Origin of the sequence: Novipirellula herctigrandis, assembly GCA_007859835.1 — a bacterium.
In the GTDB taxonomy this organism is placed as follows: Bacteria; Planctomycetota; Planctomycetia; order Pirellulales; family Pirellulaceae; genus Novipirellula_A; species Novipirellula_A herctigrandis.
On sequence record SJPJ01000002.1, the window covers coordinates 191,757 to 249,427 of the forward strand.

A 57,671-nucleotide genomic window follows, 5' to 3' on the forward strand; every position below is an offset into this window, starting at 1 on the left:
TCGATTGCCAACTTCGCCCATCGTCCATACCCAATTGGTTATCTGCCAGCGTGAATATTGATAGGCTCGATAATCGTTCAAGTGCATTCCGATTGAATAGGGGACCAGCGCCGCTAACACTAGCACTGCCACCAATGCCGCGATTCCGATTTCAACTCGCGGATGATTATTGACGCGCAAGATCGCCACAATCCACCGGACACAAATCAATGCGGCGATCCAATACGCGGCAAACAATATTGCTACCTGTGTCATGCCTTGCAACTGCCGAGCGGCAAACGGTCCCGCTGTGGCCGCCATTTCGCTTAACCCATAGATCGCTACCGCTGTTAACACCACCACGTGTACCGCAGCAAACACCAAACCCGTCGCAGGGCCGGGGGTCAACCATGTCAACATCATTCGTCCAAAGAAACTCTGAGGCAATTCGCGGCGAATCCGTGGCGTCATCACAGGCGACTCGGATACCATTAAACTGCCGCCAATCCCCCAGACAATCCCACATGCCATCGTGGCCACGACAAAAACCTCTTCCGCATCATTTCGTCCCATTGTCTCGATACTGTATACGGCAATCCCCAGCAACGTTGACGTGACGACCATCATCGAGAGTCGCAAATGGGTCGAACGATTTTCGCTTTCCGGTGTCAATTGCGCCGCCGTTGCAGCGACTAACAAATGCCCCACCGTTATCGAAATCAACAATGTTGAAACCAAAGTGAACCAAACCATCGAGACCGGAAGCTGGAACCCGTATAGGATCATACTGATCACCAAGAAACCGATACCATATTCCGCCAATACCAAGATCACCAAAAGCATCAACAACGTCACAATCCGTCCCGTGCGACTCGGAGAAAGGGGTGCCAGGAACAACGCGATTACTGTTAAATCCAAGGCCGCGACGAGCAAGATACCGACGATCAATAGAGTCGTTGGCAAATCAACGCCTCGGAGCGTATAAGCATACGCCATGCAGGGAAATAGAGCGACAAAATACAGCATCATCTGCAAAGACGCGCTCGCCAATTTGCCGAGCACAATTTGCCATGGGCTCAACGCCGTGATTGACAATAATTCCAACGTCCCGTCATCAATCTCTCCTTCAAGAGATCGGTAAGCCGCCAATGGAACGACCAATAACATTGGAATTGCCAAAACGATGTAGTAGCCGATCAACAATTTGGGGGCCGAAGGTGTCGTATAAATTTGCGGCATTTGCCACAAACTACCGACCACTGTCCAAGCCAATGCGGAAAATAGCAGCACCGAAAATGTCACTAAAAATTGGCGACTCTTCAACGCTTGCCGGGTTTCTTTCACAAGAATCGGATTGAAATGGTCGCCCGCTCGCTCGCACCAATCGTCGATTCGTTCCCAAATCTCCGTTGCCCTACTGGCGGGCCGTTCCGATCCGTTTTGTGGCGATCGGCCTTGCGCCGGTGAGGCCTGCGTTTGCGAGTTGGGAAGAGAGATCGATTCACTCATTGGACCAACCCCTCGGTGACTTGAAGGAAGACATCTTCAAGACTCTTTTTGTGCGAAACGACTTCGCTCACGCGATAGCCTCTTCCAACCAACCAGGCGACTAAATCGGCTTGCGATTCGGCGTCGCCCTCAAATTCAAACCGAATTTGTTGACCATCAATGAGCGGTCTTCCAACGCCATCACGCGAATGGAGTTCGCCTGCAGCCTGGTCGGCTCGGTCGAGCACTCGTACCACCAATTCGCGGTGCTGCGCGCGTTGACGCTGGATCTCTTCGACACTGCCGGTGGCCAACAATTGCCCTTGTTCGATAATGCCAACCGAATCGCACATTTCGGCAAGCTCCGTCAGGATATGGCTGCTAATCAAGATCGTTTTGCCACGGTCAGCCAATTCGCGAATCATCTTTCGCAAATCGATCCGAGCACGTGGGTCCAACCCCGAGGCTGGTTCGTCCAAAATCATGACGGCCGGATCATGGATTAGTGCACGGCCCAGACAGAGCCGTTGCTTCATCCCTTTGCTTAATCCACGAATCGGCTTCTCAGCCATTCCACTGGTCCCGGTGAAATGGAGCACCCACTGTAACCGCTGGGTTCGCTGGCGACCGACGAGTCCGTTTGCTCTTGCAAAAAAATCGAGATACTCAGCACAGTTGACATCACGATACGTGCCAAACGAATCGGGCATAAAACCCAATCTTCGTCGTACGAGTTCGGGATCATTCACGACCGAAAACCCATCGACGAAGGCATCGCCGTAGCTAGGCAAATCCAAGGTCGCCAAAATGCGCATGGATGTCGTTTTCCCCGCTCCATTGGGACCAATATAGCCAAAGACGTGGCCGCGTGGCACGGAGAACGAGACATCGTTAACCGCTTTGGTTTTTCCGAAAAATCGATGCAAACGCCTCAGTTCAATGCAAGTGTCGCTCAAGGTGCTTGCTCCACATTTCGCAGAGTCCCGAATACATAACGAACACTGTCGACCAATTGTGTTCCCTCGACCACGATCACATCTTTGGAAACATCCGAGATGGCAACAAAATGCGATTTGGGCAATTCAGCCTGTAATTTCAGGGTTTCGTTTAGCCAGAATTCAAACGATCCGTCCAAGACATTTTGGTAGGTACTCGAACGATCCAATGGAAAATCTTTTGCCTCGTTAATTGTCGTCACCAAATCATTCGTATAACGACGGGAGCGATTCGCATTGCGTTTGCGAGACGTCACCACCAAATCGATCGGACGAAATTCGTTATACAAATCCGAAATCGCTTGGGACGCCTCTTTCGACGTCAGCGGCAACATTAGGGTCAGACGGCGAGGATCGGATTCGACTCGCTCGGCTTGCCAATACTTTCCCGTGGAATCACGAATGACTAAGCCACGAAGATTCATGCCAAGATCGTTCGATACCGATGCGGTCGAACCCACGTCATCCGAATTTTGAACATGGATACTTACTCCTCCGATGTCATGTCGCGGCCGATGGACGACGAATTGACGTTGTTGCCGCGAGGGCAAAAACGAACTATCGAATTGCTGTGAGTTTTCTGTCAAAGTAATGCGTCCGAGGATTTCGGGCGGTCGTGATTCGAGCTTTTCCAAGGATTCGGCTGATCCATCCGGATACCTCATCACTTCGCTGGTCGGCCCAAACGAAAGACCCTCCGATGGACGAAGACCAGCAAAGTAGGTCGATTGGATACGCTCACTTGCGTCGCCTGATGCTCCATCAACCCAGGTCAATTGTCGAACACGAGCGCTCGTGCCAAAGCCATCCGCAACGATCCCATAAGCGAACATGGTGACTGTCGTGACGATGGCTAGCACCGGTGCGATTAGGAACATCAAATAGCTTCGTCCGCGGCGGGCAGTCATTCGATACGCCACAGGGCCGACCAAAATTACAAACAACGTCAACAGCCCCATGAACGTATACACCGGCGGTTGAGCAACACCGGGCACCGTCCATCGAAAAAAACGTCGGTCACCGAGAATGGGATCGACACCACGCCTCAACGTGGGTGATGCTCGGTGTGAAACAATCCGATCGATAATTTTCCAGTAAACGACATTCTTAAAGGGATCATCCACACTCGGAGCGAAACCGAACACCATTCCCATTCCGAGACGGCGCACCTGCAATTCGTCGATCCATTTGCGGTGCCCGACTCCCAGCACCCTACCCATTTCCTGATTTTGCGTTTGAAACCACTCTAATTGTGCTTGCGCCGAGTCGTCGATTGGCCGCTCGGCTGAATTCCAAGAAAAACCGGGTAAGGTTTCCAACGAACCGCTACGATTCGGTTTAAGAAGTTGGGCAATACCTTGCTCGTAAGTCGATCGAATGTTCTTTAATTCGTCCAGTGTGTAAGCCGTTTCTCGCTCCTTCACAGCGGTCAATTCGCTGGGCGTCTGCTCTGCAAGACCGAACAAATCGACAAACACTGCCTCAGAGGACGTTTCAGTGATCGCGATCGTGCCACCGGAGAGAACAAAATCGCGAATTGCTTGGAAATGGCCGTTCGTTTTCGTTATTTCGAGACCAGCCTGGCTGATCACAATCAAGTCAGTTCCCAGGTAACCTCGCCAATCCGTCGGCAAATTGGCTTGACCAACGATCGATGCCAAGTGTCGATTTCTACTCGTTTGAAGAAACATATCCCAATACTGCGGTTGTTCCTTGGGCGCACGCGACGGATCCAGTGCAATGACTTGCCCACGAACCAACACGAGCGATCGGATATCAGGCAACGTCTCTATTTTCACCTGATCCGATTCAGCGATATAGGTCCAATTCAGTGCGTACTCGGCCAACATCGCATCGCGTCGTGAAACGATCTCGTTCTCGATTTTGGCATCGCAATTTTCAAGGAACCGAGCGTCCTCAAGCACGCGAATATCATAACCATCGCCAAGGGACCACTTGGGCAAGTAACGAGTGATGTCGCTCTGCTTGGTCCCTTCCAATAAACTCACTGGAACATCCATTTCCAATCCATTGGCGACGGGGGCTTGGCCGTTGACTGAACTCGCAAACCGAAAAACAAGTTCCCGATCGGCTGGAAACGTGGTCGTAGAACGAACCACGATGCGGACCGGAACGGTCCCAACCAAGTCTCGCTCGGCGAGCGTGACCGATGCAACGAAGCCAAGTGTGTTATTCTTGGTCGTCGGAATCGTGACTGCTTCGCACAACGGAGGGAGCAAGCCATCGCGCGGAGTCGCTTGGCCGAACACCGGCCCGAGACTCAGCAGCGCGACGCTTACCAGAGCAGCGATGACAATCATCAAGGCCGACCACTTCATACCTGGTTTTCTCTTGGTGGCAAGATCTGAGGCGGCAATTGCCCTTCCGCAAACGGGCTTCCTTGAAGCGTGTCCTCCGTGTTCGCCTCATACCAAATGGCGGAAACTGCCCATGACAAAAGAAACAGGATCACAAACAAGCCGAAACAAATGGCGGGAACAGCCAATGCAACGATCACGGCTTTGGCCAACGCAACACCACTGCCCGCACTGCGTGCAATCGCGTAAATAATGGCAGCAAACGTGGTAAGAACAAAAACAAAGCGAAAGGAGATACGCGGCAACATCCGGCTGCGCAAAACCGGCTGCACCGACGCGGGAGCCGTACGCTTCTTTGATACCGATGAGGGCGAGGAATGGTGATCGCGCATGGTGCCGATTGAAGCCAAATCAAGATGAAGACAAGTTTGATAACCGCTATGTCGATTGTAGCACGTCAGCCAAATCGTTGGGGTGTACAAGATTCCCAATTCAGTTCGCCCTGTTAATGACGCCCTGTTAATGGCCGTATTCATCATCGGAATCGCTGCCCGCGTGATACCACCATCAAGCAATCGTCTTAGGCGAAGGCCAAGTTGCTTCATCCCATCAGTAGCGGAAGTCGTCAAGACTTTCGGACTTCCAGCAGCGTATGCGAAACTCATGACGAACGATAGAAAAATGAGATGCCATGAGATGCCATGAGATGCCATGAGATGAAACCGAATGGTCAATCTCTGCTCGCTAGTCGTTCTCAGTTCGCTAGTCGTTCTCAGTTCGCGAGTCGTTTGCGCCAGCGACGAACCAATGGCATAAGGTTCTTGTAGCTCGCCAACACCGCGCGGCCGCGCAAATTTTGGTTGGCTACCAGCATCCTTCCGACAGTATAGCTTCCCGGCCGAAAACGCGACGTCGCCTCGCTTAGTGGTCCAATACAATCGATCGTTTCTGCAAGGTTACGGTCAAGCAGTTTTTCGATGAGCAGATACATTGTAAATTGCCCAGGAGCGAATTTGGCAAAACGCTCATCAAAACCAACTTTGAACGAATGGTAAACCGACTTGGCCAGCCAGCCAAACTCGTAAGCAATGGCTTGCCCTTCGACTTCCAACAACGCGATCACCAACTCTCCGTGCTCAGCCAATAGGCGAGATTGGCACCGATAGTATTCGGCTAATCCTTCGGAATCTTCAATCGCAGTTCCTGACTGAGCTTTCCAAGTCTTCTGGTCGACTTCGAGTACGCGTTGAAACAACGAGTCGACGTCGGCTTGAGCGATATTAGTGTGCAGATTTAACTCGTATTGCCCTTGTTCGGACAACCGCCGCGCCGAACGGCGAAGATCTTTACGAAAATTTTTCGACCAACTTTTCTCAAGATCCTGTAGAGTTGTCGTCGTTTCTAATAGACCGACGTTGAAACGCGGTTCACTGAAAACAGCAAGACCAGCCTCTTGGAAAACTCGCTCAAGCTGACTCCAGCGAGAACTCTCGATTCTCGCACCGTCAAGCCAAAGCAATGACCACGGCAATTGCTCAAAACCATTGGCAAGCCTACGAAGCACCGCATCCACGTCGGTCGCTTCATCTAGCAACAAATCGCCGCACTGCGACCAATCATTCACCGGCAAATCGCCAGCGATCAAGAGCGGACCGAGCCGTTTGGGTACAAGTGGCAATGCAGCAAGAAGACGACCTTGATCTTCGACCACCAACGCTCGAAATTCTCCATCCGATGCGAAACGTTCGACCCAACATGCCAACACTTCGGCACGGCAAGTGGGAGAGGAAGCGACACTGCGTGACCAGAGGTCATCCCAGTCGCCAGCGCAGGACCGCAGTTCGGAAAGACCAGTCAAGCAGCTGACGGTTCCACAAGGCATATTAACTCGTTATCACAAAGACAGAAAAGGGGCCAGAAACGAATCACGCAATCGTTTGCCCTTATGTCTGCTGTCCCGCATAGCGAAGGCCACGGACGATCATTTCCTTTGCCGCTTCGTCATCAACATCGATTGCAACTTCCATGTTCAATGGCCATTCGCGGCGCATTCGCTGGTCAAAAACGGTCATCCCGCGAGTCAATTCGCCTTTGGTTTCGACGCGTCCAGCCATATTTTCCCACTTAAACAGCTCCGGCTCGATCACGGCAAGTAATGTCGTGGCGTCATAGAGCGGAATCATTTCGCAGCCAAGCTGTTGGTGAGCGGCACGAAATGCATAGGAGAATATACGGTGCATAAAATCACCAGCGCGCGTGTTCTTGTTGGGCAATTTCTCCAACAAGTCCACGCCGAACCGCATTTTGTCAGTCACATCCAACGGCACCATACTTTTCGTTGTCGCCGATGCCAACACGTCACGGGCTCCTGCAGCGTCAAAAAACATGTTGAACTCAGCCGCCGTCGTGGCATTGCCAACTTGCGAGACCGATCCACCACTGATGACCACTTTGTCAATCAGCGGCAAAACAGAGGGATCGCGGCGACATAATTTTGCCAAATTCGTTAGCGGCCCAAAACAGACAACCGTCACTTGGCCTGGGTGCTTTCGCAGTAACTCTGCGATCACTTTCTCGCTCGGCAGCAAATGATGACGCCCGGTTTCTTCGAAATTGCATCCCCCCAACCCGTCGGGGCCGTTAAGATAGCGTTCGTCTGCCACGGGTGCATCTTCAGGAACCGCAGCTTTGCCAATCCGTGGGTATCGCGGCGGGTCAAGGTGTTGCAAAATAGCACCCACATTGCATGTCGCTTGGTCGGAGTCGACCGTCCCAGCAGTTGCCGTAATTGCCAATAAGTCCACTCGCGGATCAAACAGGGCCATGCAAAGCGCAGCCGCATCGTCAATCCCGGGGTCACAATCAATGATGATCTTTCGTGTCATTTGAGTAGTCTAATTCTATTTGCCTGCAGTGACGAGACCGATCACGATACCCCACCCCATGAATTTAACCGATTTCGCCGCCCGTTTGTCCACCAAAACGGTGGCATTTACACGCTAAGAGCCAAACATGACAACATCGTTCGTATCAGCAATTAACCAAGCGACATCGGGAAAGGACCTTTCCGAACAGCAAACGAGTGAATTGATCGACGCGATGCTCGATGGTGAAGCAGACCCAGACGAGGTTGCGGGATTGTTGTTGGCACTTCGTCAAAAAGGCGAAGCGGTTAATGAATTAGTCGGTGCTGCCCGAGCGATGCGGCGTCATATGACGCAAATCCCGCACCATCATGAGGTATTATTGGATACTTGCGGAACCGGGGGCAGCGGCAGTGGCACGTTTAACATCAGCACGGCGGTAGCAATCGTCGCGGCCGCCTGCGGAGTTGCTGTCGCCAAACATGGCAATCGCAAAGCGACTAGCCACACGGGATCGGCCGATGTACTCGAAGTGCTCGGCGTGCCGATCGAATCCGATGCCGACGCCGTCGCGCGACGACTTAAGCAAGATGGCATTTGTTTCTGTTTCGCAGCGAAATTGCATCCCGCGATGAAACATGTCGCCAGCGTCCGCCGGAAACTTGGAGTCAAAACCCTATTTAATTACCTCGGCCCACTCTGCAACCCCGCGGGGGCCACCCATCAATTGCTCGGTACGCCTACGCTTGATACCCAGTCGATGGTCGCAATGGCGATTAACCAACTTGGAACAACACGATCATTCGTTGTCCATGCACTCGACGGACAGGACGAAGTTTCTCTAGAAGGGCCAACGCGAGTGATCGATGTCGATGCGACCGGCATGAAGACGTATCAATGGACGCCATCGGACTTCGGGTTGTCCTCCGCCAGTCGTGAGGCCCTTGCCGCAGCGGACCCGGCCGAGAGTGCAGCGATCATTCGCCACATTTTCGACGGAAAACCGGGACCGTGCCGCGACACCGTGGTCGCAGGTACCGCAGCGGCACTGCTGCTTGTCGGCAAAACCAACGACCTGAAGGAGGCCACTTTGTTGGCAGCCAAGACGATTGATTCGGGTTTAGCGAAAGCGAAATTATCCTCTTTGATGTCTTAAAGTCGCTATACTCATACGAAACGACTCATATGAAACGCTTGTCGTTACTAGCTTGTTGTTACTACACGCCCACCTCACTTCCCCCCCTTTGGATTGGATACCTTCGCATGAAAATTGCTGTTGCCCTTGTGCCGATGCTATGTGCTGCACTTTTCACTTCACTGACGACACAACTTCGGGCTGAGAGCCCTGTTGCACAGCCGCCTGAGAATTTCCGAAGCCTTATCGTCGGCGATTCACTTGAAGGTTGGCATGGCCGCCGGACAATCAATCCGATGGAATTGGCCAACATGTCGGATGAACAACAGGCGGCCCATCGTGAAAAGTTCGTCGAAGAAACCAACGCACATTGGACCGTCGAAAACGGCGAGATCGTGAACGATGGCAAAGGTCCATTCTTGGTGACCAACGAAGATTTCCGCGACTTCGAATTGTGCATCGAATACAAGACAGTCGCCAAAGCAGACAGCGGAATCTACTTAAAAGGGACTCCTCAAGTTCAAATTTGGGATCACACCAATGCCGCCGGCTTCGCACTCGGAGCGGATAAGGGGAGTGGTGGTCTTTGGAACAATAGCAAAGGCGCTACGGGCAAGGATCCGCTGGTAATGGCGGACCGTCCATTTGGTCAATGGAACGCGTTTCGAATCGTCCAGGTCGGCGCACGGACGAGCGTTTGGCTCAACGACCAATTAGTGGTCGATCATGCGATCATGGAAAACTACTGGGACCGTGATTCACCCTTGATCGTGAAGGGACCGATTGAGTTGCAAACACATGGTGGCGAAATTCGTTGGCGAAATATTTCCATTCGCGAATTCACCGATGAAGAAGCAAGCCAAATTCTACGGTCACACCAATCCGAAGGATTTGAACCAATTTTCAACGGCACTGATTTGACCGGATGGATCGGAGCCGTCGATGACTACGAAGTTTCCGACGGTGTTATTAAGTGCAAACCCAATCACGGCGGCTTGCTGTTGTTTGGTAAAGAGTACGCTAACTTTGTCGCTCGAGTCGATTTTCGATTGCCGCCGGGCGGCAATAACGGATTGGCAATCCGCTCGCCCAGCAAGGGCGATACTGCATACGCTGGGATGTGCGAGTTGCAGGTTCTCGATACCGAACATCCGAAATACAAGGGCCTTGATCCGCGTCAAGCTCATGGATCTGCCTACGGAATGGCTGCTGCTCGCCGCGGTTACCTACGTGATACCGGCAAGTGGAATACTCAAGAAGTCACCGTCAATGGTAGCCGGATCAAAGTAGAATTGAACGGCACCGTCACCCTCGACACGGACCTGTCGCAAGTGACCGAATTCCTCGCTGGCCGCAAACACCCGGGCAAAGATCGCACTTCGGGTTACTTTGGCTTTGCCGGCCACAACGACCCAGTCGAATACCGAAACGTTGCAGTAAAAGTATTGCCGGACAGTCCGTAGTCGGTTCTTTAGCGGCGATTTCGTGTCGTTCGACGAGATGCCATTTGTTGCTTCGGACGCAATAGGAACACCTTCGGATCATCGACGATGAACGTCGTGCTCCATCGGCGTCCGTCGTCGGCACTACAAACGTTATAGAAGAAAGTCCGGAAACGCTCGGCACGATAGCTGTATGGGAATTGGCTGGTGATGTAGTCGTCTTCGGTCAAATTATCAACGCCCGGCGATGCATAATAGTGAACCATACCATCGGGGGTCACGCTCATACCGAGTGTCCACCAACCGGTGGTCGTGATTTGTGGTCCACGGAAATCGCCACCTCGCTTGTCACTGCGAACTCGCAGATAAGCGTAGTCGTATTCTTTCTTGGTTTCGTTTTTACTTTCGAATTCAACGAACAAACCGGGCCAATAGACTTCGTTGCCCATTTCTTCCTTGGTTCGTTTAAAAATCCCGATACCGACTTCCTTGTCCACCATCGCGGTCGTTTCCAATGCCAAACGGAATCCGAAGTGAGGTCCGCTGCGGTTTTCCCATTCGGCAACCGGTGGCAAGAAGACCCGAGTGGTCACACTGGGGCATTCCGAAATATCGATCCGCCGTTTCAGTCGATATTGGACGTTGCAAATGAAGTCGTCTTGATGCATCTTCCGTTCAGGGCGTCCAGGGATGCCGGTGAATTGGGACCGCATTAACAAAGCACCTCGGCTGCCGGGCAATCCGCCCGCAGGTGTCAGAACACGTTGGACCACATCGGGATGTCCGCGTTTGACTCCTTCGTACCATCGCCCATTGGTACTTCGGCCCATCGGAGCGCGTTGGTTCTCGTCAATGTCTTCGGTACTTTTGGGGTTATTGAAAACGTAAGACCAATTCGGGTCTTCGAAGTCATCCGCCACACCAACGACTTCCGAACCTGTTCCGGGAACAACAGCCCTCTGTGCCGAGGCGGTCTGGTGTGCCGACGCGGTTAACACAAGAAACGCCATTGCCGCAGTGGCGCGAAATAACGAGATACGCATTTTCATTCATCCTTTTAGCTTCGCATCGTGGCTTGCCGGCTCTTCGTTTGACCGCCGAACAAGCTTCCGCTTGGCTTTCTTTTTTCCTGGAGGTTCTCTCGCACACGTAACTTGCGTGCACGCCGGTCCTCCTCCCTTTTGTTGCTACAATCGGCATAGTCGGCGCAGCCGCTAAAGAAAAACTGAATCGGATTGGAGGCATTCGCTCTAGACACCCCCCGTTTTTCTTGGTAATTCCACATTTCCATCTCAAAGATGCGTCACCCGCCTGCTTTGCTATCAACCGGCGTCCGGATTGACCCTACAAAGCAGACTACCATTGCCCTTCACCGATTTTCAGTACGTTCAGACATGGATGCCACTCAACCTCGATTGCTGTTGTTCGATGACAACATTCGTTCGATTGGTGGACATTTTCTAGAACTAGCCACCCTGTTGATGCACGGAGCAAAGGAGCTTGGTTACGCGCCAAAATTGGCGATGCATAGGAGCTTTGATGGCCTCAGTGCGATCGATCCGAGTCTCGATGTCGAACCTCATTTTCGCGCTCGGAGAATGGTTCACATGTCACTCGGTGTTGACGGGCATTCGACCGTTCGCCGTGATTTAGCAGGTCGAAACGTTGGGGGAAATTGGATTCAAAATCGTGCTCAAACGCTTTCGGATCGTTTGTCACGGCTAGATCGACGGCCGCGTTATCTACTGGATCGATGGGCCGACGACTTTGCAGATCTGGTTTTCCGTTGGCACGTCAATGCGCGTGACACGTTGGTGATCAACACCGGGGACGATTTCGTTTTGCTGGCACTTGCCAATGCCTTGTCGCAATACCCGGGACTTGATCCCTTGACGATCCACGTGATCTTTCATTTTGCGATTTACGATTCAAAAACGAAAAGAGCACGAAAAAGACAATTTGGAGAACAAGTCAACCAAGCGATGGCGGAAATTTCTCGACATCGAATTCAATTGCACGCGACCACTCGTTCGCTTGCAAAACAACTCAAACAAGTTGGCATCAGGGCCAATGCGATCCCCTATCCCACCCGGTGTTGGGACGCTCCGCTCGATCCTGTTTCAAAGAGCACCGTTAATTCACAGAACACCGTTAATTCACAGAACACTACGAGACTATTTAACGGATCGAAATCCAAACCTGACGGTGGCTACAAGATCGTTTTGGCTGGAACGCCACGCGCCGAGAAGGGGCGTCGATTGATTCCGTTGCTTCTTTCTAAGATCTACCCAACATTACTGTCCGATGGCCGCTACCGTTTGTCGATGCAAATGCCTCCAATCCGGTGGAAGAGAATGATCCCAGCCGACGTGCGACCGGCGTACGAGGAAGCGTTGCAGGCAAACATGTCCGAACCGGAATCGCTTGAACTGGGGCCGTTCGAGATACGTTCGCCCGACATGCCAGCCCAAGATTACCATGATTGGCTCCACTCGGCCGATGTCGGTTTGTTTTTGTATGAACCCGAACGCTATGTCGCCCGCTGCAGTGGTGTTCTACTGGAAATGTTCATTCGTGGCGTTCCCGTGATCGTTCCTGATCAGTGCTGGTTAGCCGACCAAGTTCACCATGCAAGCGAAGATGGCGATGTCGGCTATGTCTACCAATCGATCGACGAAATACCCGAAATCCTATCGCAATTGAACACCGACTATGAGTCGATTCGACAGAACGCAATAAGACACGCTACGGTAATCGCAAAGCGGCATCACCCGGTGAACACGCTGCGGCGAATGGGCATCGACGAAGTCATTACCACGACGCGGCGGATCGCTTCGTAGACGAGAGCATTTTATGGAACTAAAGAACATCGTCCGCTTTCCGATTGACATTCAGCGTGCGAATCGTCTTTTGGGTACCCGGAATCTAGCGATCCATTGTCAGGAAAACCAATCCAACCCGCTGCTTGTTTCCGATCCCAACCCTTCCCAGCGTCCGATCGTGTTGGACCTCTATACACCACAAATGCTGTTTGATTGTGGGCGTCATTTCGCATCATTGGCCCATTTTTGCAATCAGATTGGATCGCGTTTTTTTGTGCGATCAAGCCGCATGGTTTTGGCGGGAATCGCCCGCAAAGTCCACGGTGCCGAAATGCTGGCCGATCCCAATGCCTATTGGATAGGCCCCGATAGCGATCTTCCCCACGACGCCTTCGTTTTATCGGATGCAGCGTACGAGAAACAAACACGCCCTGGCACACCACACCACAGTCTAGAGATGTTAATCGGCCGCGATATTCCGCGAGATTTGCCGGTGATGCCCTACCCGATGCATCCAGCAACGCTACGGTGCTCCGACGATCTATCGTCATTCAAACTCCGAGAACATCGTTCGCGCAGTGGAGTTCTTTTTGCTGGCAGCCAAAAGTCGAAATACGGCCACGACAAAATGCAACAACAATTTGGAGTCCTGAGCCGATTGGATCTCCTGAAAGTCATCCAGCAGTGGGCCGGGGACCGCGCGGACGGTTCGGTCCCGATTGTTTTACGCGATAGTGGTAAAGCCCCTATCGAGTCAAAAGATTGGTTACCGTTCTTGGCCAAACACTCCTTTTTTGTTTGTTGCCCCGGCGCCGCTCAACCGATGTGCCACAACCTGATCGAAGCGATGAGCGTCGGAACCATTCCACTCATTGAATATGGTGACCGGATGCGTCCCGAACTTGAAGACGGCGTGACAGCGGTTTGTTTTCGAGGTGCGGACGGATTACATGACGCGCTCGATCGGATCGATCAAATGCCCCCCAAACAAGTTGAAACGCTATCACGGTCGGTCGCCCAGTACTACGACCAACATCTTTGTGGCAAACGATTCCTGAAGTCGCTTCGAGACGAAACCATCGACGTCTCGCTAGGACAAGTGGTCATGCCGTTTCATAGCGAAAATTTCTATGGTCCGCTGCGAGCGTGGGCTGCCTAGCCGAAATTTCCAGCCTACCCATGAACGCCTGCAATATGGTATTCACACGCATCGACCATCCACTCCTACTATACTTCCTCCCCCACTAATTGATGTCATTGCTTCCCACGCGACTGACGCGATACATCCTGATTGAGATCCTCAAGATCTTTGTCGTTGCGCTCGTGGCAATGACGATGTTGATTTTGATGATCGGCGTGGGGCGAGAACTATTGCGACGAGGTTTGGGGATTGTCTCCGTCGTCCAGTTGTTACCGTACGTGCTTCCGATCGCGTTGCAGTTTTCGTTTCCTGCGACAGCATTGTTTTCGATATGTTGTGTCTATGGACGCATGGCAGCCGATGGCGAAGTGTCAACCGTTAAAGCGTCAGGAATCTCACCGCTAAAATTGCTTCAACCCGCGCTCATTTTCGCGGCATTACTGAGTCCAATAGCGGTCTACGTCTCGGACTTAGCCGTTTCGTGGGGCAAGCCGGGAATTAATCGGGTCGTGTTGATGTCGGTTGAGGATATTGCGTATCGCGTCTTGCGCGCTCAGCATTCATTCACTTCTGACCATGGATTTTCAATTCACGTGCACGATGTGGAAGGCCAAACCTTAGTCCAACCAACAGTGACGGTTCATAACCGCGGCAGCGATGGGCCGATGAAATTGACCGCGCGTTCGGGGCGATTGAGCCTCGATCCGGAAACATCCCATTTGGTGCTTCAAGTGGTCGACAGCCAAATTGAAACCGGACAAGGGATTCAAGGGATTGTGCCTGGAGAGATTGAATACAAAATCCCCTTAGCCGAGGCGATGGGAGACAAAGCTCCCAAAGACCAGAGCCCCAGCTCGCTACCGCTACGTTTGATTGGCTCGGAACGGCTGCACCAAGACGCTCGGACCCATGCTGCGGCCGGTCAATTAGCGGCCCATGTCGGATTCATGATATTGATGTCGAGACCCGAAAAGATTGCAGGCTCCGAAGGTCAACGAATCGAAGATTCGGTCAGGCAGAGCAAAAGAAGACTTACGCGACTGCATGCTGAACCTTGGCGTCGTTGGGCCGAAGGTTTTAGCTGTTTCTTCTTTGTCATCGTCGGTGCGCCGTTGGCCATGATCGCCCGAACCAGTGATTACTGGACTACCTTTGGGATCTGTTTTCTCCCCATCCTGATCCTCTATTACCCGCTGTTTATCTTCGGGCTTGAACAGGCCAAAGATGGACTGATTCCCCCGTACGGGGTTTGGCTCGGCAACGTCGTACTTTGCTTGATCGGGATGGCGTTGATCGCCCGAGTTCGCCGCTATTAGGACAAAGCAAACTTCGGCGAATGTTGCTGATTTATCGACATTCTCAGGTTTTACTGCCTGACAGTGCCCCTCGAAACGCGGTTTCACGCCACGAAAGCGGACATTGAAGGAAGCTTCTTCTCGGTTAGAATGCTAAAATCGAAGGCATCGCGTTTGTTCAATGCCTTTTTTTCCTTCTGAATGCGAAGCACGTTCACCTGCATGCCCAGTCTTTCGCTCCAATGCCCACAATGTCAAGCTTCGGTTACCGTCGACGAGTCCGCCGCCGGTACACGGGTTAAATGTCCGCATTGTGCAAAAGCCTTTTTGGCACCGGGACTGAGCGCCACCGTCGCTGACGACGCGGACGATTGGTTATCGCTCGATAGTGACCCGATTCCAGTGAAGCCAGCGGAAAAGAAAGTGGCACCGGCGAAAATCAATCTCGAAGACGATTTGCCAGCTCTGGCAGTTCCCAACCCACGTGTCTCGCCAAACACGAACCCCAAAAGCCCAACGAATCCCAAAAGCCCAACCAACCCCAAAAGCCCAGGGAATTCCAAAAGCCCAACCAATTCAGCTCCACCGGTGAGTACCGAGGAAGAAGCTTTGTTGGCAGAATTCTCAAGCGATCTAGACGAATTCACGACGCAATCCGAATCGGTTCCCAAGCCAAACGCAAATCAAAGTCCCACCCAAACTCCGTCGGCCAAACCCGTTTCGATACCTGATTTTGACGATCTTCAGCTCGAAGCTCCGGCCCCCGCGCCAGCCAAAGCCGAATCGCTCGAACTGGCAAACGAGTATCGATTGAAGTGTAAGGTTTGCGGTTCCTTGATCTATGTCAAAGCGACTCAGGCGGGCAAAACCGTAAAGTGTCCCGATTGTTACTCACCGCTAAAAGTTCCTCCGCCACCAAAGATCAAAAAGAAACAAACCTTTGATCTGGAGACCGTCGAGACTTTTCGATTCGGCCCATCGCCAACGCAGGAACGAAAGCCTGATCCATTTAAGAAATCGGCCGAACAATTACTTGAGGAAGCAGCCCGCACCGATGAGGTGGTGAAGCCTCTGAACGACGATGCTCCGAATGTGACCGAGTGGCTTAAAAGTATCTTTGGTATTTTCCTCGACATCGGCGTCGTCGCGCACTGGATTATCTTGTCCGTGTTCGCATCGATTCCCACCGTGATCGCGATCCAATTCGCTGAATCAAGAATCGTTTACGGAGGGTTGATCGTTGCCGGGTTCTTTTTGGCGGCAATTGTGGTTAGCTGTGGATTTGCGATTTTGCAGTCAGTCGCAAATGGTGAAGAGCGAGTCAGTGATTGGCCGATCTTTGATTTCTTTGCTTGGATGGAATCTCTCTTTGTCGCATTTTCAGCGTTCGGGTTTGCAGCGGTTCCAGTATGGTTCTTAGGCCAATTATTGGTTGGTAATTCCTTGGTCGTCATCGCTCTTACGATGTTGTCGCTGTACATCATGTTTCCGTTTGTGTTGTTGTCGATGTTGGACATAAACAGTCCGTTTGTGCCGTTTTCCGCCGAAGTGGCTCGCAGCGTTACAAAGAACCATGAATCTTGGGGCGGGTTGTATTTCACCGCCGGTTTTTTGTTCTTTGGATTGTTTATGTTTTATGCCATGACCACCACCATGACCCCCATCGTGACAGCGGTGTTGTGCCTGTTCGCGACGATCGGCGGCGCCTTTTTATATTTCGGAATGATCGGACGATTGGCCTACGCGATCGGCCAAGAAATCCCAGATCCCAGGACGGAATCGAAAAAGACGCAACAACCACCGAGCTCTTCCGACCCAGCCTAATGGCATTCTTGAACCTGCGAACATTTCTCTTTTCCAGTAAACCAATCCTGTGGTGACTACCTCGACGAACTCGCCAAGCCCTCAACGAACATTTCGATCCGAACCGCCTCCGTGGTCGGTGCCGATAGGGCATTTTTTCGGACGACACATCTATTTGTCGTACACCGTGCTAGTCGTGTTTGGGATTGCTCTCGGAGTCGCAGTCACATCATCGGGCGAAGCAGGCAATCAAGATTTGCTTTACGCTTGCTTGCTCGCGATCGGGTTGTGGTGTGCTGGGATTGTGATGCAAGGAATTGCGTATTGCTTTGGACTTCAGTCCCGAAATTGCTCGGTTGGATTAGGACTTATCGGCGTTCGCTGGCAAGCCGGGGCGATGTCTGCGGTACGAACATTGCAAACCAGCGTGATGACGATTTCAATTTTGGTCGCGATGGTCAGTGCGTTCTTCCTGTCATCAAGCTATTTGGGTGACGAAGTGATCGACGCGACCATTGAACCGATGGAACCGGGATTGCCGTTTGCGATTCCCGGATTGGAGTGGTCGTCGCCCGCTTCGATGACCCGATTTGCCGGGTGGCTATTACTTGTTCAACTTGTTGCTCAGACGTTCCCGATGCCAGATTCGCTTGGACGTCACCTGATGGTGTCCTTGGTGGCAGTGGTACGTCCCGGCGCAAGTCGAATCGCACAAGCGATGGTGGTTCACCGAACACTGATCGTCATCAGCATTCTTACTGCGGTCTCAGCGATATGGGTGATGAAAAATGATCGAGCACTACACTTCTCTCGATGGCCGCTGGTGATGGTGCTCGCAATTCTGTTAGCGAGAACTTCGCGAATCGGCCAAGTTCAATCGCTGGTCGACGCATTTCCAGCCAACTCGCCCGACTCAGATTTGGATGAGTTGGACGAGACCGAAAATGATTGGCGGGACGAACTACCTGGATCGCAACAAGGTCACGCTGCGACCGATAACCGCCCGTCGGACTCTCTTTGGCCACGCGCGAAATCGTCTGTCGCACCGCGGCGAATTAGAAAAACGATGCAAAGGGAACACGACGAAGCAGTCGACGCGGCCAAGCTAGACGAGATTCTGATGCGATTGCATGACAACGGCGTTGATTCGCTGAGCCGAGAAGACCGCGAAGTGCTCAAACGAGTCAGCGAGTCACTACGAAACGAGACACAGCGAAAGAATGGCCTTTCGGATGAGTCGTAAAATCCGAATGCTGCCCAAATCCCCAATCCTTCCCACCAAGCCCCCGACTCGCTAAACTTAGGCCTTTCCACCCGAAATGTTGACATTGAAAGGATGCACCGTGTTTGTTGCAGCTTCAACAGAATGTTGTCCCGAGATGGAGTTGCGCGAGATAGTTGACTTGCTCCAGGATCTGGAGTTTACGGCCATCGAGATCGCTCTCCACGAATCCGGCAAACTCAAACCCAGCGAACTAATCACCGACTTGGACCGCGCGGTATTGATGCTTCGGGCGTCCCATCGGATGGATATCTCCGGCTATAGCGTCGAACTAATATCCACCGGTGATCAACACTACGTCGATTTCAAAGAAATTTGCAGGCTCGCCAAAGCCACCAAAGTGGTTAATTTAACGGTCCCCTCCGCCGAACTAGGGACCCCGTTTAATGAAGAAGTCGAGCATCTTCAAAAGCTTGTCGACGTTGCCGAAACCGAAGGCGTTCGTGTTGCGTTGAAATGCCAACTGGGGTGCCTCAGTGAGGATCCCGATACGCTAATGGTACTTTGTAACAATGTTGATGGACTCGGCGTAACGCTCGATCCAAGTGTCTACATTGCTGGCAAAGCGAACACCAAGAACCTCGACAAGATTCTCAAATTTGTCTGCAACGTTCACCTCCGCGACACACGCCCCGATGCGTTCCAAGTCAGCGTGGGTCAAGGCGAGGTGGACTACGGCAAACTGGTCACTCAACTGCTTCGCGAGAAGTACGACCGTGCGTTGACCGTGAACATGTCGCCAATGGAAGGGCTCGATCACCGAGTCGAACTTCGCAAACTGCGTCGGTTACTCGAAACATTGGTTTAAGGGTGACACTCGCGTCAAAACTTGGTCCCGATTTCGCCGAATCACTTGCCCTATCGGGCTCGGTCGATCGCATAGCCAGCAGCAGTCGTAAACAGCCCATTGATGCGTACGGTGTTGAAACAGAACTACCGCCGATGCGTCCTTGCTTAGCGTATGGTCGTCATCGTGGGCCGGCTCGAAGCGGTGCTCGGCAAGCAGCGGTGGCCATTTGTTTGCACCAAGATTCAAAGAACCGCTGGGTCATCCCGTTGACCCGTCGTCCCTCGGCTCTGCGCCATCACGGAGGTCAAATTTGCCTACCGGGTGGGCAAATCGAATCGGGCGAGCAGGCTGACACTGCGGCGCTGCGAGAATTCGAAGAGGAACTCGGCGTTACCCCTCATGTGATCAAGCATTACGGCGAACTATCAAAGACATACGTCTACGCCAGTGACAATGAGGTGCACCCAGTCATCTTTATGATCGATCAGCCCAACACCCCGTGGCAGCCCGATCCGGTCGAAGTGGACGAAGTCATCCTGCTGCCGCTGGAACAACTCTTTCGCCGCGAAAGCCGAACCGAATATCAAATTCGCCGAAAAGTCATTTTCAAAAAACCAACCGCTCGTGGCGGACGGGATAGCGAAAACGCGTATTTAGAGTTTACCGCACCCGCCTTTTTTTGGGGTGGATATCAAATTTGGGGTGCCACTGCAATCATTTTGGATGAATTGGCCCAAATCTTGCTCAAGAGTGAGTCGTTTGTCTCGGCGACTGCCAATGCGGTGACGCCAAATTGACACAAACGCTTGTAAACCTACAATTTGCATGCGTTGGCGATAAGACAAATTAGCCTTAACACGTTTGATTTTGACAAAGGAAGTTTCCCATGGCGTCTGCCGCTGTAAAAGAATTCACTGATGAGAACTTCGATTCCGAAGTTCTTCAATCTGACACACCCGTGCTCGTTGACTTTTGGGCGCCTTGGTGCGGCCCATGCCGTCAAATCGCACCCATGATTGACGAATTGGCAAATGAAAACCCTTCGGTCAAAATCGGTAAGATCAACATCGACGAGAACCCGGGTATTGCTCAACAATTTGGAATCAGTAGCATCCCGACTTTGTTGGTTTTCGCGAAAGGCGAAGTCTCGGAAAGCTTCGTAGGGGTTCGCCCAAAAGCGGCTCTACAACAAGCCCTCGATGCGTCGATCGCCTAGTTCTTTCTGACAAACATCCGTACCTGTCAGCCGACGGAGGCTGACAGGCGGATATTTGTTGCGTTGGCGTTACGACTGAAGTCGTCTTTCCCCGAGCATGCTGTGCTCCAACGCCTATAACGCTCAAGGCAATCTCTCAAGCTTGCAGGGAATCGTTTGGTGTAAAGAAGGACGGATAACCGCGCCGCGGCCGCGATCTCAAATGTCGGCACTCATCACCCAATCAATTGTCTCCTGCAACGAAACGGTCGCCATGGCGATTGCCGTATCGCAAACACCGTAGTAGAGGTGCAAACGGTCATTCACAGCGACGGCTGCTGTGGGAAAAATAACGTTTGGGATATAGAGTCCAAATTTTTCGTAGTACGTTTCAGGCTCCATTAAATAATTCGCCGGGCGCCGTATTACCTTAGCTGGATCCTCTAAATCCAACATCATTGCTCCGAGCCGATACACCACCCGCCGCGTTGTTTCGTCTTGCATCTCGACACCATGGTGAAATGCCAACCAGCCATGCTCGGTCTTGATCGGCGGGGTACTCATCCCCATTCGACTGCTTTCCCATTTGAATCGTGGCACGTCGATCAATTCCGGCTGTGACCATTGATGCAGATCTTCCGAATAGCTAATCCACGCAGTAGGTCGAGCCGTTCCGTAGGCCTCACCAACGAACTGAAGCGGCCGACGAAACGCGGCGAAACGGCCACCGATCTTTCCAGGAAACAAAATCACATCACGATCGTCGATCTCTTTCGGTGTCGCCCAACTGTAATGGCTCCAATCTCGCAAGTTTTCGGACCGAAGAATGCCGGTGCGAGTCATATTTTCAGTAGGATCACCGGAGTGTCCCTCGCACTTTGGCTCGAATGACTCGGGAACACCGACGCCCGTTGGGTGTGAATCCCAAGCGAAGGGTCGATAGGCATAGGTCATGTAATAGACGCCGTCGATTTTGACGATACGAGGGTCTTGCACACTGCCAAGTTCGCTGCCCGCCATCGCGGGCGTAAACACAGGTTGGTCGCTAACGTGTTCAAAATGGACACCATCGCGACTTTGCAACATTCCGATGTAGCAAATGAACGGGCGAAGTTGCCCGGCGGTTCGCTCAAACATGGTGAAGACGCCGTCTTCGTAATGAACCGCGGGATTAAACACCGTCGCCATTCGCCAGGAATATTTCCCGGGTGTGACAATGGGATTCGCCGGGCAACGGACGACCTTTGGAGGCTGTGTTTCCATGGTGATACTCACTCAACGACGACGTGTTCATCAAACTGGTGCAAACGGTCCCACCAAGTGAATTTCATAATCAATGAAGTAACAGCCAATACTCCAAGCGAAACGAAGAACATATCCCAGTGGCGAATTACCAGTGCTACCGGAACGATAATCAGCATCAATTGCCACACGATTCCGATCGCAACATTCAACATGTCCATCCCGAAGCTGTGGTTTTTCTCGACGCTAGGGTGATCCATTCTGACTTTCTGGTAAATCGGGTCCCAAAAACCCCATGGTCGAACGTCGTAATAGAATTTCTTGAGAACCTCCTCGTCATCGGGCGGCGTCATCAAGGTGGCGACGACCGAAACGACTGCTGCCACCGGAGCGGTCACGAAGAATGAATACATGTCCTCGATTTGCAATAGGTTCGCCTCGTTAAGCATTTTGAAACCGATCGCTGCAACGACGCCTGCAATCATACCGGCGAAGTAACCATATCCGTTAAACCGCCACCAATGCCACTTCAAAATGTTCGGCACCGCGTAGCCACCGTAGAGTGCGAATGTCAACCATTTGGTAATGTCATCGATCGACTCGATCGAAAGCGCAAAGGCGATCCCCACGACGACAAGCAAGATCGATGCCAAATAACTAATCACGACATAACGACGCGGCGTAGCGTTTGGGTTGATGTAACGTTTGTAAATGTCGTTTACCACATAGGCTGCCCCAGCATTCACGGTTGAATCGAACGTGCTCATAAATGCGGCGAGCAAACCAGCGACCAGAAAACCGGTCAAGCCGACCGGTACGAATTCACGAATGACAAATGGCAAAATTTGCTCAAAGTCAAAACTGCCGCCGTCGGCCGTCATCTCGCGGACCATCGGCGCAAAGAACACTAATCCTAATACGGCAATACCACTAATCATCAAGAACCGCGGTATCAGTTGGACAATCGACATCCACCAATTTTCCAATGCAGCCTCACGAGCATTCCGGACTGATAATTGATGCTGCATTCCGTAACCCGGAGTTGGCCCCGCCATGCTGACCATCAACCCCTTGCCGAACATGATTGCGATAATCAAACCGAACCAGTCATAGTTATCGGACTTGATCTTTTCGTTCAGGCCTTCGATATGTCCGCTCCAATCTAAATTCATTTGCCAGCCCAACTGCAAACTGTCCCAACCCTCTGGGGTTGCCGCATCCAATGCTTCGCGTGAAACGTGACTCATCGCAATGTAGGCGATAAAAACCGATGTTACCGTCAAAATTGCGAACTGGATCAAGTCGGTCAGCACAACGCTATACCATCCACCTAGGAGCAGGTAGGCCAACGTGAAAACCAAGATCCCGATCGCATAGGAATCCGCACTCGACATTACCCCGATGGACAAATCCCATGGGAAAAACACAACTGCAAATCGACCAATTCCCTCGTAAGCCAAACAAAGAAACCCAACGGAAACGACAATCGCATAAACCACAACGCTGATGTGCGACAACCTCCCCGCCCGCCCAGTGCCGAAGCGTGTCTTCATCCATTCCGCACCGGTCAGTACATTCGACTTTCGAATCCATGGCCCCAAATAGACTTGCCGAAACACTCGATCAAACAGTGGCCAAATCCAAGGGATGAATGCACTCTTGACGCCATAGGTAAAGAACGCCGCAACGAACCACATCGTTCCGGCGATGTCGAAGCCGCTCGCCCCATGCGACGTACCGATTACCCACCATGGCAAACTTTTGCCCGCCAAAAAATAGGAATCAATGTCTTCGGAAGCACGTTTGGAAAGAACCCAGCCAGCGACCAAGATCAACAGACAGTAACTGACAATGATGACGACATCGATCCAGTGGAGCGAGATCGCGGTTGATGGATCGTTTTCCGCGATCAACATCAGAGGGAGGACAAGCCGTCCAATCATTGTCGGTAGACCTTCCTAGCAGGCCAAAATCCTAAACTAATTTTGGCATTGAATCAGAACGTCGTACGGGCAAAGTCATCGGTATCACTTTGTGCCGTAAGTCGCGATAAAATTCGGCAGGACTTGAGAAAGGGGTGGATGAGGGGACTCGAACCCCCGACTTTCGGAACCACAATCCGACGCTCTAACCAACTGAGCTACAACCACCGCATCGACGAAAAGAGATAATCTCCCACGCCTTGAAAAGGTAAATTTATCTTCAGCCCTCTTGTTGGTCAACGGCCTGTATCAAAGGGTTTTCCAAATCTTGCGGAGTCGGCATTTTCGGGGCCGCATATTCCCCCCACCACGCACTTGCTAACTGCTGTGTCCATTTTCCAGCACATTCGCACTGCCTCAGAGCCAGCTGAAGCTCGCTGGCTGACCCGTAGCGATTCGCCGGGTTTTTCGCGAGGCACCGCATCACGACTCGCCCTAAATCGTCTGGAATATTAGGTCGCAGCTCTGAGGGTCGCTTGGGCATCTGGTTCAATTGAGCCATCATCGTTTCAAAAGCCGTTTCCCGTGATAGTGGCGTTTGCCCCGTAAGCAAGTAGTACGCGACGGTACCAACGCTGTACAAATCGGTTCGAGCGTCAATCGAATCGGGCGTCGCAATCTGCTCTGGCGCCATATATTCGGGCGTCCCGGCAATCCCCCTTGCCGGTCGCCGCAGAGCGGACTCGACTGTTTGAGGCAATTTCGCCGCCTCCGCGGCCGCGTCAAGATCGATTTGTCGAACGACTCCAAAATCGAGCAACTTTCCAAAATCGAGAATCCCTCCTCGCTCGGAAGCAAAAATATTCGCAGGCTTAACGTCACGATGTATCAAACCGGCTTGGTGAGCTTCTTGAAGTGCTGCACAAACTTGCATCAGGAAGTGAACCACTCGCGCCGGAGGCAGTGGACCGGAGAGCTCGACGATTTGCCGTAGGTTCATCCCGGGCAACAACTCCATCGCAAAGAAAAAGACGCCGTCTTTGGTTTGCCCAAAGTCATAGACTTGGATCGTATGCGGATGAGTTAGTTTTGCGGTCGAACGCACTTCCCGTTCGAATCGCACAAGCGCTCGATCGTCGTCACTTCGTTCGGGTTGAATCAGCTTGACCGCACAATTTCTCTTGAGCAATAAATGCTCCGCTTCAAAGACTTGTCCCATCCCACCTTGGCCAATCAACCGAGTAATTCGGTACTGAGCCAATTGCCGAGCCTGAAATGCGGTTAAGCGAGCCCCGTGTATCAAATGAGCCGCGTAAATTGCGATACAAGCGGCAAGCAAAGCTCCCGGAATCGGTTGACCGTAATCATCAAGAGCAAGAAGTACCGAAACGTTCGGATCAATCCACCCAGAGAACTTCGTCACGAGCGATGGTATGAGTACCGCAGGGAGCAGGATTGCGGCGGCACGTGGCCACGTGTTCGGCATGAAGATCCCGTAAATCAGGATCACCAATGACCATGAAAAGCAATTCCAATTATTGATACTGATGATCATTATTGCATCAGCGAGCGCGGACGCATCGAGCAACAGGCGAGTGCTGACCACCACCAACAACATACTGACAACCGTCAACACAGCCCATTCAGCAAATCGAATTTGGGCAAGCGACAAATCACGTTTTCGTTGTAGCACAAGGCCGCATCCGAGTGTCACGACCAAACCTGCAATGCGGACACCGTAGCCATACGCTGCATAACGGTAGGTGAGAAGTCGAAACATCGACAGGATAATCAACCCCGACATCACATAGGCAATGACGATTAGCCGCCGACGCAGAATATTTCGATTGTCTTCCCAAATATCACTGAGCACTAAATAGGGATCAGCGTCACTCGGCAATGCGTGAGAAACCGCTCGTCGAACGGGTTTTGAAACGCGGCCCCGATCTGGTTGGTGAACGGTCCCAGCTGGGTAGTCAGCCTCAGGCTGATGAACGGTACCGGGCTGATGGACGGGCCCACTTCGAGCGGCGGACTCGCGTTGAGTAGCTGTTTCCGAAGGTGGCGGATCTGCTAACAATGTCTCCTGGAAATGATGACCAAGCAGCGACATCACTTCGCGGCGAATCTCAGGCGCATCGGCGCAACGCTCTTGGACGAACTTATCACGATCGGACGCCTCCAGCTCGACCGCTTGGATGAATAACTCTTTGACAAGTTGATGCTGTTTCGTGTTCAAGACGCTGTCTCACCCGATAGTTCGCGACGAAGCCATGCACGAACCATTGTCCACTCCGATTCAACCGTTCTTTTCGAAACGCCGATCACTTCGGCTACTTCTTCGATTGTCAATCCGCCAAAAAACCGAAGTTCGACAATCTCGGCTTGGCGCGAATCGATTTCGCCTAACTTCGTCAATGCGGCTTCGACAGCCAGCACGTCTTCGTCGTTTCGCATTGTTACTTTTAAATCGTCTTCGAGCGGTATCCGTTGTGCCTCACCGCCTCGCTTGATCCGTTTTCGGCTTCGCGCGTGATCCACCAAAATTCGCCGCATCATCTTCGCACCAATCGCAAAAAAATGCGTCTTGCCTCGCCAATTGACTCGCGTTTGGTCCGCCATCCGCAAATAGGTTTCATTGACAAGCGCAGTCGGTTGGAGCGTGTGACCGGGAGCTTCCTGGCTAAGCATGTTACGAGCGAGATACCGCAATCGGTCATAAACCAACGGCATCAAACGCTCCGCAGCGTCTTTGTCACCGTCGGCAACATCGGACAAAGTCGCGGCGACATCGATTTCGTCCGGATTCATTGGGTACGGCCTATAGATGTGTTGAACTCGCGGTGCCTGAGAGTGGCTGCCATAAAGGCTTCGTTTGGTTCTCGCGGAAATAAAAAGAGTTGCGAATTTTTAAAAATTAGACCTGCGGACAACTCTTTATCGCGCCGCGTATCCCCTTGAAGGCCCTCGACGCGAACAACGCGAAAGGCCTCTTCACACACAGCACTCTACTTTAGCAGAGTTTTACGATGCAATCGACGACCGATTTCCAAAGCCATTCGCATCTATCCACTTACCTTTCTCAGTCCGATAGCGAGTTGATCGCATCGACACTGATGGGCGACAAAGCGGCATACGACACCATCGTGGCTCGCTACCAGGAGCGATTGACGATGTCGATTTGGAACAAAGTCGGATGTCATGAATTGGCAGAAGACATCGTTCAGGACGCATTCCTAAACGCTTACCGCCACCTGCATTCGTTTCGCAATCATGCCCAATTCTATACATGGCTTTACAGAATTGCACTAAATTCACGCCGGAATTATCTGAACAAGGGCCGCCACGTTCTTTCAATGGACGCTTTGACAAAGCACCATGATCAAACCGCCGACCCAAAGCAAATACCGCCCGTGGATATTGCCGAGCGAGTGGAAGATTGCATACGGGTTCGCGATGCACTTTCGAAACTGGATGAGGACCACCGCCGAATTTTGATACTGCGTGAATTTGAGGGGTATAACTACCAAATGATCGCTGAGCAACTGCAGGTAAAGACAGGAACAGTACGAAGCCGTTTGTCGCGAGCACGCGCAAAGCTACGGAACGAACTTGATGGCTACATTGGTGGCAAAACGGCCCCGGATGAAACATCGATGGCCGAAGTCATGAAGGAAAGTAGCTTGATCTTGAATTGAATGTCTTTGTCTTAGCTTGCAGTGTGCCGCCATGGGCGGAGCAAAAGGCAGCAAAAAAGCAATCAAATGAATCAATAATTCTGCAATAGGTTGAGCATTTTTCGGTCAAGTTTGTGGCCATGAAATTCTTCGTACTCAACGTCGTCTCGACCGCTGTCAAGCACACCGAAGGACCCTCGAAAATTCCATAACGCCCAACCGAAATCGGCTCGCTCCCAATTCTGTAAACAATCTTCCATCCAACGAAGCACTACATCGTGTGGCGTTCGATTGTGACAACCAAATTCGCCAACCATCACCCCCACTCCTTGTTCACTTGCCGCTTTCCATGGAACGATGGTGGTGTCCCATAGCCAGTTAGCGTTTTCGGAAACGTCAAAACGGAATGGCATATCACGGTTGCGCGGATCGTAAGTGCCTTTGGCAACCGGTTTGCCCCACTCGGTTCTTAGATCTACCACGTCGAGATGTGCGTCTTTGCCAAACCCAATTTGAGTAATCGAAGCCCAATCCCCTTCGGCCACCATTACCTCGACTTGCTTTGTCCCCGCAGGGATAACCATTTCATAGTCGCGGTCATAGATGTTCTGGTAGGTATTCCATTGCTCCATGAACTGCACCGTTTTCCATTCACCTTCTCCAGGCCCGCAAACAAGGCTTTTCTCCCAAATCGCTTCTCCGTCCGCTTTCACGACCAATTTAGCACGAGACGAAACGGTACCGACTCGCAACCGCATCGGCGTTGCCGCTTGAAAGTCACCCTGAATCGTTATTGGGCCCATCGCGTCGGGTGACATTTCAGGCTTGGTGGGTGCGTACAGGGTTCCATAGGCTAGCCACCGAGGCCATTGTGGTGGGACAGTATTGGGAAGGTTAACCCAACTTGCTTGGTAGTGCGTCACATCCATCGGCGTGTAACCGCGAGTCGCTTGGGCGATGTCGAGTTCGGCCAACTCAGGTATCGGTTTCGTTCCCCAACTCAGTCCGTCCGACAAAATCAGGCGTTTGGGGTCTTCACTGCGAATCGCCTCGGCCATTTGTTTGACGACCGCCAAGTAATCTTCCGTGGAAACATCCGATGGTTCGTTGAATAGATTAAAACTAAGGTACTGATTCGGCACGTCCCGATATCGTTTGGCAAACATGGCCCAATGCTTCGCACAAACTCGCTGCGTCTCGGCGTCAGTCCACAACACAGTCGGTTCAGCAGGCTTTGCAACGGTGTAGCCAGGAGCTCGATGGAAATTGACCAACACGTGGATCGAATACTTCTTGCCCCAGGCGACCGCTTGATCAATGTCTTTGAGTTGGGCTTCGTTAAATTGGTTCCAATCGCCATCTTGGATCCAAACGCGGTAGTCCATTGGCAACCGCACGAAGTTGAACCCAAGCTCATGAATCAACTTGAAATCGCTTTCTTGAAACGGTGGATTGGTTCCGGACAAATAGAACTTTTCCAGCAAGTTAAAACCTCGCCATCGAGGTAACTTGTGCGGCGTTGGCTCGGGAAGATCGCTTACACCCGAACCGACCGACGGTTTCGTTGCCGTCTGCGCATGAGTCACGACTGGGGAATTTAAGGAGTAAAGAACCAGAACGATGGCAATCGTTCCGCAGCGCAAGATACCATTCATCGCGGACAGCCTTTCTGCACAATGGCAAGGTGGGATTCAGGTGGGGCAAGACGACGGCATACCGGATTGTATCCGGAGTCCGCTTGTCCAACATTGTACTACTGAATCCGTGGCAGGCTAGCTAGCGATTCAACGCCGAGCGTAATCGACTTAGATCGGTGAGGATTTCGTCGATTGGCCCATCCGCTTTGCGGAGACGAGATCGCGGAATTGATGCCGAAGATTCTTCATCCAGATCAACAAATAGACGTTACCGACGATCGAGACGAACAAAATCCAATTGAGCGGTTGCGTGGCCGTCTTCCGCGACGTCTCCGATCGACTGCTCGATACTTCCGATTGATCCGAAGCATTCATGGGCGAATCATTGCGTGATGACGACGCCCCCGTCGGGCGATTGGGATTGAAATCCGAAGGGGATGCGACATAGTCAGATCTTGGGAATGATTGGCCTGAGCCTGCCCCCAAGCCGACATCTGCGAAATTGGTTTGAGGGGTGCTGGCGTTCATCGAATTCGATGGATAGCCAGGCGAATTCGCCGTGCCTGGTATCGCGTTACCGTAATTCGGTGATTGCACAGAATTCGCTGATTGCACAGAATTCGGTGGTGCGGCCGTTTTGTTGCGGTCGGCAACACGTAGTTCCGATTGCGAAATCAACCGACCATATTGATCCAATCGACGACCTTCGCGGTCAAGCGGTTGGCCATACACATCGAACGTCCATCCGTTCGGCGGCAGAGTCGCTGCAAGACTGCGAGACAACCGGGGGTCTGTGTTAGTGTATTGCGATGTACTGTTTTGTGCTGAGTTGTTCTGCGAACCTACTGCGTTAGCAATGGTATTTGTCGATGGCGTTTGCCGTTCAGCCAACTGTCGTTCTTGTTGAAGCTGCAACTGTCGCAATTGAGCCTGACGAGCAAGCTCGCGCTCTTGATCGAGCCTCTGGCGTTCATACTCCTGCTGCTGTTGGTAGAGCTCCGCCTGCTGTTGCTGACGCGCATAAGCCTGAGATTCGGCCGAAGAGGTATCGGAAACCGGTCTCGAAGTGGCTTGCGACTGTTTGATCGCGGCCGGGAGCGAACCGAAAGTCGGCGTTGTCCCTAACCCATTGGGCCCTACGCCCATCGAAGAATCGCTTTGAGAGTTTGATGCCGTTCTATCTGGCAAAGCATTCGTGTTCGGGGGCAAGCTTTCAGCGGTCGAGCCTTTCTTCCGATTCAGGTTGTACCAAGGACTCGTCGTCGAAGTCTCCTGTGGGTTAGTTGGATCGGTTGTCGGACCACCACGGAGAGTCATTGCGGTCGGTTCCATGCCTGTGAAAGCCGGCACTTGATTGTTTGCGTTGCTGCTATTTGTGTTGTTCTTAGTAGCAGTCAGATCCGAAGGATGTTGAGGCAAGTTTTGCGATCCGTTCAAACGCGGTTGGCCGGGATAGCCAAACGTCGATTTCATTTGATCCTTAACGGCATTGCCGGCTTGGTTCATTTTGTCGTTGGCCAAGTTGGCGGCCTCTTGAAGCGATGGTGGCAGGCTGATTCCAGTCCTATCCATAGGATCATTCGCATCCGGCTTCATCATCGATTCGGTTTCGACATTTTGGACGTTCGCCGAACTGTAGGTCGTTCGTGTGCGCGTCCCGGGAACGGGACGATAGGCAAGCGAATCATTCATCTCGGGAATCGGAATCAAGGCTTGATCCCCCGAATCCACCGCTCGGTCGATCGATCGATCTACCGATGAAGAGCCGCGCAGCGAGTTCAAACCTGCAACCGTCGATTCGCTTTCCATTGGAGTCGCTATCGGCTCGTCATGGCGAAGTCGAGCAATCGTTGAGGGCGTGCTGCGAGGTAGCGGCCCATTCCCAACACGAATCACCACTCGAGAGACATGACCTTGCACCCGAGGATCAATTCGGCTGCTGATCTCGCCACTTTGCCGCAGTTGCTCCATTTGGTCCGGTGGAACTTGAATGATGTACTCGACGCCGTCGCCACCATCGGGTTGCCAACCGTAAGTGACACCGATCGCAGCCGCTAGCAGTAGCACGGGGACTCCGCCCATTGCCTCAATCCTTGATCAATCGCATTTAGAACTGCTATCGGAACCCGCCGTTGTTTGGCGCGTCGACTGCCCGTCAGGGGCCCGCATAGCGTGGATAGTTTCACGGATGATAGCGAGAAAACCACCCAACAGTAAAGAGACATTTGTTGGGGATAGATGGGCAGCTAACGAACAAATAGAGAAAACAGGAAAGCCAGGGGCTTTGGCACGGTTCCCTGAATCCCCAAAACGGGCAAGAGAAAAGGTCGAAAATCAAAAAAACCAAAAAGTCTCGCTGCCTGTGACCAGACTTGTCATACCCATCTCGAATACTTGCATTGTCCTGACAACGCGTCCGCTTCTCGATCTCACTTTCTCTATTTCACTGTTTTCAATTTCACTGCTTTCAATGGGGGAAACCATGAATACTTCACTTCGCCGAGCCATGCAAGATTGTGACAACTACGTCATCGAAATGGATTATGCCGATGCGAAAGGAACCCAAACGCACCGCATCGTCAGCCCGATCCGATTCATGGGGAGCTATCGCTTTTTGGGACTGTGTCTTTGCCGGGAAGCACCACGTCAATTCCAACTTTCACGTTGCAAGAACGTTCGTTTAGTTCCTGCATCGGAAGTAATGATGCCGGTTGCAATTTCGTCCTAGTTTCTGGTTTTGAGTTGTTCGTTGGCCCATTTGTGAACCGTTTCCAATTTCATCTCTTCGGTGGCATGCAGCATTCTCATCGCATCTTCACCACCGATAATATAGAACGCATTTTCCACTTCTTCGGGTGTGAGTAGTTCGCGGTACTGGTAGTAACGAATTTCCGCCAGTGTCGCGAGACTCTTGGCGTTTCGATCCCCCATCATCGAAGTCACACGGCGACGAGCGACATCGGAAGTCAACGGAGGCATATCGGTGATCGAATACTGCTTGTCAATGACTGCGAACAAGCTCGACAATTGCTCCTTGACATACTCGCGATTGGGTGCCTTGACACGCTGGACTTCAAAATTATCCAACGCCTTTGAAACAACGAGTGGTTTGCCATCGGCTACTCGAAGTAAACGGCATCGAGAGATATTTTGAGTAATGCCTTTGGCGGTGGGCGAACGACTGCTTTTGACTTCTTTCAAAACGACATCGAAGTGCAGAAGAAAGTCAATGCCATTTTTCTTGGCCGCTCTAAGAGCATCATCGGAGTTAACTTCACCAACATACACGAGTCCGATTTGCCACATCGGAAAGGGTTCAAGTCCTTCACCAACACTAAGCGTTTCGATGACGGGTTGCGGAGGCTGGTTCGCCCCCGGCATACCACCGTAACCTGAACCCTCATTGCCATAACCGTATGAACCATCCTGCATATCTCCGTAATCGGAGCCCCCATTTTCGTAACCGTACAAGTCATCGGGCGGGCCGTAGGAGCCATCGGGCGGGCCATAGGAGCCATCGGGCGGGCCATAGGAGCCATCGGGCGGGCCATAGGAACCATTTTGCGACATACCTGCTCGCTGTTCTGCCATGGACCGACCTTGACCGGGTAATCCACCAGGCCTATTCGGATCCGACGGCTCCGACTCGGGTTCGACCGGAACGATGCTCGACAATGCCAATCCAAAGTTGCCGTCCGAAAAGCGAGTCACGAATTCCTGACCAACCACTTCGGCAACCAATCCAAGCGTCTCGGTCAACCGTTCGTCCGCGGTCGTGCTGAGCATTTCCTCTTTCTCAGGCTCGACAGCTGGTGGATTGTTGCCGTAGGGGTCATTTCCCGGATACGAGCTTGAGCCATAAGACTCGGGCCCATAGGAATCCATGCCAGAGGAACCACCGTAGTCTGGTCCACCGTAATCCGAACCGCCGTAATCTGATCCGCCGTAATCTGATCCACCGTAATCCGAACCACCGTAGCCTCTCCCGCCGCCCATTCCAGATGCTTTCGAGGTGCTCTCGGTAATCGGACTCAAATCTTCAACGATGTCACCACGGACGGCCAACGAAACGCCCCATCGCAACTGCCAAGTCGGTCGCCGCTTTGGCGAATCATTAACTGTATTCACGACCGGGCTCAATTTGATCTCTTCCAAATCGGCAGTTGCTTTATCGAAATCAACCGCCAAGTGTCCATGAAAGAGTGCGAGTGAGGTCTCGATTCGGCCCAGGTTGAATGCCTCTTCGACCTGCTGTTCCAAAATCGGCCGATCATCCTCCAAAGCGGGATCGACTGGCGCGAGCAGCGGACCGAGATCAATCGATTTGATCAACGTACGAGCAACGGAGGACGGATCGGCTAACTGCCCACTGGGCAGCGAACCGGGACCTTGAGCATGGACGGAACTGACATGCATCCCCGTAAACGTCATGCCAATAAAACAACATGCGATCTGCACACCACGGGACGGAGTCCATCGTCGAAGCTCGCCCAAATGGAGGCGATTCAATGAGAAAAATGGCTTGGTAAACATGATCAATTAACCCTCCGCCAAGATTGAAGGCGGCAATAACGAACGCGAAACACCCGATTCAGGGGGACGCCCCCTACAAATGTGAAATTATGTCCAGTTCAATTTCGACTTATTCCTCTGGATCCGGAAAAGTCCGAAACAATCATTCGATTCGACGGCCTTTCTCCTGAATTCAACATAGCGCATTGTACAATACGGCCAGTTTCCGCCTATGATAAACACTCACGACCGTCCGGTGTGCCCCTGCGACAACAGATCAGCGAAAAGGTTCGCCTTGCGGCCTTCTAGCCCCATTTTCTCACCCGATTGCGGTCACCGAGGGAACTTTTTTTGCGGTACATGGTTCTAAATCATGCGTTTCTAGACGGAAGAACCTTTCGGACACTGCTAGCGACACTTCACGAGAGACATTTTCACAATGCCAAGCCGCCGGTCAATCAAAGTACGATCGACACGTTTTGAACGGATTCAAACGAGCCAGCTTCGGTCGGAAAAATCCCGTAAGGGTCGGCGTAACGTGACACGACGTCTGATAGTTGAACGACTTGATGAGCGCCGTGTGCTTGCTGCGATCACTGGGGATGTATTTCATGATCTTGACCTTTCCTTCCGCCAAGAACCTGGCGAAGTGGCGCTTGCCAAGCGATTGGTTTACCTCGACGCGAATGACAATGGATCGCTCGATCGTGGCGAAATCTTCAATGTTGCTGACGACGCTGGACAATTCTCCTTCGAAGATCTTGCCGACGGCAGCTATCTAGTTCGCCTGTTCAACGGCACCGAAACCCAACAACAAGTTTTCCCCGTCCGAGCCAGCAGTGATGCCGATCCGATTGAGGTCGTTGATGGCAATACGTTTACACTAGGAGCCAATCAAACCGCGCTGGTTCTTACTGACACGTCGATCGAAGTCGCTGATTTTGCCGAAGGCGCCGCCAAACCCATTTCGGTTGACGCGACATTATTCAAGATGCAAACGCTGCCGAACGGCAAGATTCTTGTGATCGGTAGCGTCTCCGAAGGTAGCACTAGCACCGACTCGGCTTGGCTCGTCGACCCATCGATCGGCACCGTTTCACCAACGGATCTGTCAACCGACCAAACACCGACCACTTGGTCCGACATCGCGATTGATGGCGACGGCAATGGCGTATTAGTGAAATCATCGACGTCGCCCGCGCCGCTATTGTCGATTGACGCGTCGGATAGTACCAGCGGAATCGTTGTGACGGAAACCACAACGCTCGTCCCCGCTGGGACAACCGTCATCAGTTCCACCACGACTCCAACGTCGGTCGTGGCATGGCCGGGTACCTCGGGACTTATCCTGTCGATGTGGAGCAATAGTACGAACTCCTTGCTGCCCGGCGAACCGGTTGAAGTCGCAGGAACAAGCGACTTAGTCAGCTTCGATGATGCGTCGGACTTACTGGTGCTTCGCGAAAAAACCGGTGGCATCACTGTAGTTGATACCGGTGCCCAGTTCGCACCACTGCACTCTTTCCCCGAGATGACCGGCCCCGTAGCGATTGACGGTGCGCGAGACATGCTGTTGACGGTGTCACCCGTTGATGACGTATTGCGGCTGATCGATTTGCGTGACGGATCGCTGATCGCAGATTTAGCAATCGACCTATCTTCAATTGGTGATGTTTCGGGGTTGGCCACCAAAGGCAAACCTGACGTGGTCACCATTCTTGGCGCTGCTGGCATTATCGAAATTTCGTTAAAACAACCCGATGCACACCGAGTGGAAATCGTTGACGGCCAAAATGTCGATTCGATTTTATTTGCTTTGTCGCTGGATAGCCAGGCCAACACGGCGCCGACGTTCCCCGACATCCCGTCGTATTCAATCGTGGAGGACGAATCACTTTCGATGGCCGCACCAGGAACGCTCAACGACGTGTTCGACGCCGAAGGGGACTCCGTGGTCGTGCTACAGAAGTCGACCGCCATGAATGGCACCGCTGAACTTGCTGTCGATGGCGCAATCGTCTTCACACCGAACGACGATTTCTTTGGCAGTGAAACAATTACAATCGAATTGCATGATGGACAAAACATTTCCGAGCCTTTCGACATAACGATCGATGTAATTCCGGTTGCGGACCCGCCAACGGACATCGTCATCATTGCCGACCCGGTTCTTGAAAACATCGACATCGGCCAACCGATCGGAATGATCCAAGTGATTGATGTCGATGGCATTGATGTGGCGGGCAGTGGAAACAATGGGGGAGGCAATTCCGCCGGTGGCAACCATGTCATCGAGATTAATGACCCTCGCTTTATCATCGTGGATGGGCAAATCATTTTTGTCGGAGGTATTGGTGGTGGCAATAACATCGACGGCCTCGACTACGAACAGGAGTACTTAATCCCGCTCTCGATCACGACGACCGATTTGGTGACCGAAACGGTACTCGTCAATAGCACGGCACTCACGGTTCTCGACGCGAATGATCCAATCACCGGAATTTCGCCAACGGAAGCATCGGTGTTCGAGAATGCCATCGGTGATATTGTGACGGAACTCCTGGTCGACGACCAAGACACCGAACAATTCCACTCCTTCACCGTCGACGACGAACGTTTCGTGATTGATGGAGCCGACTTGAAACTCGCTGACGACACTTCACTCGATTACGAAGCGGGAAGCGAAGTCGTCGTTAACGTTACCGCCACCGAATTTGGAACCGGTGGAACATACACACAAGCGATCACGATCAGGGTCTTGGATTTACCAGAACAACCCCAAACACTTGGGCTAACCGGCAATACAATCGTGGAGCTCAAATTGGCTGCGTCGGTTGGCGACGTGACCCTCGATGGTTCGCCCGCGTCAAGCCGTTACAACTTGACTGTCGATGACCCCCGTTTCCAAATCGCCGGAGGAACGCTTTCGCTTGCTGATGACGAAATGGTCGAACAGTCAACGCAATCCGAAATTGAAGTTAGGATCACGGCGTCCGATTCGCTTGGCGCTTATAACCCGATATCCAATACATTCGTTATCACGGTTATTGAAAACGAGACTCCGTTCCACAACCCCGACAATCCATATGACGTCAATGGTATCGGCGGCGTCACCGCAGCCGACGCATTGTTGATTATCAATCTTCTGAACGATTTCGGTCCCCACGAAGTGGGTCATGGCAATCCCGATTATGGATACGATGTCAACGGCGACGGATACGTCACCGCGCTCGATGCGTTGTTGGTCCTCAATGAGGTTAACAACCAGGGAACGGGCGGAGGCACCGTCGGCGGTGAACAAGGAGAGGCCCCTCCCGAAGGTGAAGCGATTGCAAATGAGGAACCGGCAACACCACCGCAATCCGATTGGATCGCCGCTGACTCCATCGACAATCTGAAAGCATCCGAATGGGTCGATCCACGGGACCGAGCAATCATTGAGTCGACCGAACCAGCAGACGGCATGCGGGTCGTCAGCGACCCGCAGAATAGCGACGACCCAAACGTTCGCCAATTCGCACTTGAGGAAGCCGTTGGCTCGGCGGAAGACTCGCTCGCGTCCACCGACTCGGAAGCTCTCGATGAAACGATCCGCTTGCTTTCCGATCTCTCTTAAAGGCTAGTGGTGCGTCATTTTCTTGGATCGATGTGGTGGGCGACGTTGTGAGTCCTTCCTTGCACGTCGAACACCAGGACTCGTAACTTGGCCCACTTCTGCCAACCCTAAAATCAACCATCAAAACGCGCTAAAAATCTTTGACGACTTCATGGCCTGCGCGTGTGGACAGGGCATGGAACAATTCTCGGTCAATCGTCTCGGTAATCATATGCACGCTTCCATCGGCGAGTAGAAAATTCGTCCCAGCAGGGTGCAGACTACTGAAGTTGTGAAAATAATGTGCTGGCGTGTCCGTTGAATTCGGCGGATAAGTGGCAACGCCTGCAACGCGAGCAACGCCATGCTGACCGCCCGTAACAACGCCGACCCAAGTCGAATACGCTAAGACGGAATGCCGTTCTCCAACAATCATCGTGTTACTCAATCCGTCAAGCAAATCCGCGAATCGACACGGACGGTTCAGAGAGAAGGTTCCATCCCCTTGGCAACCGTTGCAGTTAGGACTGCTGGGATCGCAAACGTGGTGAAATTCAAGCGTACCAAACATGCCAATATAGTTGCTGGTTGCAGTTTGAATCGGAAAGGAAACATCGCTGGAAACCGATGGCCCGCCACCCGCCATTGAAAAGGTCGCCTCACCAACATCTGATGGACAACGATAAGTGCCAATCGAAGCAGTCAGTGCGTGCTGATTCACCGGATCGGTGATGGGACATTCGAAATGGATCATTCCATCGTAAACTGCAGATTCTTCCAAGTACGGAAGAATACTGCTGCTCCAAGCCCAACCGGGCACTCCAAACCAATGAGCCTTTCCAGTACTTGGGTCACAGCCGCGCCATCCAGCCGGCAGTTTCTTAAAGACGTCGTGGTACATTTGCAGACCAAGACCGATCTGCTTCATGTTATTTGTACACGATGTTCGCCGAGCCGCCTCGCGAGCTGCCTGAACAGCGGGCAATAACAGCGACACCAAAACTCCGATAATCGCAATTACTACCAGAAGTTCCACAAGCGTAAATGCGCTTCGCCGGGGCATGTTCATTGTCGTTACCTAATTCCTCAATAGACTCACTTTGTTTCGGGATCGTGAACTTTCGATTCCCGCCTTTGCTCACTCGTAAGTGCGCGTTTTAGCGCACTTTAATCGAACAAACAACCACGATCGGAGAGACGCCCCATGCGTTCAATAACTAAAGACCACGGTGTTGTTATGTAGGTGATCGAACAACTGTTTCCGATCTTCAATCAACTGGATCCCCGGAACAAGTTCGTCCTTCTGGACCCCCGTGATCTCGGCACACATTGGACAGACAAACATCTTGGCACCGTGTTCAAGCAAATCCGTGATTAGCTTATTGACGGGTTCCTTGTCCATGAAACGAACCGAATCAGGCAAATTTTTGCGTGCCAGCGGTGGCGATTTAACATTAAAAAAGACAACCGCTTCGCGTCCGTCCGCAAGCCCATGTTCTGCAAAGTGCAGCCCCATGCTGACAGCATGCAAATCATCGGGACCGCTCGTTAAGTTGATAACCAAGGTCGGCTTTGCCCCCTCTTCCGTATTGGTTTGTTCAGCTCGAAGTGCTGATGGCGTACAAAGCAAAACGAAGGCAAAAGTGGAAATCGTAAGCGTTCGAATCATTTTTTCATTCCTGTGATAGTAGAAAGTGGATCTAGTGAGAACGACAAAAATCACTGGCCAATTTCAATTGACCACCAATGTATTGTTCAACGGCTTGGCGGGGCAAAAGTTGGTTAGCGATGATTTGGTGATCGATCACGAACGGTTCTGTGCCAGCACGACGAAGAGCATCAGCTGCTCGCCACCCCATACCGCCACAAAGGACTGCTGTACAATCTGCTAACGCGATGGCAATATCATGATGGCCGTGTTCATGATGGCCGTGTTCATGATCATGATGTCCTTCGCATTCGCCTTTCGCATGCGCGGTCTCGTTATTAGCTCGTAAGGTCTCGTTTCCAATGGTTTCATTTTGGATATCGAAAACGATAAACCACTTCGAGCGACCAAAATGCCGTGAAATGGAAACACCATCATTTGATGCAACTGCAATCTTCATTCAAATCATCCTCGATAGGAGTGCAACTGTTTCGTATTTTCCCTAGACCGTGTCATCGCGTCGAAAGGCCGTGCTTTGACAACGGGGACACGCCTTTGGTCGCCCCGTCCCAAAGGGCAACTTCCAAATATGCTGGCAATCGCTACAAACGAATGTGCGTTCTTCAATGATCTCGACCGCGCCGCCTTCGATCCGCAAGGCCATCCCCTCCACCAAGGCTCGAGTAACCGTCGTCCGTGCCGAGTCAATAATCCTGCCAAACGTCCGTCGTGAAACGCCCATTCGCTTGGCCGCTTGATCTTGGTACAGCCCCTCGATATCAACCAACCGCATTGCTTCAAGCCCATCGATCGGTAGAACAATTTCTTGTAACGATCGGGTTGGAATACCCGCTGGCTTGAAATAGGTGCTGTCAGGCGAAAGCCCAACTCGTCGGCATTGCTTCGGTCGCGGCATGTCGGCTTGCTCCAAGAATCAAACGAGCCCATTATGCGCATATGAGCACAACGTGTCAAGAGAAACGTCGGGGAGGGAGAGGTTTTGCGTGAGCAAAGAAGGGAGCGAGGGCGCTCATGCGTGACCCGGGGGGCTTGGAGATCGCTGCGTTATGACGGACAGATAGTAACGCCCCGAGGCAGTCGGCTCCCATCCAATAGCAGGCGGCCCGAAGCTCGTAAATGTCCAAAACTTAGCTTGCCCTTGGCAAGCCAAGGGAACTTAACTGAACGCGTCTGACCCACGCGCTAGATTGGCCAAATCATTGTTCGGAGCCTGCTACTGGCGACAATAAGATAGTGCCAAGAGGGTATAGGCGGTGACCAATTGACGGTCACCTTCCATCCATCGTTCATTCTCTTTATTGACCCACGAACCATCGTCCAGCTGTTCAGAAATCAATTGATTGGCTAGATCTTGCCGCCACACGCGTGGCTTGCCGTTGGCGTCGTCGAGCACTTCCACTCCGGCCGCGTCCAGTGCTTTTGCAAACGTGTGGTAGTAGTAGTACAAACCGGCCGAGCCCATTCCGGGATTCGTTTCGACCGAATAGTTCTTACGAATAAAATCCATTGCCGCTTGCACTCGCACGTCATCGGGGGTCAAGCCGGCATAGATCATGCTCTTTAGGCCTGCGTAGGTCATCGAACCGTAGCTACGAAGTCCACCCGCTTCGGTCTCGCCTGCTTGGCTTTGCCCACCTGCCGCAGGCGTGTAATAGAAACCACCATCTCCAACCTTATCCGCATACTTCGTATCGTTTCCTTGTCCCGCCAAGTTTTGAGTTTTCACAACAAACTGCAACGCCTTTTGAATCGCTTCGTCATCGGGTCCATTGCCTAGCTCGTGGAGCGCCTCCATGAAGAAAGCTGTGTTTGACAAATCGGGACGTTTATGATTTCCATAGCCGGCACCACCATATGCGGTATCGGAGGTTTCGATCCCTTCGCCTTCATCCCATTGCAATCCCTTTAGGAAAACTTCGGCTCGCTTCAAAGCACTCTCGTACTTCGATTGGTCTTTGCCGCTCTTGTTGGCTTGGACCAAAGCCCCAACCGAGACCGAAGTCTCGTAGTTCCGGTAGAGCGAACCCGTTTCATATATACCGCCATCACTTTGAATCTTTGATTCGACATAAGTGAGCGCCTTTTGAATGACGGGATCGTTGATTGCTGCAGGCCGATGTTTCAAAATCGCATTGACACATAACGCCGTCACTGCAACCCCAGTCTCTCCGCTAAACGAGCCATCATCGGCTTGGCCGCGTGTGCGAAGAAATTCGATCCCTTTGTTTACAGATTGATCAATGCGTGTTCGCATCGACTCGGTTTGTTCCGAATCAATCGTGGTATCGGCCATCGCGGGAACGGAAACGACCAGCACTAAAAACAACGCCAACATACAGTTCATCGGTAAGACTCGTAGCGAAAGTAAGAGTGAAACGGGTTGTAAGGATCGGTGCATCGCCTAACGTGATCGGACTAAACGGAACCACTCACAAGATTGTGTGAGTGCATTTTAACGAGTGGGTCTAGATCAATGCAGTAGCACAGGGGGAAATTCCGAAATCATTTTCGTTGAGCAAACGTGTTTGTCCCCAATCGTTCTTTTCCTGCTTAGATAATGCTCCCCTATCGATCACGACGTATCGAAAAACCGAAAACCGTCCGCCATTTTCGGCAGGACGACGGGGGGAGTGCATCTACAAGTGGTATCATTCACCGAATCGATCGATCTCATCGTAAGCCACAGCAAACGCTACCCGCCATAGAGTCAACATCGAATCCCTCCGCTGAAATCGGCCGTCAAATCACAGGGGATCTGCCCCCTGAATCGCTGCTCAAGCTTCACGGAGAAGAATTGATTGAACGACTGCAAAATTGGGCGGCTGATTTGGATGCACGCGAAGCGACTTTGAACTCCCGAGCAGCGCTACAGGAACACCGCGAGCGTCAATTCCGAGTCCAACAACAATCAACGCTTGCGGAATTGGCTGAGCAAGCTCGAGCTGCAAAACGTGCCGAAGTCGCGATTCGACATCGAGCCAGACAAATGGCGTTTGAAGTTGACGAATCATAGCGGTCACCCCGCCAATAGAGATCATTTGGGCGGGCGATGTCGCCATTGCCACCGTTTCGTTCTTTGGCTCTTGACAATCTTCTCCCACAGATGCACAATACTCTTACTGAGACTCATTCTCAATAAAGAAAGCATTGCTCGTGACAACTCTCGACCAGCTGCGGCCCGGACAATTTGGGCAAATCGTTCGTATTGACGGGTTTGATGGAATCGCATCCCGCCTGCGGGAAATGGGATTTATCCCTGGAGAGTCGGTCCAGTTCTTGCGCACCGCACCACTCGGCGATCCGATGAAATGCTCCGTCCAAGGCAGTCGGATCGCTGTGCGAAATGGTGAGGCACGGCGTGTCTTTATCGAGCCCATTGCCGCCCCTGTTTCGTAATGACTTATGGCGAATTCCGCCGAGACATCTTCAACACCCCGAACTTCGAAAGACACGATTTCGAACTCCGCAGCGCCACTTCCAGTGGTTTCGTCGCCGACTGCTAGAGGGCGAGTCTTTCGCGTTGCTTTGGTTGGCAACCCCAACACCGGAAAGAGCACGCTGTTTAATGCGCTGGCCGGGATGAATGTTCGCACTGGCAACTACCCGGGTGTAACCATTGAGAAAAAAGTTGGTCGATGCTCGGTAGGCGACTACTCGATTGAGTTGGTCGATTTGCCAGGCACCTATTCAATGGCTCCGCGGTCGCCTGACGAAATGGTCGCCGTGGAAGTCCTCACCGGCGAGGCAGCCAACGAACCGCCTGTCGATGTGATTGTCTGCGTCGTCAATAGCACGCTACTGCAACGAAATTTGTTTCTGGTGAGCCAAATCGTCGAGCTTGGTAAACCGACCATCCTAGCGCTCAACATGACTGACGCGGCCGAAGCGAGAGGGCTAGCGATCGATGTTGAAAAGCTTTCTGAAAACCTGGGCGTCGGAGCTGTTCCCACCAGCGCATCGCGGCGGACGGGGATCGACGAACTAAAGGCAGAGATCAAAACACAACTCGACCGAGTTGCCAATGGCCGTGCAGCGGCAACCGATCGCGAACGCCCTTTGCCAAAACAGTTTTATGCAGTATGCAATGAACTGCGTGCCGAACTCGTCCAGCGAGCCTGTACGACCGAATCACTGAACGAACGAAATTGCTCGCGGACCATGATCCCCGATCAATATCTGATTGAGCGAATGCTGCTGGATCGTGGCGGTGAAGCGGAACGCCGGGCAATTCGACGACTCGGCGCCGCCGTGTTACCGGCAATTGCCCAAGCACGTGAAAAGTTAGCTTCGACTTGCGGTGACCCCACGGAACTTGAATGTGGTGCCCGCTACGCGTGGGCCGCCAAACATTTGGACGGTGTCGTTTCGCGAACAAAAGCCAAACCACGCAACGCAACCGATTGGCTTGATGCAATCTTGACCCATCGTGTGGCGGGCATGATCAGCTTCTTCGCAATCATGTTCCTGATTTTCCAGTGCATTTATTCGTTTTCCCAATTTCCGATGGACTTGATCGATGGCGCAACTGGCTTGGTTGCTGACGCGATCACGTCAATCATCCCCCCGGGCATGCTGCGTAGCTTACTCGTCGACGGCGTGATCGCTGGAGTGGGGGGCGTGTTAATCTTTTTGCCACAAATCGCGTTGCTATTTTTCTTCCTAGCGGTACTCGAAGATTGCGGCTACATGTCACGCGCCGCGTTTATCGTTGACCGAGCGATGACGATATTCGGCCTAAGCGGCAAATCGTTCTTGCCTCTGATGAGCTCGTTCGCTTGTGCGGTACCGGGCGTGATGGCGACACGCGTGATCGAGAACCGTCGCGACCGGTTTGCGACCATCATGGTTGCGCCACTCATGAGTTGCAGTGCTCGGTTGCCCGTTTATCTGCTGCTGATTGGTGCGTTTGTTCCAGCAACGGGCGTACTCGGTGGATGGCTTTCCGCCCAACCATTGGTGTTGATGGCGATGTATTTTGTCGGCGTTGCCGTGGCAATTCCCGTCGCGTGGCTTTTGAAGAAAACACTACTACGAGGCGAAGTGGCGCCGTTTGTGCTCGAGTTGCCCGAATACAAGATTCCGTCCGCCAGAGTTGTTTTCTCTCGAGTCTGGGAAGCTGTCCGCGAGTTTGTGGTACGAGCCGGAACGATGATCTTTGCTGCTTCGATTTTGATTTGGTTTGCCGGTTTTTGGCCAGGCGACCATTCACGACAATTCGAATTACAAACGCAAATCGAACAGCTCGAAGTTGCAGATGTGACGACGCTCGACGCGGCCGAACTAGAAGCACTGCACGTGGAATATCGGCATGTCAGTTCATTGTTGCTGACAAACAGCACACTCGGAAAAGTGGGGCACGCGATCGAGCCTATCGTTCGACCGCTTGGATGGGATTGGCGGATCGGTGTTGGAGCGGTCGCTAGCTTCCCTGCTCGTGAAGTGATCATTTCAACCCTTGGGACAATCTATTCACTCGGTGGCGAAGTCGACGAACAGGATGATGGCTTGGTTGCCGCGATGCGAGCATCAACATGGCCCGATGGACGACCCGTGTTCACAATCCCCACGGCATTGTCGATCATGGTCTTTTTTGCGTTGTGCGCGCAATGCGTTAGCACGTTGCTAGTGATCAAGCGAGAAACGAATTCGTGGTTTTGGCCTGTGCTTAGCTTTAGCTACATGACGGTGCTAGCGTACGTTGGCGCGTTCGCGACTTACCAAGTAGGATCAAGACTCTTCTAGGCATCGCGTTCGAGGGGACCCAGACGGTGGACGGTTGGCAAAAAATCTTTTCGCTTGTGATTGTCGCCGGAGCTGCGTATTGGTTACTACGGCGAGCGATACGAACAGTCCGCCGCGGGCTTAGCGCCAAGATTGGCGATTGTTCGTCATGCGGTTCCTGTGCAATGAATCCCACAAACAAAAAAGAGAACAACCTCGTCCAACTTGGCCCCGGCAAGAAATCCAATCCATAGCCAAAGTATCCGCGACGCCCAAAACGACGCCACTGACTTTGGCGGGAATTCCCGCCGAGAGAATAGAAAACGAATCTTGATCGAACGATCGACTAGAAGTCTTCGTCGATAACCTCTTTGGAAGCACGCGTTCCAAGCGACCCCCACAGCCCGTAGGGACTCATGCTTCCAGGTGCCGATGCTCCGCTTCCACGACGGCTGACCATTGCTGCACTTTGGTTTCCGGCTTCGATCGAATCGGTGATGAACTTGACCGCACCATCGCCCATCAGAACGTGACAACCACCTTGGTGCCGGCTACTCGGCGAGGCAACTGCTTCCTTTACATGGTGTTGCCCCCCAGGGACCAATGTCAAGTCGCCGGGGATCGGTGACAAACCGCTTAACGTCGAATGATCGATTCCGCAGATTTCGCCGTTCGGTGGCAAAATCGTGAACATGGCGCTGTAAATAGGTCCAAAGTCAGCCCAACGGTATCCACGGCCAAAATTGGCGCCCGCCAAGTTCACCCCGTTAGCCCAAAACCGAGGGCGAAGTGGATCGATGTACTGCTCACAGAAAGATGGATTGCTGTAAACCGAAGGGCCATCTTGGTTGATAGCGATGCGAGTCGAAATACTACGGTCACCTAAGTCAGTCGCGATTTCGCCTGCAACAATGGTATTGGCGAGCCCGTCAAGGATATCACGAAAACGCTGGACCTGTTTTGAAGTGAAGGCCCCACGAGCTGATGCGCGAGCTTCGAGTGCGAAATTCTGGTTTTTCGCGAGCCAAGCGGTTTTGTTGCCAAACGAAGACACAACGATCGAGTCGCCAAGGCAAGCCGCATAGTTGGTACGACCGTTCGCAGGCAAACCAACCCCAGGATCACTCGGGCATCGATACGTCGGAATTTCGGCCATCCACGGACCATAGGCCGTGACATTCGGTGTCGGCCCCATCGCTGGCCAAGGATTTGCCCGAACGGAACCGTTGGCGTTATACCCGTTTGGATTGACAATCTGCTCCCACAACGCTTGCTGCTCGATGAACGGCAGCAGAGGAACAAGCATACTAAGTCGTTCCAAACTCTTGGTTTGATTGTTGTTCCAAAATTGGGTTCCCGCCCCCACCGTCACACGCGATCCCGTTCCCGATCCATGCTGCGGCATTTGTTTGTATGCGGAATGATAGTTGTGAATGCCTAACCCAATTTGCTTGACGTTGTTGCTGCAACTCATTCGACGAGCCGCCTCACGGGCAGCTTGTACGGCGGGCAATAAGAGCCCCACCAAAACTCCAATAATTGCAATCACCACTAACAACTCCACAAGCGTGAAGGCGTGATGCTTTGATTTATTAATCATGGATGGATTCCTCAGGGATATAGGAAAATAGTACAGAACAGAAGCGAAACTCAGGTGAAACGAACCGTTTTGTCGCACCCAAAATCATCAGACACGTACGACAAAACATTTCGACAGTGATGATGGACGCGTTCGAGTACTTCTAAACAAAAAAAATTGGAAATTACGACGATGAATCTGCGGACAAATATTCTTTGGCAAATCGGTCTTTTTGAAGTCCTCAAATCCTTCATTGTGTGTAGATTGCAAGTCGCATCCGAGAATTGCACGCATTGAAATCGTAACGCGATAGTGGCAATCACCACATTCAAAGCAGGCGTCAGCGATTGGACGTAAACTCCGTTTCAAGTTTCTTAAATTGGTTGGCAAAAAACATGCATGTTAAGCAACGCGATTTCTTTGTCTTTGGTGTCATTTCCATCTTTATTTGCTTTGCTCTTTGTGCGGAAAACGCAGAGGCGATCGAGCGTGATCCGCAAGACCATCCTAATATCGTTTTGATCGTTGCCGACGATCTCGGATACAACGATTTGAGCTGTATGGGACAAACCAATTTCCAAACACCCAACATCGATAGCCTTTCTGCAGAGGGACTGCGATTCACCCAGTTCTATGCTGGATGCACAGTGTGTGCTCCATCACGTGCCTGCTTGTTGACGGGCCAGCATACCGGCCATGTGCACCAACGATTCAATGGATCCATTCAGTTTCGAGAGGACCCATTGGACATCACGATTGCTACGATGCTCAAAGATGCAGGCTATTCGACTGCGATGATTGGCAAATCGGGTTTGTCGTGCAACAGCCCCGATGGTGCACTGCCCAATCGAAAAGGGTTTGACCACTTTTTTGGATTCACCAGTCACGGAGCAGCCCATCGCTACTACCCGCAAACCCTGTGGAAGAATGGTCTACAGATGACATACGGTGGAAATCATGGAAAGGAAGGCGATACCTATTCGGGCGATCTATTCTTGAACGAGTCGCTTGAGTGGATCGAAGCGAATAAAGACCAACCGTTTTTCCTACACATGTCGCTGCAGCAACCTCATGCCGATCTTCAAGTACCATCACCGTATCGCGATAAGTTCGTTGGAAAGTTCGACGAGAAACCAAATCCAGACGGCCACTATCGAGCTGAAACGCATCCGAAAGCAACGTTTGTTGGGATGATCAATTATCTCGACGACACGGTTGGAAACGTCCGCAAGAAGCTCGAAGAACTGCACATTGCTCGCAACACACTTGTGCTTTTCACAAGTGACAACGGTCCCCATCATGAAGGGGGACATTCGGCCGAAGCATTGGACTCCAACGGTATTTGTCGCGGTGGAAAGCGAGACTTCTACGACGGCGGTATTCGCGTTCCACTGATTGCTTGGTGGCCCGGGACAATTCAAAGTGGACAATCCTCCGACGTGATCAGCGCTTTTTGGGATTTCCCCCCGACCGCATGCCAATTGGCTGGAATCCGTCCGCCCGGTGAAATGGATGGTCTGTCGCTCGTGCCAACATTGACCGGTGAGGGGAAACAAGCTCAGCACGACTATCTCTACTGGGAGTTCTACGAACAGGGCGGCAAGCAAGCCGTTCGCCAAAAACAGTGGAAGGCCATTCGATTGAACGTGAACAAGAGCCCAGACGGCCCCGTGGAACTATACGACTTGGCCACCGATCCTAGCGAGATGCAAAATATCGCGACCAAGCGACCCGAGATTGCCAAACGCCTAGCCGCGATTATGAAGCAAGCTCATGTGCCGTCCGAGTCGATTTCGTTCCGCGATGGACCGAAGAAAAACAAATCCGATCAACGGAACAACGGAATCGGGAAACGCCTTGACGCAAAAACAATGGAACGAAGCCCATGGAAGATTCTCTCGGTGACCAGCGAATCGAAAAGCAACGGCAGAACGATCGACTTGATCCTCGATGACGATCCACAAACCCATTGGCACAGCCGCTGGGATGGCGTGGATCCTCCGAAGCATCCCCATTCATTTATCATCGATTTGAGCGAAACCCAAACGATCTCGGCCGCGCTGTTCATGAGTCGCCAAGACCAACCGAGTAACGGAATGATTAAGAAGGTGAGTGTTGCGATATCGGATACGCTCGATTTCGACGAGCCCGTGGTAACGGCTACGTTGAACAATTCACGGGATGAACAACGGGTTCCTGTGGCGGCATCAGGTCGTTACGTCAAAGTCACCGTTCTTTCCGAAATCCAAGACAGGTCTTTCGCATCGCTATCGGAGTTCAACTTAGAGCACTAAGCGAGAACTGCTACGGCTTTCGCTACGATCAATGCGTGGATCGAAAGCAAAACATTTGGTATCGGAAAGCACGTTTACCCGTCTTAAAATGTTTGCATTGATGAAAAACGCGATCAAATCAAACAATCGCTTCAATGACAACATCTTGCCACCAAAAATTATTTGACTTCATTTCAACAGGTCTGTCGCGACTTTCACACCCGTCAATGCCATCGCGTTGTTGGAGTCCTTTTTGATGGCAGCTTGAAAGCATAACAGCGCTTCTTGAGGACGTTTTTCCTCCAGCAGAACAATCCCTAGCTTCACTTGAGCGTAGACATCGTCGGGACTCTGACGAATGACTTGTTCGTACAACGCGATCGCACCAACGGAATCGCCCCGTCCTGCCTTCGCCTCGGCAAGCAAAATGAGGGTGTCGCGATCATGGGGATAGTCCTGCTGAAGTTGTTCCAAAAACATTTCCGCTTGCCTAAATTCGCTCAACTTCAGATGAGCCATTCCCAACGAAAACACTGAACGGGCTTGAGACCGACTTCCATCGGGGAGCCCTGCGACTGCGACCGACAAGTAGTCTCGAGCTTTCTTATATTCTTCCAAATCAATCAACATCTCGCCATAGCGGTGATACGCACGCGCATCGAACGGATACGTCACCAGCAGGCTCTCGTACTCAGCGGCCGCCTCATCTATTCGGTTGGTCCGATACAGACAATCGGCCCGAACCAATTGACTTTCGTGATCGCCTCCCAGAGTCTCTATGGCATCACGAGCACGCGGCTCGGCCTCTTCAAACTTGCCTGCCCAGTGCAATACTTTTGCCAAGTTTCGCTGCGCGATCCCATGACTGGCGAGATTGATTCGGCTTTCAACAAGCCGTTTGACCGTCGCGACATCCACTTCCTCGATCGGGTCACCACCGATCGAATGGTGATCCTGCAAGCACTCGACAATCCAAAGTGCTAGAGCACGGTGCGCTTCGATAGTCGGATGGACATGATCCAAAAAATACTCTGCGCCAAGAATGGAATGCCCATAGTCCCGTTGACATCGCTCTCGCAATTTCCGATCAAAGTCGACCGTCATCGCTTTCCGCTGGTCACCAATGGAGCGAACCGCAGCGACAAAATCGTCAGGTGCTCGCAACGCACACACGTCTTCATTCAGTGCTCGTTGGAACGACTTCTTTGATTCGGCGATGGCTTGGGTGTCAAACTGTAAACGACCGAGTCGGTAATCGACCAAGGGATATCGGTCGTCAATCTGTTTCGTCTGTTTCAATCGTTCAATCGCTTGCTGAACATCCCCGTCCGCCTCGGCACGCGATGCTTGGTCGTACCACTCAGCGAATTGTTGCCGGTCCAACTCGCTAATGTTACTCGGCAGTTCACTCTTGAAAGGCGAGCAATTCTTTTCGTTCGACGCAGGGACGACAAACACGATTTCCGCACCGGCACCTCGCGCAATGGAAATCATTCGTTGCAGATTAAATCGATAATGATCGAGGACCTTGGAACGCCAAATGTCATCGCGATGATAGTCCGCTGGCCCCACAGTGTGATTAAGAATTTCGTCAACGTCGCCCGAAAGCGTTTCCTGAGTTTTCTCTTTGGCATCTAGATGCGAGTGGATCGCTCGGTCAATCAATCCATAAACACGCGTTCGGCTCAAAATCGACGTGACCTTCATTTGGAACTCGGACTGTTCAAACATTCCCTCATAAGTGCGCCGTTCAAGGAATTCGTTGTGCCCCGAGTAGACAACAAACAGATCCGGTTCGTATAGAGCCAATTCCTGCATCACCGCTGCAACACGGTAGCTCGCATAGCTCACGCCACCGGCATTAATGATCTCCCAATTCGTGGATGGATCCGCGACCGGAAGAAACTCACGTAGCCAACCACAAAACGATGTGTTATCGCTATACGGACGGCCGAAGGTGGTAGAGCCACCGACACAAAACACTCGGCGAGTGCCGGCGGCCTTTTCTTTTGGGAACTCCTGTTCGTTAAACCACACCAACTTATTGGTCGCGGTACGTAGCATCGTCTTGCCAGAATCGTCAACCACTCGCTCCCAAAGGGGTATCTGGCTCGAAAACCCGACAAATGGATCCGAAGTGTCGGTGACACGCCCAACCCCTAGAAGTGCCAACAAGCATTCCAGAACCACAAAAACGACAACCGTCACCAAGGCAGAGAATACAACCTTCTTGCGAGTGCTTAGCGGATACGGTTGCGATGGATTCAAGATTCGATCTTTTTGTTCAGGTTCATTTGAGAAATCAACGGGCAGAAGGGCATTTGCAGAATGTCACGCGATGACAAATCCCCATATTCTTCGAGACAAAACATCTCTTCATATTGTGCCTCGACCCAAAAACAACTCCCCAGCGACGCATTTCCGATACGCCGGTTAAGTACCGACTCGTAGCCATTCGAGAGGCAATTCAAAATCGGGCCAATACAACAGTAGGGCGACCGAAACGACAAGCGTAATCACAAAAAGAATCGCGACATAGACGAATAACCGGCGGCTTCCCAAGAAAGCCACTGCGGCGGCTTTGAACACCAAGTTTGACATCGTCGCGATCACGATGACGCGCCAAGCAATTCCCGCCTGCAGCTCTCCATCTTGGAAAATTTTGGCAGTGGAAAGCGTGATCGCATCAACATCGGTCAAACCCGAAATCATTGCGATCACGTAGAGCGCTTCATTTCCGAAATGATGCTTAGCAGCGGCAACGACGAACAACACGACAGCGTAGAGTCCGCCGAACACAATTGCCGGTTTTAACTGCGAAGGGTTGTCGTGCTGGGGCAACTCGGTCTCACTACGACGCAGCACTGCAAACAAGACCAAACACTCAACTGACATCACTCCCAAAATCACGGCGATTGGCAGTACCGCAGCACGAAACAAAGCAGGCGAAACAATTGCAACCTCGCCGAGTACGCGGACGTTAACGATGGTCGATGCGATGACGATCACAAGAGCCGCTATCGAACTGACCGATGGATTCCCCTTCGTTTGTCGAGCATAACTAACCGTCGTCGCCGTACTAGAGATTAATCCACCCAACACACCCCCAAGAATTGCACCGACACCCGCGCCGAGAATTTTGTAGAGGACGAAAGCAACCAAGCTAATCCCAACGATCAAAACGACCATTAACCAAATTTTGTATGGATTCAAAACTTGATAGGGCCCATAGGTTTTATCGGGCAAAACAGGCAAGATCACTAAGGCGATCAGCACGAGGTTTATCAAACCACGAAGATCCGCTTCACCAATTCGCGTGACCCAACCATGAAGTCGTTGCTTCCAGTGCAAAAGCACAGCAACGATACCGGTAATGACAATTGCAGGAGTGTACATCCCCACGGCGAGTGCGGCGCCGACGCCAAACATCATCAACGCAGCCACTTCGGTCGTCATGCCAGGATCGGATTTTCCCGATTGAAGTTTGAGCAGGTTCGCGACCATCAAAAGGCATGCGATGCTTATCATCCCCACCGCTGTCGTCCATTCGCCTTGCGTTCTGCCAATCAAGACGCACAGAGTGCCGAAAATGGTGATTAGCGGAAACGTTCGAATCCCCGCGACCTCCGACGCTTTCCACTGTCGCTGGAGGCCCACTAGCAGCCCAAGCCCAAGGGACAAGGCGATGGCAAGAAAGGCGTCATTTGGCGGCATAGAGAAACTCTTCGCAAGGAAAGCTTTTTTCGAATCAGTCTTAAACCAGTATAGTCCACGCGCCAGCGCATGCGTGACCGAGTCCCTCTCTATGCTTAGTGACCACAACTAACTCAGTTCCATTTTCACCCTGATTCGCTATGCCAAAATATCAATTGACTATTTTGACAGAGCGATTTTTTCAAACAGGCTCGAAACGTATGTCTCATCACTCATTCAAACATTCTGTTGGCTTCCGCTTGGATCACCTCGGCCACGGCACAACAGATCCAATGATCGGGCATCCAGTCTTGCTGGGGCTCACTGTAAAAGTCACTCAGTTTTTCTGTCACGATTTTGGAGCCTTCACCGAATGACTTGGTTGCCTCATCCATTCGATTCAACTTCTTTGCCGCCATCGAGCGGACCAATAACACAATTGCTTGCTGAAGCGGATCACCACCTTCAAACCCAGCATCAATGCATTGCTCATATTCTCCCGATCGATACAGCACCATCATTTTCGCAAGTTTCATTTTGTTGTTATCGGACTTCTCGAGTGCCTCCGTTGCAAGTTGGTTGATCAACTCGACATCGACTCCAGCATCATCCGCAAGGCAGCACAAGGTAACCAACTTGGCTTGCGACCACATATCTAGGTCACGGTCTTTCTTCCAAGCCTGTTTGCACGTTTCCTTGAATGATTCCAGGTCACCATGGTTCAATTGTGCCGCCCCCGACGCCCAAAAATCATACTGACCCGCGGGATTGTCGGCCAAATGTCGTTTCATTTGCTCGGCCACCCTATCCCACTTACCTTCTGCGGCCAACTTTCTAGCAACGTGCGTCTTGGGTCCCAACAGTTTTTCAAGTTGTACACCCAGTTCGGAGCCCCGTGCCCGCAACGAGACGACTTTGCCTTCTTTGTCAACCAGAAACACGGTCGGAATCGCATGGATACCGTATTTGACTGCCATCGGATGTTTCCAACCGACTCCGTCTTTAAAAAGATTCACCCATGGAATCTCCTGTTTCTCAACATACTTCTGAAGAGCCTCTTGCTTCGTATCGAGGCTGACCCCCACAACTTCGAACCCTAAATCGTGGTAAATGTCGTAGTGTTTGCGAACGTTTGGAGTTTCGGCGATACAGGGACCACACCATGTCGCCCAAAAATCAACGAGTACCACCTTGCCGCGATAAGATGACCAATCGAACTCGGCGCCGTCGAGTTGGGTTCCTTCCAGTTCGAGCTCGTTGCCCAACAATTCCAATCGCCGTACCGTTCCCTCGAAGGTTTCGGCATACTGTTTCGCCAAAGGAGCGTCAGACTTTTTTAGCAAGTCAGCAAACGCTCGGTTGGCCTCCACCGCCAACTCATGTTCAGCATAGCGTTCCAAATAGCTGACCAACATTCTCACGTTTGTGAAATCATTACGCTCAACACCTCTGTCAACTGCAATCGACAATTGACGTTTTGTGAGTTCATAAGTTTGACGCTGCTCCTCCGATTCCGCCTTACTAATTCCACGAATCCTCACCGCCAAACTAGGACCGGCGATTGCGGTGAACTGCGCGTCGGTCAGTTTATCAGGATCCTTCAAAATCTGCTTGGCCGCCTTATCTCGCGCCGCCGAAATCTTGACAATGGCTTTCTGATAGTCACCGGTGATCTGTTTCTGCAATTGAGTCATCTCTTCGAAAAACTCCAACACCTCATCAACGTCTCCATCCGGAACGGTGATCTCTCCGACGTCTAACCTAGACGTCCGCTCGGTCTCTGTTTGTTCCTGTACACCCTGAGCCAAGGCGGGCAGACACGTCAACGCAATCAAAATTCCAGCGAAAATTCGTTGAGCGATCATGGCGATCTCCAGTTAGATTGAAAGGGCAACACGTAACTAAAACGATTAGAGCCTACGATCACACCCTTTGTTGGCCAAACGAAGTCCACAACTCCAAAATTCTGATTGTTATCAAATCCCACCGACCGAAGGTTCACCGGGCCAATCCAGGCCCAGCATGCGACGGATCGCGGCAGTGCAGTCAGTCGAAGTCGCCAATTCACTGCGTCATAAAGACACGCTGTCAACGTCGTTTTCGAAAACAGGCCAGCACACGAGGAACGATGTGACAGCCTAAATCTCAACGGCCCTTTGCCGCTGAGAACGAAACGGTGGGCCGGCGGCGAACTCGATTTGCCAATCAACGTGAAATCGTCGTCTGGATATCGCCACTTTTGAGTGAGCTATCCATTCGTGCTGGTTCAACCCAAAGCCTAGAAGGATCGGCGTCTATGAACGGACAGTCCGTCCGCGCAAGCGTAAAATCGTATATGATTACGGTATTAGGAATTAGGAATTAGTACGTTCGATAGGGGAATTCTGATGGTGAATCACGTGCAGCTTCCGCTAACGATCATCCTATTGACACTCCTACCCACTGGCTGTCGCGACGGGATTTGCGACGAACCGTCGCCGTCGAATATCCGAACGGATGAAGACATTTTGTTCTTTCCAACGTACGGACATTACGAACAAGAGACGAGCACTTGGCGATTCGATGTTCATGGAAAAGTATTTGAGCCCGAATACAGCTCGATGAAACGTGCTGCGTTGATCGCCGTCTTACAAGCAACTGCCGACTTCAGCAACCGTTCGGACAATGAAGTTCTCGAAGATCGAATCAGGCCGTTCATCGTCGACAACGAACGTGGAAAATCAGTAACAATCGAGATTACTGGAGAACAATTCACGACCGGTGTCTCCGACGCGAATGGGCACTTTTCTAAGTCACTGGCTCCCCGTTCGGGTTCACTCGGCATGAGCGACAAGAAAGAGAAGATCCTAGCAGTGCAAGCGGTTTTGCCCCGACGTGATTTGCGAATTTTTTCAGGCCGTGTGCATCTGATTGCTCCCCAAGGGGTTTCGGTGATCTCCGATATTGATGACACGATCAAGCTCTCTCAAGTGACAGATAAATCCGAGCTAATGCGGAATACCTTTCTGAGAGAGTTTCGAGCGATCGAAGGCATGCCCGAGTTATACACTGTTTTGGCCAAATCCGATGTCGCCTTTCATTACGTGTCCGGTAGCCCCTGGCAACTCTATCAACCGCTCGACACCTTTATGAGCAAAGCAGGATTTCCGAAGGGCACCTTTCACTTAAAGCATTTTCGTCTCAAGGGATCCAGTGCGTTTACGATTCTATCATCCCAACAAGAAACCAAGCTTGCCGCGATCAATCCTTTGCTAAAAGCATTTCCCAACCGCAAATTCATTCTGATCGGAGACTCGGGGGAACAAGATCCCGAAATCTACGGGCGAATCGCACGAGAATCCCCCCTTCAAATCGTTGGTATCTATATCCGCAATGTCACTGGTGAGAAAATCGATGACGAACGGTTTTTAGATGCGTTTGCGGGCGTCCCCAGCAATCTCTGGAACCTTTTTGGCGACGCATCTCAAATCAAGGAAGAAATCATCCACTTGGCAACAACCAAACCGTGATCCCCATTGACCCGTTGTCATGCAAGACAAGCCAGACCGAAGTGACTACCAGGACACTGAGTTTCAGCGTTTGCTAGTCGAATATGCGGACATGGTTGAACGCGGTGACCGAGTCGATCGTGATGCGTTGGCTCGTGAGCACCCCCAGTACGCCAACTCGATTTGCGAGTTCTTAGACAACCATGTTTTGTTGCGTGCTGCGTTGGAAGATCCAAACGACTCTGGATCTGGCAATGATTTGTTTGCGACAATCAACTCTCCCGCTGAAATGAACGGAAGTGGCAGTATCGTGTGGTCACTCGCGCGATTGAGTGAGAGCGAATACCCAGTTCAATTCGGTAACTATTCCTTGAAACGCGAAATCGACCGTGGTGGGATGGGGATTGTTTTTGAGGCATTGGACTGCAAATTGAACCGCGTGGTTGCGTTGAAAATCATACGGTCGGGCGAATTAGCAAGCGCCGAAGAATTGCGTCGTTTCCGAGCCGAAGCAGAAGCGTCATCCGCGATCAAACACCCCAACATTATTCCAATTTTCGAGGTAGGTGAGGTTCACGGATTGATCTATTTCACCATGGCGTTTGTCGACGGAGAGGATCTCGGAGCCCTGTTGCGCCGCCAGAGCATCGCTCCCCAGGAAGCCGCAAAGATGGTCGCAAAAGTTGCGGACGCTGTCGCAACGGCGCATCACAACGGAGTGATCCATCGCGATTTGAAGCCGTCAAATGTTCTCGTAGACCAAAAGGGTGAGCCGTTCCTGATCGATTTTGGCCTCGCTAAACAGCAGTCCCGCGAAGCACTCACTTGCAGCGGACAAATTCTCGGTACGCCGACTTACATGGCTCCCGAACAAGTAAGTGGGCGACCGATTGAAGCCCCCATGTCCTGTGATGTCTACTCGCTTGGTGCGATGCTCTATGAATTGCTGACACGCCAACCTCCATTCCGTGGCCCGACGCAATTTGACATTTTGCTACAAGTTCTCGATCGTGAACCACCGCGGCCTCGGAAACTTAACAAACAGATTCCTCGTGATTTGGAGTCGATCGTTGTACGGGCCATGGAGAAAGCCCCGTCCGAGAGATATTCTTCGGCGCGGCAATTCCAAGAAGACGTACAGCGGTTCCTTTTGGATGAGCCGATCACCCGGTCACACCCATCGATAGCCGATCGATTGCGAACATGGTGGCGTCGAGAACCGATCTTGGTCAGCCACCTGTGCGGAATTCTCTCGGTGCTTCTTATCGTCGTAGGCGCAGAGTTGGTCCGTCAAACGCCATCGCCCGATACGCAATTAAAAGTATCGCTATTGATTGCATGGTTGGCGAGTTCTTTTTTGTTTCAGCGTTTAGCAGTCATCGATCGGATGACCGACATTGCTCATTGGACTTGGGCTGCATTTGATGTCGCAACCTACACCACGCTGATCTACTTAGCTGATTCGCCGCGAGGTTTGCTGCTTGTGGGTTATCCGATGATGATCGTTGCGAGTGGTCTTTTCTATCGCGTTCGTTTTGTCGTGTTTGTAACAACACTCTGTTCAATCGGATTTGTAATGCTTTGCGCGTTGGTTGATGACCCGATCGCCAAACGTCTTGACTTTAGCGTTATTTACATGTCTGGTTTGGTGGTATTGGGGCTATGTCTAGTCTCAATGATCCGCCGTGTTCGGGGACTTCGCGACTACTTTGGCGGGAACGCCCCTTAAGCATTACGGCTAACGCATTTTCGTTTCCGCAGGCGTCGATCGTGTTCCCGACTGTGGCATGAATCAGAAACCCAGTTTCCGATTGATTTTACTCAGCTGGCGTTACAAATACACAATGGCCACCGCCGGGCGCCATCTTGGCATCAATTGAATCGCCTCGTCTAACGCGTATTTTTCGCACCTGGTATGCTTCGCGATTGGTTTGAAAATGTGCGTCCTCGGCGTCTTCATAAAGCGTTGCAGTGTAGATCTTATCGGGCTGAAGAAAATCGAGCTTCAAGCTTAACGTACGGCCCTGTTCATCGGTGGCCGACGCGATAAACCAATCGTCACCGTCTCGGCGTGCGGTCGTGATAAACTCGCCAATCCGTCCGTGCAAAATCCT

Annotated in this window: 43 protein-coding genes and 1 tRNA gene (2 of these 44 cut by a window edge); 19 read left to right on the forward strand and 25 right to left on the reverse strand. The window is 52.0% G+C overall.

Going from position 1 to position 57,671, the window contains the following annotated elements; all coding sequences use genetic code 11:
• The 6 genes from CA13_RS31520 to CA13_RS31545 form a co-directional block, all read right to left on the reverse strand.
• Positions 1 to 1,488, reverse strand: the 5' portion of a protein-coding gene (locus CA13_RS31520) for an ABC transporter permease (RefSeq protein WP_419195217.1). Its footprint begins 162 nt before the window's first position; only the first 1,488 of its 1,650 coding nucleotides appear in the window; its start codon is at positions 1,486 to 1,488; its stop codon lies beyond the left edge, outside the window.
• Complete coding sequence (locus CA13_RS31525; protein ID WP_419195218.1) at positions 1,485 to 2,423, reverse strand: ABC transporter ATP-binding protein; 939 nt, start codon at positions 2,421 to 2,423, stop codon at positions 1,485 to 1,487. Before CA13_RS31525 ends, CA13_RS31520 begins: the two co-directional genes overlap by 4 nt.
• The gene (locus CA13_RS31530) at positions 2,420 to 4,801 is read right to left on the reverse strand and encodes a hypothetical protein (protein ID WP_146404102.1); all 2,382 of its coding nucleotides are present in this window, start codon (positions 4,799 to 4,801) and stop codon (positions 2,420 to 2,422) included. The genes CA13_RS31525 and CA13_RS31530 overlap by 4 nt, the downstream gene beginning before the upstream one ends.
• A complete protein-coding gene (locus CA13_RS31535; RefSeq protein WP_146404103.1) occupies positions 4,798 to 5,445 on the reverse strand; it encodes a hypothetical protein in 648 nt (215 codons plus the stop codon). The genes CA13_RS31530 and CA13_RS31535 overlap by 4 nt, the downstream gene beginning before the upstream one ends.
• Positions 5,446 to 5,552: 107 nt before the next feature.
• Positions 5,553 to 6,662: a GNAT family N-acetyltransferase gene (locus CA13_RS31540; RefSeq protein WP_146404104.1), complete on the reverse strand. Its 1,110-nt coding sequence runs from the start codon at positions 6,660 to 6,662 to the stop codon at positions 5,553 to 5,555.
• 61 nt (positions 6,663 to 6,723) lie between these two features.
• Positions 6,724 to 7,665, reverse strand: a complete 942-nt coding sequence (locus CA13_RS31545) for a nucleoside hydrolase (RefSeq protein WP_146404105.1) — start codon at positions 7,663 to 7,665, stop codon at positions 6,724 to 6,726.
• Between the two features lie 127 nt (positions 7,666 to 7,792).
• Between CA13_RS31545 and trpD the strand changes: the two genes are divergently transcribed.
• Positions 7,793 to 8,800: an anthranilate phosphoribosyltransferase gene (gene trpD, locus CA13_RS31550; protein WP_146404106.1), complete on the forward strand. Its 1,008-nt coding sequence runs from the start codon at positions 7,793 to 7,795 to the stop codon at positions 8,798 to 8,800.
• Between the two features lie 107 nt (positions 8,801 to 8,907).
• Positions 8,908 to 10,242, forward strand: a complete 1,335-nt coding sequence (locus CA13_RS31555) for a 3-keto-disaccharide hydrolase (RefSeq protein ID WP_146404107.1) — start codon at positions 8,908 to 8,910, stop codon at positions 10,240 to 10,242.
• An 8-nt stretch (positions 10,243 to 10,250) separates the two neighbouring features.
• Here the strand turns inward: CA13_RS31555 and CA13_RS31560 are convergent, their stop codons facing one another.
• A complete protein-coding gene (locus tag CA13_RS31560) occupies positions 10,251 to 11,264 on the reverse strand; it encodes a hypothetical protein (protein WP_419195219.1) in 1,014 nt (337 codons plus the stop codon).
• Between the two features lie 351 nt (positions 11,265 to 11,615).
• Between CA13_RS31560 and CA13_RS31565 the strand changes: the two genes are divergently transcribed.
• From CA13_RS31565 to trxA, 8 genes are all read left to right on the forward strand, one after another.
• Positions 11,616 to 13,061 carry a glycosyltransferase gene (locus CA13_RS31565; RefSeq protein ID WP_146404108.1) on the forward strand — a complete coding sequence of 482 codons (1,446 nt, stop codon included), beginning with the start codon at positions 11,616 to 11,618 and terminating at the stop codon, positions 13,059 to 13,061.
• A gap of 13 nt (positions 13,062 to 13,074) precedes the next feature.
• Positions 13,075 to 14,202: a hypothetical protein gene (locus CA13_RS31570; protein ID WP_146404109.1), complete on the forward strand. Its 1,128-nt coding sequence runs from the start codon at positions 13,075 to 13,077 to the stop codon at positions 14,200 to 14,202.
• 92 nt (positions 14,203 to 14,294) lie between these two features.
• Positions 14,295 to 15,500: an LptF/LptG family permease gene (locus CA13_RS31575; protein ID WP_419195220.1), complete on the forward strand. Its 1,206-nt coding sequence runs from the start codon at positions 14,295 to 14,297 to the stop codon at positions 15,498 to 15,500.
• A 180-nt stretch (positions 15,501 to 15,680) separates the two neighbouring features.
• Positions 15,681 to 17,303, forward strand: coding sequence for an MJ0042-type zinc finger domain-containing protein (locus CA13_RS31580; RefSeq protein ID WP_146404110.1), 1,623 nt, complete (start codon positions 15,681 to 15,683; stop codon positions 17,301 to 17,303).
• 52 nt (positions 17,304 to 17,355) lie between these two features.
• On the forward strand, positions 17,356 to 18,525 hold the full coding sequence (locus tag CA13_RS31585) for a hypothetical protein (RefSeq protein ID WP_146404111.1): 1,170 nt from the start codon (positions 17,356 to 17,358) through the stop codon (positions 18,523 to 18,525).
• 100 nt (positions 18,526 to 18,625) lie between these two features.
• On the forward strand, positions 18,626 to 19,372 hold the full coding sequence (locus tag CA13_RS31590) for a sugar phosphate isomerase/epimerase family protein (protein ID WP_146404112.1): 747 nt from the start codon (positions 18,626 to 18,628) through the stop codon (positions 19,370 to 19,372).
• Positions 19,373 to 19,374: 2 nt separating this feature from the next.
• Positions 19,375 to 20,151, forward strand: coding sequence for an NUDIX hydrolase (locus tag CA13_RS31595; protein ID WP_146404113.1), 777 nt, complete (start codon positions 19,375 to 19,377; stop codon positions 20,149 to 20,151).
• A gap of 89 nt (positions 20,152 to 20,240) precedes the next feature.
• A complete protein-coding gene (trxA, locus tag CA13_RS31600; RefSeq protein WP_146404114.1) occupies positions 20,241 to 20,570 on the forward strand; it encodes a thioredoxin in 330 nt (109 codons plus the stop codon).
• 198 nt (positions 20,571 to 20,768) lie between these two features.
• On the opposite strand, the gene CA13_RS31605 is transcribed toward trxA, so the two are convergent.
• The 5 genes from CA13_RS31605 to CA13_RS31625 all read right to left on the reverse strand — a co-directional run bounded on the left by CA13_RS31605 (position 20,769) and on the right by CA13_RS31625 (position 26,524).
• A complete protein-coding gene (locus CA13_RS31605; protein ID WP_146404115.1) occupies positions 20,769 to 21,812 on the reverse strand; it encodes a glycoside hydrolase family 130 protein in 1,044 nt (347 codons plus the stop codon).
• Between the two features lie 8 nt (positions 21,813 to 21,820).
• Positions 21,821 to 23,734, reverse strand: coding sequence for a sodium:solute symporter family protein (locus tag CA13_RS31610; protein ID WP_146404116.1), 1,914 nt, complete (start codon positions 23,732 to 23,734; stop codon positions 21,821 to 21,823).
• Positions 23,735 to 23,867: 133 nt separating this feature from the next.
• Positions 23,868 to 23,941: transfer RNA gene (locus CA13_RS31615), tRNA-His, on the reverse strand.
• Positions 23,942 to 23,993: 52 nt separating this feature from the next.
• On the reverse strand, positions 23,994 to 25,952 hold the full coding sequence (locus tag CA13_RS31620) for a serine/threonine-protein kinase (protein ID WP_146404117.1): 1,959 nt from the start codon (positions 25,950 to 25,952) through the stop codon (positions 23,994 to 23,996).
• On the reverse strand, positions 25,949 to 26,524 hold the full coding sequence (locus CA13_RS31625) for a sigma-70 family RNA polymerase sigma factor (protein ID WP_146404118.1): 576 nt from the start codon (positions 26,522 to 26,524) through the stop codon (positions 25,949 to 25,951). Before CA13_RS31625 ends, CA13_RS31620 begins: the two co-directional genes overlap by 4 nt.
• 218 nt (positions 26,525 to 26,742) lie before the next feature.
• Between CA13_RS31625 and CA13_RS31630 the strand changes: the two genes are divergently transcribed.
• Positions 26,743 to 27,411: an RNA polymerase sigma factor gene (locus CA13_RS31630; protein WP_146404119.1), complete on the forward strand. Its 669-nt coding sequence runs from the start codon at positions 26,743 to 26,745 to the stop codon at positions 27,409 to 27,411.
• Between the two features lie 71 nt (positions 27,412 to 27,482).
• Here the strand turns inward: CA13_RS31630 and CA13_RS31635 are convergent, their stop codons facing one another.
• Positions 27,483 to 29,045, reverse strand: coding sequence for a glycoside hydrolase family 5 protein (locus CA13_RS31635; RefSeq protein WP_146404120.1), 1,563 nt, complete (start codon positions 29,043 to 29,045; stop codon positions 27,483 to 27,485).
• Positions 29,046 to 29,195: 150 nt separating this feature from the next.
• On the reverse strand, positions 29,196 to 31,109 hold the full coding sequence (locus CA13_RS31640) for a hypothetical protein (RefSeq protein ID WP_146404121.1): 1,914 nt from the start codon (positions 31,107 to 31,109) through the stop codon (positions 29,196 to 29,198).
• Between the two features lie 400 nt (positions 31,110 to 31,509).
• Here CA13_RS31640 and CA13_RS31645 point away from each other — a divergent pair, with 400 nt between their 5' ends.
• Positions 31,510 to 31,755: a WYL domain-containing protein gene (locus CA13_RS31645; protein ID WP_419195221.1), complete on the forward strand. Its 246-nt coding sequence runs from the start codon at positions 31,510 to 31,512 to the stop codon at positions 31,753 to 31,755.
• Here the strand turns inward: CA13_RS31645 and CA13_RS31650 are convergent.
• Complete coding sequence (locus tag CA13_RS31650) at positions 31,752 to 33,560, reverse strand: hypothetical protein (RefSeq protein ID WP_146404122.1); 1,809 nt, start codon at positions 33,558 to 33,560, stop codon at positions 31,752 to 31,754. The two genes, CA13_RS31645 and CA13_RS31650, sit on opposite strands and share 4 nt — an antisense overlap.
• 517 nt (positions 33,561 to 34,077) lie before the next feature.
• Between CA13_RS31650 and CA13_RS31655 the strand changes: the two genes are divergently transcribed.
• Complete coding sequence (locus CA13_RS31655) at positions 34,078 to 37,155, forward strand: dockerin type I domain-containing protein (RefSeq protein ID WP_419195222.1); 3,078 nt, start codon at positions 34,078 to 34,080, stop codon at positions 37,153 to 37,155.
• A 130-nt stretch (positions 37,156 to 37,285) separates the two neighbouring features.
• Here the strand turns inward: CA13_RS31655 and CA13_RS31660 are convergent, their stop codons facing one another.
• The 5 genes from CA13_RS31660 to CA13_RS31680 form a co-directional block, all read right to left on the reverse strand.
• Entirely contained in the window at positions 37,286 to 38,203 is a 918-nt protein-coding gene (locus CA13_RS31660) for a DUF1559 domain-containing protein (protein ID WP_419195223.1), read from the reverse strand.
• 141 nt (positions 38,204 to 38,344) lie between these two features.
• The gene (locus CA13_RS31665) at positions 38,345 to 38,803 is read right to left on the reverse strand and encodes a DsrE family protein (RefSeq protein WP_146404125.1); all 459 of its coding nucleotides are present in this window, start codon (positions 38,801 to 38,803) and stop codon (positions 38,345 to 38,347) included.
• 31 nt (positions 38,804 to 38,834) lie between these two features.
• Positions 38,835 to 39,242 carry a NifB/NifX family molybdenum-iron cluster-binding protein gene (locus CA13_RS31670; RefSeq protein ID WP_146404126.1) on the reverse strand — a complete coding sequence of 136 codons (408 nt, stop codon included), beginning with the start codon at positions 39,240 to 39,242 and terminating at the stop codon, positions 38,835 to 38,837.
• Between the two features lie 42 nt (positions 39,243 to 39,284).
• Entirely contained in the window at positions 39,285 to 39,698 is a 414-nt protein-coding gene (locus tag CA13_RS31675) for a DUF134 domain-containing protein (RefSeq protein ID WP_146404127.1), read from the reverse strand.
• Positions 39,699 to 40,016: 318 nt separating this feature from the next.
• The gene (locus CA13_RS31680) at positions 40,017 to 41,138 is read right to left on the reverse strand and encodes a prenyltransferase/squalene oxidase repeat-containing protein (RefSeq protein WP_473087528.1); all 1,122 of its coding nucleotides are present in this window, start codon (positions 41,136 to 41,138) and stop codon (positions 40,017 to 40,019) included.
• Positions 41,139 to 41,360: 222 nt separating this feature from the next.
• Here CA13_RS31680 and CA13_RS31685 point away from each other — a divergent pair, with 222 nt between their 5' ends.
• From CA13_RS31685 to feoB, 3 genes are all read left to right on the forward strand, one after another.
• Positions 41,361 to 41,816 (forward strand): hypothetical protein, encoded by a 456-nt coding sequence (locus CA13_RS31685; protein ID WP_146404129.1) that lies wholly within the window; start codon positions 41,361 to 41,363, stop codon positions 41,814 to 41,816.
• Positions 41,817 to 41,956: 140 nt separating this feature from the next.
• The gene (locus tag CA13_RS31690) at positions 41,957 to 42,199 is read left to right on the forward strand and encodes a FeoA family protein (RefSeq protein ID WP_419195225.1); all 243 of its coding nucleotides are present in this window, start codon (positions 41,957 to 41,959) and stop codon (positions 42,197 to 42,199) included.
• A 6-nt stretch (positions 42,200 to 42,205) separates the two neighbouring features.
• Complete coding sequence (feoB, locus tag CA13_RS31695) at positions 42,206 to 44,545, forward strand: ferrous iron transport protein B (RefSeq protein WP_146404131.1); 2,340 nt, start codon at positions 42,206 to 42,208, stop codon at positions 44,543 to 44,545.
• Positions 44,546 to 44,870: 325 nt separating this feature from the next.
• On the opposite strand, the gene CA13_RS31700 is transcribed toward feoB, so the two are convergent.
• On the reverse strand, positions 44,871 to 46,124 hold the full coding sequence (locus CA13_RS31700) for a DUF1559 domain-containing protein (protein ID WP_146404132.1): 1,254 nt from the start codon (positions 46,122 to 46,124) through the stop codon (positions 44,871 to 44,873).
• A gap of 374 nt (positions 46,125 to 46,498) precedes the next feature.
• Here CA13_RS31700 and CA13_RS31705 point away from each other — a divergent pair, with 374 nt between their 5' ends.
• Entirely contained in the window at positions 46,499 to 48,397 is a 1,899-nt protein-coding gene (locus tag CA13_RS31705; protein WP_419195226.1) for a sulfatase-like hydrolase/transferase, read from the forward strand.
• A gap of 168 nt (positions 48,398 to 48,565) precedes the next feature.
• On the opposite strand, the gene CA13_RS31710 is transcribed toward CA13_RS31705, so the two are convergent.
• The 3 genes from CA13_RS31710 to CA13_RS31720 form a co-directional block, all read right to left on the reverse strand.
• Positions 48,566 to 50,644, reverse strand: a complete 2,079-nt coding sequence (locus CA13_RS31710) for a tetratricopeptide repeat protein (protein ID WP_146404133.1) — start codon at positions 50,642 to 50,644, stop codon at positions 48,566 to 48,568.
• A gap of 165 nt (positions 50,645 to 50,809) precedes the next feature.
• Positions 50,810 to 52,090, reverse strand: coding sequence for an MgtC/SapB family protein (locus CA13_RS31715; protein ID WP_146404134.1), 1,281 nt, complete (start codon positions 52,088 to 52,090; stop codon positions 50,810 to 50,812).
• Positions 52,091 to 52,302: 212 nt separating this feature from the next.
• Positions 52,303 to 53,934 (reverse strand): TlpA family protein disulfide reductase, encoded by a 1,632-nt coding sequence (locus CA13_RS31720; RefSeq protein ID WP_146404135.1) that lies wholly within the window; start codon positions 53,932 to 53,934, stop codon positions 52,303 to 52,305.
• A 522-nt stretch (positions 53,935 to 54,456) separates the two neighbouring features.
• On the opposite strand from CA13_RS31720, the gene CA13_RS31725 reads away from it, so the two are divergent.
• Both CA13_RS31725 and CA13_RS31730 read left to right on the forward strand, forming a co-directional pair.
• Positions 54,457 to 55,578 (forward strand): App1 family protein, encoded by a 1,122-nt coding sequence (locus CA13_RS31725; RefSeq protein ID WP_146404136.1) that lies wholly within the window; start codon positions 54,457 to 54,459, stop codon positions 55,576 to 55,578.
• 19 nt (positions 55,579 to 55,597) lie between these two features.
• Positions 55,598 to 57,286, forward strand: a complete 1,689-nt coding sequence (locus CA13_RS31730) for a serine/threonine protein kinase (protein WP_146404137.1) — start codon at positions 55,598 to 55,600, stop codon at positions 57,284 to 57,286.
• Positions 57,287 to 57,374: 88 nt separating this feature from the next.
• Here CA13_RS31730 and CA13_RS31735 read toward each other — a convergent pair whose 3' ends face one another.
• Positions 57,375 to 57,671, reverse strand: partial view of a glycoside hydrolase family 97 protein gene (locus CA13_RS31735; protein WP_146404138.1) — the 3' end only. The gene runs 1,707 nt beyond the window's last position; the window shows 297 of its 2,004 coding nt (coding positions 1,708-2,004); the start codon falls outside the window, past its right edge; the stop codon is at positions 57,375 to 57,377.

Coding starts and splice junctions, on each gene's coding strand:
- CA13_RS31530 (WP_146404102.1), bottom strand. CDS start 4,801: ATGAAGTGGTCGGCCTTGATGATTGTCATCGCTGCTCTGGTAAGCGTC.
- CA13_RS31535 (WP_146404103.1), bottom strand. CDS start 5,445: ATGAGTTTCGCATACGCTGCTGGAAGTCCGAAAGTCTTGACGACTTCC.
- CA13_RS31540 (WP_146404104.1), bottom strand. CDS start 6,662: ATGCCTTGTGGAACCGTCAGCTGCTTGACTGGTCTTTCCGAACTGCGG.
- CA13_RS31545 (WP_146404105.1), bottom strand. CDS start 7,665: ATGACACGAAAGATCATCATTGATTGTGACCCCGGGATTGACGATGCG.
- trpD (WP_146404106.1), top strand. CDS start 7,793: ATGACAACATCGTTCGTATCAGCAATTAACCAAGCGACATCGGGAAAG.
- CA13_RS31555 (WP_146404107.1), top strand. CDS start 8,908: ATGAAAATTGCTGTTGCCCTTGTGCCGATGCTATGTGCTGCACTTTTC.
- CA13_RS31560 (WP_419195219.1), bottom strand. CDS start 11,264: ATGCGTATCTCGTTATTTCGCGCCACTGCGGCAATGGCGTTTCTTGTG.
- CA13_RS31565 (WP_146404108.1), top strand. CDS start 11,616: ATGGATGCCACTCAACCTCGATTGCTGTTGTTCGATGACAACATTCGT.
- CA13_RS31570 (WP_146404109.1), top strand. CDS start 13,075: ATGGAACTAAAGAACATCGTCCGCTTTCCGATTGACATTCAGCGTGCG.
- CA13_RS31575 (WP_419195220.1), top strand. CDS start 14,295: ATGTCATTGCTTCCCACGCGACTGACGCGATACATCCTGATTGAGATC.
- CA13_RS31580 (WP_146404110.1), top strand. CDS start 15,681: ATGCGAAGCACGTTCACCTGCATGCCCAGTCTTTCGCTCCAATGCCCA.
- trxA (WP_146404114.1), top strand. CDS start 20,241: ATGGCGTCTGCCGCTGTAAAAGAATTCACTGATGAGAACTTCGATTCC.
- CA13_RS31605 (WP_146404115.1), bottom strand. CDS start 21,812: ATGGAAACACAGCCTCCAAAGGTCGTCCGTTGCCCGGCGAATCCCATT.
- CA13_RS31610 (WP_146404116.1), bottom strand. CDS start 23,734: ATGATTGGACGGCTTGTCCTCCCTCTGATGTTGATCGCGGAAAACGAT.
- CA13_RS31625 (WP_146404118.1), bottom strand. CDS start 26,524: ATGAATCCGGACGAAATCGATGTCGCCGCGACTTTGTCCGATGTTGCC.
- CA13_RS31630 (WP_146404119.1), top strand. CDS start 26,743: ATGCAATCGACGACCGATTTCCAAAGCCATTCGCATCTATCCACTTAC.
- CA13_RS31635 (WP_146404120.1), bottom strand. CDS start 29,045: ATGAATGGTATCTTGCGCTGCGGAACGATTGCCATCGTTCTGGTTCTT.
- CA13_RS31640 (WP_146404121.1), bottom strand. CDS start 31,109: ATGGGCGGAGTCCCCGTGCTACTGCTAGCGGCTGCGATCGGTGTCACT.
- CA13_RS31645 (WP_419195221.1), top strand. CDS start 31,510: ATGAATACTTCACTTCGCCGAGCCATGCAAGATTGTGACAACTACGTC.
- CA13_RS31650 (WP_146404122.1), bottom strand. CDS start 33,560: ATGTTTACCAAGCCATTTTTCTCATTGAATCGCCTCCATTTGGGCGAG.
- CA13_RS31660 (WP_419195223.1), bottom strand. CDS start 38,203: ATGAACATGCCCCGGCGAAGCGCATTTACGCTTGTGGAACTTCTGGTA.
- CA13_RS31665 (WP_146404125.1), bottom strand. CDS start 38,803: ATGATTCGAACGCTTACGATTTCCACTTTTGCCTTCGTTTTGCTTTGT.
- CA13_RS31670 (WP_146404126.1), bottom strand. CDS start 39,242: ATGAAGATTGCAGTTGCATCAAATGATGGTGTTTCCATTTCACGGCAT.
- CA13_RS31675 (WP_146404127.1), bottom strand. CDS start 39,698: ATGCCGCGACCGAAGCAATGCCGACGAGTTGGGCTTTCGCCTGACAGC.
- CA13_RS31680 (WP_473087528.1), bottom strand. CDS start 41,138: ATGTTGGCGTTGTTTTTAGTGCTGGTCGTTTCCGTTCCCGCGATGGCC.
- CA13_RS31685 (WP_146404129.1), top strand. CDS start 41,361: ATGCTCCCCTATCGATCACGACGTATCGAAAAACCGAAAACCGTCCGC.
- feoB (WP_146404131.1), top strand. CDS start 42,206: ATGGCGAATTCCGCCGAGACATCTTCAACACCCCGAACTTCGAAAGAC.
- CA13_RS31700 (WP_146404132.1), bottom strand. CDS start 46,124: ATGATTAATAAATCAAAGCATCACGCCTTCACGCTTGTGGAGTTGTTA.
- CA13_RS31705 (WP_419195226.1), top strand. CDS start 46,499: ATGCATGTTAAGCAACGCGATTTCTTTGTCTTTGGTGTCATTTCCATC.
- CA13_RS31715 (WP_146404134.1), bottom strand. CDS start 52,090: ATGCCGCCAAATGACGCCTTTCTTGCCATCGCCTTGTCCCTTGGGCTT.
- CA13_RS31720 (WP_146404135.1), bottom strand. CDS start 53,934: ATGATCGCTCAACGAATTTTCGCTGGAATTTTGATTGCGTTGACGTGT.
- CA13_RS31725 (WP_146404136.1), top strand. CDS start 54,457: ATGGTGAATCACGTGCAGCTTCCGCTAACGATCATCCTATTGACACTC.
- CA13_RS31730 (WP_146404137.1), top strand. CDS start 55,598: ATGCAAGACAAGCCAGACCGAAGTGACTACCAGGACACTGAGTTTCAG.